The following is a 57671-nucleotide window of genomic DNA, read 5'->3' as shown; positions in this document are numbered from 1 at the left end:
ACACTGGCCCCCTTGTCGGAGTTGACCAGGCCGACCGGCAGATTCTTCGTATGGCCGGCCGTATCGATATTGGGGCCGACATAGAAGAGGCCGAACAGGAGCGCGAGGACGCCTGTGATGACGCCGCTTGCTATCCAGAGGGGCCTGGCACGCAGCACGCGGAAGGGGCGAATTCCATTCATGACTTACTCCAGTCTTGACAGCACAGTTACATCAGCGAGGAGACCGGACGGCGCCATTGCAGGCCGGGGCTCTCTGGGTTCAACCCTCGGCTTGCACAACCGCAGGGGAACACGGTGACCTTTCGGCAACCCCGCTGCGAGCGGTGAAGCCTTCAGCGCGGCCGAAGCCGTCCACGCGGGCCATGGTCGGCAGGCCCTCGGCCACCTCACCAGGGCGGGCAGGTTGGCGGACACGGCCCGAAAGACCGAATCGGACGTTCGCCCCTCAGCAAGGCCGGTGATGGCTCCTTCATCGGACTTCAGCGGAGGAAGAAGTTGAGAAGTGCTTCGGTGCGCTTGCCGAAGGGGGCATACAGCAGGCGGGTGGCGTTGAAGCGTCCTTGTACGTAGATGCCCTTGGGGTGGCTGAGCGTCCGGAACCCCTCGATGCCGTGGTACTGGCCCATCCCGCTCGCGCCGACGCCGCCGAAGGGAAGGTCGTCCTGCCCGACGTGCATGGTGGTGACGTTGCCGGAGGTCGTGCGGTCGAGGACCGTGCGCCGGTCCGCGTCGTTGCTGCCGAAGTAGTAGAGCGCGAGCGGTCGTGGCCGTGCGTTGACGTAGTCGATGGCCTCGTCGATGTCGCGGTAGGGGAAGATCGGCAGGATGGGGCCGAAGATCTCCTCGTGGGCGATCCGCATCTCGTCGGTGACGCTGAGCACAACGGTCGGTGCGAGGGTGTGCGGGCGGTGGGCGGCGTCGCCCGGCCGGTGACCGACCTCGATGATCCGTGCCCCGTGAGCGCGGGCGTCGTCTATCAGGTAGGTGAGGATCTTGTACTGCTTGTCGTCGATGATCGAGGTGTAGTCGTCGCTGGTCGGGCCGTCGGGATAAGCGGCCTTCACTAGTCTGTCGTAGGCGGCGATGAAGGCGTCGATCTCGGATTCGTGGACCAGGGCGTAGTCGGGGGCGATGCAGGTCTGTCCGCCGCTGAGGAGTTTGCCGAAGACGATGTCGGACACGGTCCGATCGGTTACCTGTCCCTTGGCGACGATGGTCGGGGACTTGCCGCCCAGTTCCAGGGTGACGGGGACGAGCTTCTCGCTGGCCGCCTTCATCACGGCTCGTCCGACTTCGGTGCTGCCGGTGAAGACGAGATGGTCGAACGGCAGGGAGGAGAACGCGGAGCCGTCGCCGCTGACGATCGTGACCTGCTCCGGAGGGAAGAGTTCGCTGAGCATCGACGCGAGCACCGCGTTCGTCGCCGGGGTCAGCTTTGACGGTTTGAGCATGACGCGGTTGTCGGCGGCTATCGCGGTGACGACGGGCATCAGTGACAGGTTGACCGGGTAGTTCCACGGCGAGATGACGCCGACCACGCCGAGCGGCTGGTATTCGATGCGGTTGCTGCCGAAACGCAGCAGCAGCTCGATGTGGCGGCGGGTCGGGCGCATGAATCGGCGCAGGTTGCGGTGCAGGTAGTCGATGCCCTGCACGACGCCCACGAGTTCCATCATCGCGGTCTCGTGTCGCGAGCGATGTCCGAAGTCCGCGTTGATCGCCTTCTCGATGGCGCCGCGCCGGGCGATCAGCGCCGTTTTGAACCTGGTCAGATCGCTGCGGCGGGCCGCCAGTGAGGGCGCTCCGTCGCGGAGGTAGGCGGCGCGCTGAATCTGGAGGATGTGATGGAAGCGCTCCGCGTCGGTGGGTTGTGCGGTGACGTCGGTGATGGTCATGACGGTGTTCCTTAGCTGTTCATGCGGGGGCGGGGGCGGGGGCGGGGGCGGGGTGCTGGGGGCGCTGGCGGCGGGCCATCCAGCCCATGAGTCGGACCATCGAGCGGCGCGACAGGAGCTTGCCGACGACGGCGAGCGACCGGCCGTTGGTGACCACCGACGGAGGTGCGGACCGGCGGTCGAGCGTGTCGAGGGCGATCTTCACGACCTGCTCGGGGGTGGCTCGCTTCGTGCCATAGTCGGCGGTCTGGCTGCCGGCGACGTCGTAGAACTCGGTCCGGGTGGCGCCGGGGTTCACGGCCAGGACGCGCAGGTTGGTGCCGCGGGTCTCCTCCCACAGCGATTCGGTGAAGCTGAGGACGAAGGCCTTGGTGGCGCCGTAGACACCCATGTACGGGGTCGGCTGGAAACCCAGCAGGCTCGCAACGTTGATCAGGACGCCGGTGTCGGCGGAGGACAGCGGGTCGATGTAGGCACGGCTGAGGTCGACCAGCGCGCTGACGTTCAGCGCGATCATGCTCTGCAGGCGGTCGGGGTCCTCGTCGGTGAATGCGTCGTGGGTGCCGAAGCCGGCGTTGTTGACCAGTCCGGTGGCGTAGATGCCGCGGGATTCGAGTTCGGCGCGCAGCGTGCGGCCGGCGTCGGGCCGGCCGAGGTCGCGGGCGACGACGGTCACCGTGACGCCGTGGACGCGGGTGAGTTCGTCAGCCAGGCTCTCGAGCCGGTCCGCCCGGCGGGCCACCAGCACGAGGTTCGCGCCGCGACGGGCCAGCTGGCGGGCGAATTCGGCGCCGAGGCCGGAGCTGGCGCCGGTGACGATGACGGCCTGACGGCGATAGTCGATTTTGTTCATGCCTTCACTGTACGCACAAGTTTGCACTGAGTGCAAATGGTTGCGCCTGATGAAGGCATGTACCATCGGTGCATGGCTCAGAAACCGACGTCCATCCGGGAGCAGACCCGCTCCGTGGTCCGATCACTGCTGGCCCGGACCGCCATCGAGCTGTTCGCCACCAAGGGCTTCGACAACACGACCCTCGATGAGGTCGCCGCCGCGGCGGGCGTCTCCAAGCGGACCCTGTTCAACTACTTCCGCAACAAGGAAGACCTCGCGCTCAGCGGCCTGGACGAACAGGGCGAACTGATCGCCGCGCGCCTCGCCGAACGCCCGGCCGACGAGGATGCCTGGACGGCGCTGCGCGCGGCGTTCCAGGTACTCGAAGAGATCGACATAACAGCCGAAGGCCGCCTGGAGTTCATCACGCTGCTGTTCGGCAACGACTCCCTACGCGCCGGACACACCGAGAAGCAAGCCCGCTGGCAGGACCTGTTCGCACCGCTGATCGAGCCGCGGCTGCCCGACTCCGACCGTCGCACCCTGCAAGCCCGCGCGATCGCAGCCGCAGCGATCATCTGCCTGCAGGCAGCCAACGAGGAATGGGTACGCCTGGGCGGACAGGTCGACATGTTCGACCTCTACGACACCGCCGTACAGGCCATCCGCCGCCCCGCCTGAAACCGGCCGCATCCAGCTCCACCACGCTCGTCGGCGTGGGGACCAGGGCCCGAACCGCCCAACCGCGCCCAGCAAGACCGAACGATCCGGCCACCGTAAGCCGCGCAACCAGAGGTCAGCCCTGGGCCGGTAGCCGTAGGCATCGAGCTTGGCCAGCTCGCTGCCGATGTCCACCGTGTGAGTGCCATAAAAGTGGACGTTGGAGTGGTGGCCGGGCCAGATATGTGCCAGCAGGTCGTCATCATTGGGTCGGCCGGCTACTCCAGCTGGTCCCCCTCCAAGGGCGCGAGGTGCTCGACAATCGCGGCGCGGTCGCGTGCGGCGTAGGCGCGCATGAGGTCGAGCGCCCGCCACGCGGCCTCGTTCATCCGGGGGCCGGTGAGGTCGGCGAAGTCCTTCATCGTGTCTCCGTGCTCGATCGGTCGGCGGCGTCCGCCGGGGTACGGGGGCGGGGCACCGTGAGCCCCAGGTCGAGGCGCTTGTCCATGTCCAGGCGAAAGGTGCCGTACGGGTTGACGTTCGACCAGAACAGCGCGGTCAGTCCGCGCCGGTTCTCATCGCTGAGCTTCTTCGCCCATGCCGGTTCGGCAAGGACCTGCTGCACCAGCAGGGTGTTGACGTGCACGAGCGCGGACTGGAGCAGGTGCAGGGCGAGCATCGACGTCTCGGCGTGCTCCTTGTCGGGGCCGGTCAGAACACCGTCCTTGCCGTAGTGGAGCACGGTGTTCGCGCTGTTCCAGTTCTCCACGACCTGGAGCCCGCCGTGGATCTCGCGGCGCAGGCCGGGGCTGGCCAGGTAGTCGCATGCGAAGATCGTGCGCGCGGCCCGGCCGAGTTCTTCGAGGGCCTGGTAGGTGGGGTGCTTGGGGCCATCCCGGGTGAAGCGCCGCAGCACCTGCTCCGCCTCCGCCGTCCCGAGCCGGAGCGCGGTCGCGTACTTCACCATCTGGTCGTACTGCTGCTCGATCAGCTCCCAGCGGATCGGCCGCGTCAGCGAGGCACCGAGCGCTGGCCAGCCGGGCGGGGAGTCGTCCGGGCGGTACAGGCGGATGCTGCCGATGTTCTTCAACCGGGGCAGCAGCCGGAAGTTGAGCCGCTCGGTGAAGGCGAACCCGACGACGCTCGCGCCGTGGGTGTCGACGTAGTTCGACTCGATCTCGGCGTCCGTGCAGTGCCGCAGCAGGCCCTCGATCATCGCCGCGACCTCGGACGACGAACAGCTCTTGAGCTGGGAGTAAATGCAGACGTTCTTCCGCTCGACGTGCCAGTAGATCATCACGCCGTTGCCGCCGTAGCGGGCGTGGTGCTCGGTCATGAAGTTCGAGGACCAGGACCCGAACTTCTTCGAGTTCGACGCGCACGCGGTGCCACGGCCCCACCATGCGGTATCGCGGGCGGCGAAGGTGGCGTTCACCAGCCTGGTGACGGCGGCCCGGAGGTTGTCGACGGTGATGAAGTGCCGGCGCACGTGCCGCAGCGCTGCCTCGCTCTCGCCGTGCTCGCCGGTCGCCACGATCGCCCGGATGCCCATGTTCGTACCGAGTGCAAAGAGGGCCAGCAGGAGGCGGCGTTGGAGGACGTCACGCTCGGTGCGCTCGTAGGCGGCCACCGAGGAGAACTCCTCGGTGAACCCGGTGAGGAAGTCGGCGTTCTTCAGCATGTCCAGGAGGTCCAGGACGCCCCAGTGGCGCGCGACCTCCTCCTTGAGCGCCTGAAGGCCGGTGGGCTCGGCCAGCGGCTCCAGCTTGGGCACGGTGATCCACGGCTCGCCCTTGCGGGTGGTGACCTTCACCCCGCCCGCGCTGCCGTCCGCGAGCGCGCCGGACAGCTGGTCCAGGCCCGCGGTCATGCGCTTCTTCAGGTCCGCGATGAACGCCCTCGGGTTCAGCGGCTGGCGGATCGCGGCGTAGTGCACGGCGCGGGTGGCCTCGAAGTCCCCGGGCAGATCGTCCTCCGGTTGCGTCGGCGGCCGGCGCCCTCGACGTAGATCTCCCGGCGCCGTACGGCGTCCCGCAGCGCGACCAGGACGCACAGCTCGTAGGGGATGCGCTCGACCTTGCCCTTGTCGTCGACGACCGCCTCGCGCCAGTCCTTGCGCACCACGCCGTCCATCGGCGGCTCGTCCTCGACGCTGTCGTAGAAGCGGGTCTTGCCGTCGACATCGGCGTACTTCTTCAGCAGTTTCATCGCGTCCATCACCGGCCGATAGGCCGTGTTGTTGCACTTGAAGCCCAGCGTGTTCAGCAGCGGCGGCAGCATCTGCCGGTAGTACGAGCTGGACGAGGAGCGCAGCGTGGTGCGGACCTTCGCCTTGAAGACCTTCTCATTCGCCTTCGCCTCGGCCCCCAGGTCCTTGAGCGTCTTCTCCCCGACCACCGGGAACAGGGCCCGGCGTACGACCTCGTCGGGCTTGTCGAACGTAGCCGTGGCCAGCTTGAAGAGGATGCCCTCCTTGCCGCGGCCCTTCTTCAACTCGGCGGTGAGCTGTTTCTCCACCCGCCGCTCGGCGCGTGCGTTGATCTTGTGGACCAGAGCCACCAGCAAGTCGACCAGGGCGTCGGTGATCTCCGCCTGCCGGGACGAGCACAGCGCTGCGAGCAGGGTGATCCGTACGTCCTCGCTCGTGTCGCGGAAGTCCGAGAGGTACATCTTGATCGCTCGTGCCCGCCAGGCGGCCACCAGCTTCTCCGAGCAGTCCGTGAACAGCCCGTCGGGCAGCCCGAGCTTGCGCACATCGTTGAGCTTGGTGATCTCCGTCAGCAGGGAATCCAGGCCCACCGCGCCCGGGTCGCGCTTGAGCGCGGCCAGCAGGGTGGTGCCCGCCTCGTTGTCTTCGGCCACCAGGGACAGCAGCCGAGCCGTACCCGCCTCGCCCAGGCGGCCGATCGTGCGGGCGCAGAAGGTCTTCTCCCACTTGCCCCGCGCCGCGACGAGTACCTTCTCGACCCGGGTACGGCCCGGCGGCTCGATCTTCCGGGCCCGGCACTCGACCAGCAGGGCCTCGCGCTGCCGGTCCTCCACCAGCTCGACCGGACAGACCTCCACGGCCAGCCACTCGGCCAGCGCCTTCTCATCCGCAACCGTCGAGGGCCGAAATCCCAGGGCCTCACGGATCTGCTTGCGGTGGTACTCGGCAGTCCGGCCGACCAGCGTGTACTTCGCGAAGTCGGTGGCCGGGACCTTCACCAGATCGGCGACGTATTCCACCGCGGCCGGCGGGATCTCTTCCAGCACATCGGGGAACCGGCCTTCCAGCTCGAAGAACTTCAGCAAGAGGCTGAAGCCGAGCCGGGTCGTCCCGCTCTTGTTCGCCACCAGCTCCCAGTCGCCGTCTACCAGCGTCCAGTTCGCCAACAGTTCCTCTGGCGACCACTCTTGCCGCACGCCCGCCCCTTTGGCCTCGATCACTCGATCAGACCCACGACGATGCACAGGACGGGGAACGGGATCGCCCGGCTCCCCGCGACCTAGTTTGCGGCTGGTGTCTGAGCTAGGACTCCAGGGCCCTGTCCGCCGGGCCGCGCTGCCAGTTCACCGACCATCTGCGACCCGCCGCCCCAGCAACGAGAGCCGGATCCACGTGAGCGAGAACACCGAAGACATCGTCAAGATCGCGGAGAACGCGGCCCGCTGCCTCGCCGGGTTCGTCTCCGACCTTCAATACCGGGGGACCGGGCATCCGGTGGCGGCCCAACCCATCTACAGCCTCCTTACCCGCTCCGCGGGGGAGATGAGGACAGCTCTGACCCCTGCTCAGGACCTCCGTGGCAGGCCTTCGAGACAAGGAACTCCTGAGGGACGAGACGCTCGGCGAAGCGATCCAGCGGTACACCGGCGCATCCGTCACAGCGGAGCAACTCGCGGGAGTGCTGGGCAGGGCCTACTCCGCCGTCGGGCACCTCGCATACAAGGAGGCGCCCAGCGGACAGGAGTCGGCAGTGCGCGGCTGAGTCTGCCTGTTCGGCGGGTGTGCGTCCGTCTGCGGACGCGGTGAGTCAAGGCCGGGGCCGGTTGGTGGCCCCGGCCTTGGTCATGTTGTCCGGCCGTGCGAGGCTGCCGCCCGTGAAGCCATCAATCCACACCGAAAGACCCACAAGTGAGTGCGAATGACTTAGATAATGTGTGACTTTCACTCATTCAATGAGTGACTCGTGATATTCTGAAGGGGAGTTGAGTCCCGGGAGGGTGAGTGAGCCAGTCGGCACAGGCAGAGCACGCGATGAACGCGAGCGACGCCCGCAGGGACCTGTACGCCTTGGTCAAGCGCGCCGAGGACGACGGAGTCACGACGCTGATCCATAAGCGGGAGGACCGTGTTCTGCTCGCCCCGCTCGACCGGTTCCCGGCAGCGCGGAAAGCCGACGCCTTCCCCTCCTGGGTACTGAGCGCGGCGCAGAAGGAGTTCGGCGACCTGATCTCGCGGGCGGCTCAAGGCCAACCGCAGGTACTCCGCAGGAACACCACGCCCGTCGCAGTGCTGCTCCCGGTCGACACCCACGCAAGTGCCCTCTCGTCCGACCCGGCCGCACCCTCCGGCGCGGTGCCCGCAGGAGGTGCGGTGAACAGCCAAGGACAGCAGGACCGGGAAAGCGTGCCGCGCAGGCTCGCGACGCTGGGCGATGCCATCGGTTCCGTGCTCACCGTCGGCCCCGCTGGCGGCCCGACGTTCGGGCTGCCCGGCCTGGACGCGGCGACCGGCGGTCTGCAGCCGGGCCGGCTGACCCTGGTGGCGGCCGCCCCGAACGTCGGCGGAAGCCTCCTGGGGCTGGCCGCCGCCCGCACGACCGCGCTGGTCGACCACCGCACGGTCCTGTACGCGGCGTCCGGACCCAACCGGGACGACGTCTTCCGCCGCATCCTCTCCGCAGAGACCGGGGGCGACTACCCGCGCCTGAAGCAGGGACGCCTCACCGACTACGAGCAGGACGTCGCCCGCCAGCTGATGCAGGCCGGCGACGTCCTGCTCATCGATGACGGCAGCAACCTGACCGCCGAGGACATCGCGGAGACCGCCCCGCACATGGAGGGCCTGGCCCTCGTGGTCGTGGACCGCCTCCAGGCCGCCCACAGCGCCCGCCTGCCGCTGTCCGGGAACCGGCTCCCCGACGCCTCCCAGATCCTCTCCACCCTCGCGCGCACCCTGCACGTGCCCGTACTCGCCGTCATCGACAGCGACGACCCCACGCTGCTCTCGCTCCTGGACGCCGACGTCCTGCTGACGCTTACCACCACCGACCCCGGCAGGGTCCAAGTCACCGTGGCGGAACGGGACTTCGGCGTGATCGGCTCCGCGTACCTGCGCCCCGACCTGCTGCACGCCCGCTTCGGCGACGCAGAAGCCGCGCCCGTCGCCGGGACCGGCAGCGAAGAGTGGAGGCTGCACACCACGCCAGAGGAGCGGGAGCTGGCCGACGCGGCGCTGCCCTACACTTCCGGCGCCCAGAAGGGACTACCGTCCGCGCTCACGCACCTGCTGGCCGCGCTGCGCACCGCACTGGCAGACGGTGAACAGGCGGCGATCGACGAGCTCGCGGCGTCCCTGGCGCAGGCTGCTGCCGCGCCGCCGCAGATGCCGGACACCGCCGAGGGCCGTCGTCTCGCGGCCGCGCTGCACGCTTACAACGCGCCCGCCCCCGCTGGCGCCACCGCGCAGCCTTCTGCCCCGGAATCCGCCCGACCTGCCGCCGCCAGCGGCGCCGTCGCGGACGCGGACGACGAAGACGCGGCGCGGGACGACGATGACGGCCTGGTCCCGGGCGACGAGGAGGACGAGCCGGAAACTGCGGTGTTCCCGGCGTTGCGGATCCTCAAGGACTCCGTGACGCGTTCGAAGATGCACCCGGTCCCGGTCATCCGCCTTGAGGACCGGGAGGACGGCCCCTGGCCGTTGATCAGCGAGGACATGGACGGCGAGCCCCGCTGGGTCCACCCCGACGTCACCAGCACCCGCGTCGCCCACACCCGAGAGAACGGCAAGCGGGTCCGGCGCGACCAGCTCGACGTGCCCGCCTCCTTCGGGGACGGCGTGCTGTGCCTGATCGACCGCAACGGATCCTTCCCCTCCGCCTGTTCGGCCGTCCCCCTCGCCCCGAACAAGCTCCTGCACACCGGGCCCCTCGACGCGTTCGACAAGACCAAGGCCGGGATCTACCAGATCGACATTCCGGACTGGGACTACCCGGGCATGCCGCACCCGCTGGGGCGGCTCATCGACCGGCCCGACGACCAGGGCCGCGTGTGGGTGACCACCCCGCACATCAAGCAGCTGGAGCGCCTGCACCGCGAGGGACACCTCACCGCTCCCGTGACCATCCACGACTCGTGGACGGGGAAGGCGAACGAGTCGCTGTTCAAGCCGTTCTACACCGCGGCCCGCGAGGCCCGCACCGAGCTCATCCAGGCCGGCGGCGAGCCGTACAAGAACTACAAGACACGCCTGTCGATCGCACTGCGCCTGTTGTGGCCCAAACGCCCCTCACAGCGGTCCCCGTTCTGGCGGCCGGACTGGCGCATGAGCATGGTCGCCGAAGCATCCGTCCGCCACTGGCTCAACGCCTTCAAAGCCGTCCAGGAAGGCCACACCCTCGTTGCGCTGCGCAACGTCGACGCCGCGATCTTCTGGACCCCCGACGAGACCCCGCCCGGCACGTACCGGCTCGGGACCGGCTTCGGTCAGGTGAAGGCCAAGTTCATCCAGCCCGGCGAGTTCATCCCCGAAGGTGACGACTGATGGCCGGCCCCACAGGCCGCGGCAACTCCCTCGGCGCCGCCCTCAACGACCTCCTGCGCGCCCAGGTCACCCCCCGCCACCGGCTGTCGACGTACAACGCCAAGCATTGGCACGCACAGCTCAGCCAGCTCACCGGGACCAGACGCGGCTACGAGGCCCTGGAGAGCGCCGGCCTCGACGTCAAACCCGACACCCTGATCAAGTGGCTGTCGGATCCCGAGTACAACGTCCGCCGCAGCTACCGCGACCTCATCCACACCGCCTACGAGAACGTCGCCATCGTCCCCGCCGACCCCATCCCCGACCACGTCAAGAACGGCCAGTTCGAGATCAGCGGCCTCGTCAAAACCGGCGCCGACGAACGCGAACGCGGCAACCGCCGCGCCGCGCCCCTGCGGATCGACGGAAGCCGCGGGGACTGGAGCGACATCGAGGCGCTCTGGCTGGTCGGTGACCTGCGCGACGACGACTTCGAGGACCGGTTCATCGAGGACGTCATCGTCGCCGACATCGGCGAAGGCACCGACGGCTGGGAATTCTCTGGCAGCAGCTACTCCGTTGAACTCAGGTAACACACCAGAGTGGGCGGTCGCCGAGCCGGGTGGTCCGGGCATGAGGATGGAGGTTGCCGGTGAGTTCGTGGGACAGCGGCCTGGCGTACCAGGCGGTGCTGCGGGCGTTCGTGGACGGGGATCCGCTCGATCAGGCGGGAGGGCCCCTCGACGTCCGTGCGGTGGTGGCGGGCATCCGTACGGAGGCCAAGGACGGGTTCCTGCTTGAGGAGGTGCCCTGGGACCGCTTCCCCGAGGGCGTCAGCGTTCGGGAGAACATGGAGCGGCTGCGCTCGGGCGACGCCGTCCGCGGTTCCCTCGGCATGCTCATCGGCCTGTGCGCCAACGACATGAGGGCCGCAGCGGCGCCGACGGTGCCCTTCTTGATCCGGATCGGTACCGACCCGGAGGCCGACCACCGCGCCGAGGCTCTGGCGGTGACAGCCGAAGTGGCGCGCATGCAGCACCAGGGTGTGTGCACGCGTGCCGACATGCTGCGGTTCCGCGGCGATGACGAATGGTTCTTCGAGGTCACTGGCTACTTGCAGAACTGGTCCGTGCAGGCCGCCCGCAATGCGATCGCCGCGGACACCGATCTCATCCTGCCCCTGCTCGACGACCACGACCCTGAAGTGCGCATCGCCGCCGCCTACGCGCTGGCGGCCGCCTCTGCCCGCGCGCAGAACATCCACTCCGCATTCCACGCCCGCCTGCTCGCCGAACACGACCCGGCCGTACGCGCGGGCCTGGTACTGGCGATTGCGCAACTGGCCCGGGCGCACCAGGATTCGCGGACGGTGGTGTGGATGCGGACCTGCTGGCCCGACCCCGCACGGCCGCCCGAGGTACGCGTGAGCGCGGCACTGGGGTGGATGTGCCTCACCGACCTACCAGTCCCGGACGAACTGCGCTCCATGCTGGACGACTTCGCTATCCACGAGACAGCCCGGCTGATAGCGCCGCTGCCGTGGATGCGTGCGGCCGAGAACACCAACAGCAGCGGCTTGCACCGCTGCCTGTCCACCATGCTGCACCCCGACACACCTGACGCCGAAGACCGCTGGGACGACCCGTGGTCCTGACCGTGCCCCGGTCACCACCCGCAAGTCCGCGAACCGGGTAGCTGCCCCGCCCACACCGCAACTCAGTAGGGAATCGCCGCTCATCGGCCGGGCACGACGCGCGGAGGACCGACACGGCGCAAGCCCTCCACAGCCTCGGCCAGATGCTGACAAGGTCGGCCCCACCCCCTGCTCGATCAAAGTCACAGCATCCCGCAACGACTTCACCCGCAGACCGCGCGCGCCGGGGACGGGTATGGCACCGTGGACGCAGACGTGGTCCGTCACTCCCCCCGTGGTGGCGGACCACGCCTGTCTAGTGCCGTGGCCGAATAGGTCCACCGGGTTGAGGGCGTAGGAATCCGCTACACGCCTCCCCCTCGAAAATCCAGTGGTCACGATGGCTTGGGGCGCGAAGAATCCCTGGACATGACCCTGCTAACCCACTGGCCGCTTGCGGGCCTGCTGTTGACCACGCCGCGCCTGGAGCTGCGGTTGCCCAACCTGGATGATCTCGCCGCGTTGGCTTCGTTGGCCGCCGATGGTGTGCATGACCCGGCGGTGCAGCCGTTCACCGTGGCATGGACCGATGTCGGGCCCGAGCAGCGTGCTCGGAGTGTCCTGCAGTACCACTGGCGCTGCTGGGGCGAGTGGCAGCCGGGGAAGTGGGAGCTGAACCTGGTGGCCGTGCGAGACGGGATTGTGGTGGGTACGCAGGGCATCGGTGCCCAGGACTTTGCGGTCCGCCGCGAAGTGGGCACTGGTTCTTGGCTCGGCAGGGGCTATCACCGCCAGGGCCTGGGGACTGAGATGCGCGCGGCTGTCCTCCACCTGGCCTTCGCTGGACTCGGTGCACAGCACGCTGTTTCTGGGGCATATACGGATATGCAGCCTCGCTGGAGGTTTCGCGCAAGCTTGGCTATCGCGAGGACGGTATTGAGCGTCATGCCGTACGCGCGAAGCCCGCCGTGCTGCGCAGGCTCCGCCTCACCACTGAACAGTGGCAACAACACCAACTGGTCTCCGTGAAAATGGAAGGGCTGCCGGAGTGCCTGCCATGGTTCGGCCTGGCGTGACCGTGTAGCGGCTTGGAGATCATCCGGGTTGTCTGTTGAACGACGAGTCCATATTGGGGCGGCGTTGCAAGCCTCAAGGTGGGCGGCAGGAGCGATGCACCGGTCGACGTGCCACTCGTCGGACGGATCGCCGCCGGCGCACCCCTGCTCGCCGAGGAGATGGTCGAGGACGTCTACTCCACCCCGCCAGATTGTGGGCGACGGTGACTTGTTCGCCCTGACCGTGGTCGGCGACTCCATGATCGACGCGGCGATATGCGACGGCGACATCGTCACCGTGCGGAAGATGGACAGCGCCGACCACGGCGACATCGTCGCTGCTTTGCTGGACTACGAGGCCACTATCAAGGTGCTGCGCCGGCATGGCGGCTGGGTGTGGCTCATGCCGCGCAGCCCGTCGTACGCGCCGATCCCCGGCGACGAAGCGCAGATCCTCGTCAAGGTTGTCGGCGTCCTGCGCCTGCTCTGAGTGCGTTGTGGCAAACCGGATCTCGTTCGAGATGGGCGGCTCGGGTGATTATCCGAGAACACCTTCTCCACCAGCTCCTCGCGCTTGGCGCGCTCTTCCTCGTCGTGGTCGTACAGGAGCCCCAACTCCTCCGACTCCGCCAAAGGCCCTTCGCTCACCCGCATAGCCGCCGTACGCAACGTTCTGACCAGCAAGATGGGCAGCGTAAAGGCCCACGAGTCCCAAGTCCGCGGCCCGTTGGGCCAGATCAGCGGTGGCGTCGGGTCCGACGGTGGAGCTCTGCAGCAGGATCTGACCGCCGTGCACGCCCGACGCGGCAGCGGTGAGCGCGGCGGCGACGGACAGGCCGTCGTTGAGCATGGTCACGATGACATCCGCGCCCCGTACGGCTTCCTCCGCCGTCTCGGTGACCGTGGCGCCGTCGGCGGCGAGAGGAGCCGCCTTGGACCGCGTACGGTTCCAGACGCGGACGCCGAGTCCCGTCCGGAGCAGGCTCCGCGCCATCCCTGATCCCGTGATCCCGGTACCGAGGACGGCCACGGTCGGCCGCTTGCGGGTGACGTGGACAGGTGCACGTCATGAGAGCGTGGTCCCTTCGTGGGCCGTGCCCCGCGCCGGCGCGGGGCGGTGAGAGGTCAAAGTTGCCGCAATGCGCCGTCGAGCACGGCACCGTGCACCGCTCTGGCGAGTCGCGATCCCCACCGCGAGCGCGGGCCCGCGAACGGCTCCGCCGCCACTCCGGGTCGGCGATGGCGGGTTGGCCGAAGGGCGGCTCTCCAGTGGCGCAAGTGCGCGCGTCCAATATGTTACGTTTTGCGGAATTAAGTATCTGGCGGTAATCCCGACGCTGGTCGGGCTGCCGCACGCGGTCGCGCGCCATGTGCTGGGGCCGGCTCACGGAATCTGATCGTGGCGGCACCGCACGACTTGCCGCCTGGATCCTTGCCTGAGGGGAACCATGGCTGACGAGATATCCGCGACCCTGGAGGAAGGGTGGAGCGGCGAAGGGTGCCCGGCGAGTGCGTTTGCCCGGCGGTCGTTTCTGCACGGCGCCGCCGCAAGCGTGGCCGGAGCGGCGGGCGGGGCCGTCTTGGCCAGCGGTGCGGCGAGTGCCGACCCGATGGTCGGAATCAAGGCGGAACCGAAATCCCGTACGATTCCGTTTCATGGCTACCACCAGGCAGGCATCGCCACCCTGCCCCAGCAGGACGCAATTTTCGTCTCGCTCGACGTGACCGCCTCCAACCGCGCGGAACTCACCGACCTGTTCCGCACGCTGACCTCGCGAGCCCGCTTCCTCACGGCGGGCGGCAGACCACCGAAGGTGCCCCCGACCGCAGCGCCGTCGGACAACGGCATCATGGGACCCACGTTCGTGGCGGATGGTCTCACCCTGACAGTCGGAGTGGGCGCGTCCCTCTTCGACGACCGCTACGGATTGAGCAAGCGCAAGCCGGTCCAGCTCGTCAAGATGACGCCCTTCCGCCATGACGACCTGGACCCCGCGCTGAGCCAGGGTGACCTGCTGATCCAGATCTGCGCCGATCACCGTGACACGACGGTGCACGCATTGCTCGACATCCTGACCCACACCAAGTCCGCGGCAAAGCTGCGCTGGCGCATTGACGGCCAGCGCAATCCGGAGCGTCCCGTCGGTATCCGGCGCGACTGGTTCGGTTTCAAGGACGGAATCTCCAACCCGACCCTCTCCGACGAGACCCAGATGAATCAGGTGGTCTGGGTCCAGCCGAAGAGCGGCGAACCGGCCTGGGCCGCAGGCGGCACGTACCACGTGGTGCGTATCGTGCACTTCTTCATCGAGGCGTGGCAGAAGGTGCCCGTGGCTCAACAGGAGCGGATCTTCGGCCGCCGCAAGGCGAGTGGCGCTCCCATGTACGCCGTGGATGAGAGCGCCACGGATCTCCTCGACCCCATCTACACCAATGACCCGCAGGGCCTGATCACCGCGCTGAACTCTCACATCCGCCTCGCCAATCCCCAGACTCCGCAGACCGCGGCGACCAGCACGATCCTGCGTCGCAGTTACGACTACGACCGGAGCTTCAACCTGCCGGAACTCGACATGGGGCATGCATTCGTCTGCTTCCAGCAGGAGCTGAACACCTACATCGCCATGCAGACCCGCCTGGAAGACGAAGCACTGGTGCCGTTCATCAGCCCAAGGGGCGGGGGTTACTTCTTCGCGCTTCCCGGTGTTCGGGACGAGAAGGACTACTACGCCCGCGGGCTCCTGGCCTGATCCTTCCCTGCCACCGGGCCCGGTCCCGGACCCAACCATCGCAACGCGCACAGGAGGCGAGATGTTCTCTGCCCTGCGGACCCGAGCCGGCAGCGGCCGCCGGCCAACCGGCAGGACGCTCCGACCGGTACTCGCGGCGGGCATCGGGATCCTGTTGATCTCCTGTACGCCCGCCCCCTCAGTCCACAAGGACACCGCCTATGTGCCGGCCGCGCCCGCCCGCGCTGGTGCCAATGGTCGCGTGTATGTCACGAACCAGCAGGACAACACGCTCTCGGTGATCGACGCCGGCACCTACAAGGTCGTCGCCACCGTGCCGGCCGGCGTGGCGCCCGAAGGCGTCGCGGTCGCCAAGGACGGCAAACACGTGTACATCGCCAACAGCGGCTCGGCCCGGGTCTCGGTCCTCGACACCAGGAACAACAAGATCGTCAAAACCGTGACGGTCGGGAAGAGCCCCACCGGTGTCGGGCTCAGCCCCGATGGCAGGTCCCTCTACGTCACCAACGGCAGTTCGAACACCGTCTCGGTGATCGACACCCGAACCAACCGGGTGGCCGCGACCATCCCGGTCGGCAAGTCCCCTGTGAACGTGGCGTTCAGTCCTGACGGCCGTACGGCCTACGTGGCAAATTCCGGGTCCGGCAACCTGTCGGTCATCGACACCAGCACGCACCGAGTCGCCCGGAAGCTTTCCGCAGGGCACTCCCCGGTCGGCGTCGCCATCACCCCGGACGGCAAGTCGGCCTACGTCGCCGACGAAGTGGGAACGCGCGTCCTCGCCGTCGGAACCGGCACCCGCAAGGTCACCCCCGTGCAGGTCGGCGAGGGCCCCTTCGACGTGGCCGTCGCGCCCGACGGCCACCACGCCTACTCTGCCAATCTCGGCCCGGGAAGCGTATCCGTGATCGACATCCCCAATAACCGCGTCTCGGCGAACATTGCCGTGGGCCCTGTCGGCACCGACCCGTTCAACCTGGAGGTCACCAACGAGGCGATCTATGTCACGAATCAGGGAGCGGGCACCCTCGCGGTCATCGACCCGCATTCCCGCAAGGTCGTCGCGACTGTCACCCTCGGTGCCAGCCCCTACGGCGTGGCAGTGAGCTGAGCCCGCGGCAAGCCGGTTGCTGTCCCGGCGCGCCACAGCGAGCAGCCGCTCGGATCATCTGCGGGACAGCCCTTGGTCAACGGCCGTCCGGGACCGCCTGCAAGCGACCCGTCGCGTCTGGCCATGACAAGGACGACCTCGCCGCAGTCGACTACCTGAGGACGCCGCCGTCGTAGCCTGTGGGCCGACGGTCCGTTCCCGGCCCGCCTAGGGTCACCAGAGCAGTAGCAAGGCGGCAGTTAGTGCGACGGTCAGTGCGACGCCTGCTGCCAGTGGCCCCCCGGGCCGGCCGGCGGCGCGCAGCGTTCCTGCGGATGTCGGCTCCGGCGTTCCGGTAGCGCACTGCGGCGTGGGCCGGGCCGGCCGCTCCGCCAGCCATCCGCAGAGCTCCTGCGGCCAGTGACCGAGTTTGGCCGTATTCGATGAAATTGGCGACGATCCAGTCACTCTGCAAGCCTCCATCTGCAGCCAATTGCTGACGTCTACGGCGAGCATGATCCGCCCGTCCGCCGCAACGCGCCAGAATGGCTCCACCGGCTTCGAGTCGGTAGGCGACGCGGTTGGGGGTTCTGAGTCTGTGTGTCACCGGAGCTGGATCGGTTCAGCTGCGCCCCCGCTGAATCTTGCTTGTACGCAATTCGTTGTCAGCTACCCGTCGACCTGAATGGACCACTGGATCGTGACGAGCTCGATCATCGTCGGAGGAAGTAGCGGACTGGGCCGCGCACTGGCCCAGCGGTTCGCCGACCGTGGCGACACGGTCGTCATCACCAGCCGCACCACGGCACACGCCAACGCGGTGGCCGGCGAGATCGGCGGCCTGACCACAGGCCTGGCCGTTGACCTGTCGCGGCCGGAGACGATCGCCGCCGCGCTCGGCGATGTTCGCGCGGTCGACAACCTGGTGATCACCGCCGCCAAACAGGGCGTCAACTCCCTCGCAGACTTCGATATCGCCGAAGCCATCGAGTCCGTGACCACCAAACTGGTGGGCTACACCGAGACTGTGCGGGCCCTACGTGACCGGTTCAACCCCGGTGCGTCGGTCGTGTTCTTCGGGGGCCTGGCCAAGGAACGCCCCTACCCCGGTTCCACCATGGTGACCGCCTTCAACGGCGGCGTTACCGGCCTGGTGAAGACCCTGGCCGTGGAAATCGCACCCCACCGCATCAATGCGATCCATCCGGGCGTGGTGGGAGACAGCGCGAAGTGGCGCGACGCGCCCGAGCACCCCCACCTGGCGCGTACCCCTATCGGACGCCTCGTGACGACCGCGGAGGTCGTCGATGCCACCGACTTCGTCCTCCGCAACACCGGCGTCAACGCCCTGGACCTGTTCGTCGACGGGGGACTGCGCGTCACCTGACTCATCGCGAACCGGACAGCCACACCGACCAACGGCCGATCGAGCTCCGCAGGGGGCTCCTTCGGGGCCAGCGTCGGCCACGCATTGAGACGTTCGCTCACAGAGAGCCGCCCAGGCGCGGTTTTATGTCGTCGGCTGGAGGTGTCACGTCACCTGCCGCTGGCAGGCATGGGAAGAGGTAATCCTCGAAAGCGTCCGTGGCAAAGAGGAACGCGATCATCAGGCCGGGCATGAGCAGAGCGAGCAGGACCACAGGACCTCCCGGGGGATGGTCGGCCTGTGCAGCCGATGGTGCCGCTTCCAGGGTGAACCCGAATGGCGTAGTGCGCGGGCTACGGCCGAGGGCGGGCCGCCGGGCGCCCGTGCGCCTGCTCGGCAGCCCGAACACTCTCTTCCAGTGCCGCCAACAGATCCAGCGCCGGGGCGGGCTCCGTTTCGTGAAGGCGCACGGGATGCTCCTCCGTGGCCGCGTACAGCCTGATCGGCAGCGCGACCAACCCGAACTGGATCGTCCCGGACCACGTGGCCTTCATGCATCCAGGGTGATCCGCCAGCAGGTGGCGCGCATCCCGGTCGCTTTGGCTGAGCAAGTGGGGTGGAGTGTCCCTTCGCGCCGAACCCTGGTCGCATCTCATCGAACGTTAAGTGGGAACAAGCGCAGGGGCGGGTCCTCTCGGATCCGGTCCTGCGCTTCCTTCTGCCGATCACGCCTCAGTCGTAGTTGCAGATGACGTAGTCCGCCCCTTGCTGCTCGGCATGCGTGCCGGGGCCGCACTCCCGGTAGACGAATTGGCCGTTGACACAGGTATAGAAGCCCTGCCCTGCGGCCCACATCGCCCCGTCCCGGCAGCCGTAGCCGGGGTAGCCGTCTGACGTGCTGGTTGCTGCGGCGCTGATGCCGGACAAGGGGATGGCAGCCGCGCCGGCCAAGAGCAGGGCGGTGACGATCGAGCGAATCCGCACGGGGTCTCCCATTCTCATGAGGTCGGGAGCCACACCTATCGCGTGCCGACCTCTGTCACACCGTGGACCCGGTGCACCTGACCCGAAAGAGTGGCGCCCACCAACCTTCGGTGAGAATCACTGTCCCGTTGCGAATGATCTGGTCCGTACACCCAGCTGTGACCAGCCACGACCGGATCAACTGAGACGCCGGGGCGCCGAGAATCTCAGGTGATCCGGTCCGGGAACGCCGGACCAGAGTGATTGCTGCAGGGCCGTTCGGCTGCTCTCTCGTCGAGGAACGGTGCCGGGTACGGCATCGACGATTCCGGATCGGTGGCGTGTCACATGATGCCCATCGGCACCGGCAGTTCACTGCAGAAACCCATGCCACGGTGGGCTCGGTCCAGCGACTAGACGATGCGACGGAGTTGATCGGCGAACATGGGACGCGTCAGGACTCGGCCGTCGTGATCTCGACCGTCAAGCCGTCCGCAACGGTGCCCCCACCCTCGGGAGCACCGTTGGCGGTCAGGCCCTCCACCGTGTAGTCCGCACTGCGGATCGCGGACTCCAGACGATTTTGGAACGCTCCCAGATTCGAAAGCTGATCCGTGACGCTGCGGAGCGCGACATCAATCTTCGCGACGGAAGAGTTGGCGTCGACCACCGTCATGACATTGACCGGGCCAGATGCCTGGATGCTCCTTTGTTCCGCTAGTGGCTCACCCTGGCCGGCGTCCGCAGCGTCGGCTTCGCCGACGAACAGGGACTGGATGTTGGCGGCGAAGAGATTCACCGCGAGTGCCTCGTCGGTGTCTGCCCCCACGTGTACGCGCAGGGTCCAGGATGCCTGGGCGTCTGCGAGGGATGCCGGGTCCTTGATCTCGGCAGGGGCTATGCCCAGCTCGTCGGCGGCTTTCACGTTGGCCTCGGCGGAGGCATCGGTGAGCATCCGCATCCTGTTGATGGATGCCTGCTCCGCGATGCGGTCAATCTCGTCGGTCAGTTCGTCGATCTCGATCTGGATCGCTGAGCGGTCCTCCTCGCCGTACGTCCCGTTCGCCGACTGGATCGAGAGCACCCTTTGCCGCTGGAGGATGGTGGCGAGCTCGTCGAGATGGGCCTCGGTGGTCTGCACGAGGCTGACGACATGCGCAGCGGGGATAGCGATCGGCTGCGCGTCGGATCTGGTGGTGCTCTCGGTCTCAGCCGTCGTGCCGGACGTGTCCTCAGTCGCCATAGTCGTCCCTGCCTACTCAAGAGGTGTGGTCGAGGACGTGCTGTCCCCTGCGCCTCCCCCACCTCACCTACTCATCGTAGCGATTTGGTAACCCTCCGCATTAGCGCCCGGTCATGTCCACGACCGCCCGCGGGCGGAGGGTCAGGTGTTGGTACGCCAGGCGATGTCCGGTGGCGGTGAACGTGGTGAGTTCGGCCGCGCGCCCCGGGCCGACTTCACCACTACCGCTGATGTGACTGAGCGCCGTAGATGGCCCGTCTGGCCAAGTAGGCGCTCAGCCCGCCTGGGGGCCGCCCTCTCCGACCTGGCCCAGACACCACGAATGCCCCCACCAGGGGCGGTGAGGGTATCGGTCGCGTTCGGCGGGAGGCGGGGATTATCTGTGCTGGTCAGCCGCAACTTGTGCGCCCCCCAATTGAGTGACCGGCCGCCAGGTTAGGGGGCTAGGGGGTGTCCGACGGGTCGCTCGGAGGTGCCATCACTACCGAGCTGCAAGACGAGCTCGCCTCTAGGCACCTGGGGAAGGTTCAATGCCGGAGTGGTGGACTGGACACAGATGCGTGACTGCTGGTTCGAGGTTGATCGTGTTCCGGAGCTTTTGGAGCGGGTTGAGCACGATGCCGACACGGACGCGTGGAAGGAGCTGGGATGGCGGCTCGTCCTTGAGCACGACCTGGTTTCCCCGGCCAGTTTCGCTGCGCTGCCGCGCTTGGTGCGCCTTGCGCCTCGCAATGCGCAGGCGCGCGCCCTGGCGGGGGAGATCCTCGAGCGTGCGGCAGGGCACCATGGCTGCGACGATCTCTTGGCGGATTGCGCTGGCGCCATTGAGCAGTTCCGCGAAGTGCTGAACCGGCACCTGCGGTCGCAGCCGACCGACTACCTCGTATCCCTCCGCGCCCTGCTCTCTGCCGAGGAGGAGTACCACTGGGCGGCGGCCTTGGGCGACTTCAAGGATGACTTCTATCCGCTGATCTGTCCCCATTGTGACGCAAAGGTCACGATCGCCATCGGCGACTACGGGCGGTACTCCGCGATCCGGGACTGGGACATGGGTGACGTCGAGCGTTGCGACCTGCGTCCGGCGGTCGCCGAGGGACTCACCGGAACCGGCAAGTGGATGTACGAGATGGCTGTTCGCGATGGGCAGGAGGCGCTCGCCGAGGGAATCTCCTACCTCTTCGGTCATGCAGAATGCCCGGGCTGCGCCAGCATCTTCAACGTTGCGGACGAGTACACATCTGCCAACCGCCCGACCATGCGGTAAGGCGAATCCGATAGCTACGCGGCTGCCTTCTACGGGTGAAGCCACAGCCGGATCGCGGCAACGGTGACCGTTCCGTGGAAGACGTATGCCCGCTTGTCGTAGCGTGTGGCGATGGCTCGGAAGTTCTTGAGCCGGTTGATGGTCCGCTCGACTTCGTTGCGGCGTCGGTAGATCGTCTTGTCGAATCCCGTAGGCCGGCCGCCGTGACTGCCTCGGCGCTGGCGGTTAGCTCGCTGGTCTCTGGGTTCGGGGATGGTGTGCTTGATCTGGCGTCTGCGAAGGTGACGCCGGTTTCGGCGCGAGGAGTAGGCCTTGTCGCCCCCGATGTGGTCGGGCCGAGTTCGTGGGCGTCCACCAGCCTGTCGGGCACGCGGATCTCGTCCAGTACGGGAATCATCTGTGGTGCGTCTCCCCACTGGCCGGGCGTGATGACGAACCCAAGCGGGCGGCGGCCGCCGTCCCCAGCGAGGTGGATTTTGCAGGTCAGGCCGCCGCGCGAGCGTCCAAGGGCCTCATCGGAGCGGTGTCGCGCCGGTCTGCTTTGGCGGCCTGGAATTTTCGGGGCACGAGTGGGGGCGCCGGCCGCGTGCTGATGGACGCGGCAGGCCGTGGAGTCGACGCCAACCATGCTCCAGTCAATCCGGCCCTCCGCATCGGCGTCGGACTGGACGGCGCGCAGGATTCTTTCCCATGTGCCATCTGCGGACCACCTGCGATGACGGTCGTGAACCGTCTTCCACCTACCGAAGCGGGACGGCAGATCCCGCCAGGGCAGGCCAGTCCGCTGCCGGAAGAGAATCCCGTTGATCACACGACGGTGGCACTTCCAGCGTCCGCCCCGCCCGCGATTCGTCGGTAAGTGCGGCTCCAGCCGAGCTCACTCTTCATCCGAAAGGTCCCCCCGCCCCATGTCTCAGGGAACGAGCTTCTGGGCACGGCGTCACACGACCCATCGGACACCCCCTAACGCCCTTGGGATGGTCGGAAGACGTACTCGGGTCGCGGCCTGCAGCGGGTTCGACGAACACTTCCGACAGAATCCGGCCGGTCGGTAAAGCGTTCGAACAAAAGCCGGTGCTCAAGCGGATTCGCGGTGGCGACGAACAGGCTGTGGTTGACCATCGACCCGGCGCCGGAGCCGCGCGCGGCGACCCGGATACCCATCGCCCGGACGTCCGCGACGACCTGGGCGACCGCGAGGAAATAGCCCTCGTAGCCGAGCCGCCCGATGACGCCGAGCTCGTAGTCCAGCTGTCGTACGGCGGCCGCATCGGTGTCGAGGCCGCGGGCGGTCATACCGGCCTCGCAACGTTGGCGCAGCAGCCGCATCGCTCCACCCTGCGCACGGTCGGCGCCCACCACGTGCGGCCGGAAGTGCGGGGTGCCCAGCCCGAGATCGCGCACCGGGTCCACGGTGCACGAGGCCGCCGTCTCCTCGGTCTCGGCCAGCAGGGCCGCCGCACGCTCCAACCCGTGCCCGGCCGCCTCCGCGATCCGTACGGCGAGCGCGGTCATCTCCGCGGTCCCCTTCAGCCACCGCTCCCCGCCGTCCACAGCGCGCCGGTCGATCGGCCGCAGCAGCCGCGCCGCATCCAGCACATCCGCCAGCCGGTGCTGTCCGGGATCGGCGTAGCGCACCGCGTTCGAGACGACGACCGGGATCCCGAGCTGGTCGCCGAGCTGCACGGTGCGTCCGGCCAGCCGCAGCGAGCCCGCACCGGTGCCGGTATGGCCCAGGTGCACGGCCTCCAGGCGCAGGCCCGGCCCGGCGATCGCCTGCCACGGCGCCAGGAGGTGCTCTGCCAGATCTGGGCGGCTCGCCATGAGCGCGGCCACCGGCTCGCAGGCAGGACACGGCATGGCGGGTGGTACCTGCCAGGACTTCCACGACGGCGAGGCCAGAAGGAATCCTGGTGTAGGTCTCACCGGTGTCTGCGCGGCCCTGTTCTGCTGGACCGGCCGCAACCAGGACCTGTGCAATCTGCGCAGCGAGCGGCGCCGACAACGTCTGCGTGAGTGCGGTGTCGTGGTCGGTGGTGGCGGAGACGGCCTGGATGGGGGTGTTCGCGGGCAGGCCTGCCAGGAGCTTGAGGAGGTCTGCGCGGCGCTCGCTGTACGGGCGCGGCCGGACGTCGCCGGTCGGCAGTTGCAGGGCGTCGAAGGCTATGTAGTGCGCGGGGCGCTGGGTGGCCAGGCGGTGGGCGCGGGTGGGGGAGGAGGCGGCTCGGGCCTGTGCGGCCTCGAAGCTCACTCGTCCGTCCTCGGTGGTGATGACGGCCTCGCCGTCGAGGACGGTCCCGGCGGGGAGGTGGTGGCCGGCGAGAGCGAGGTCGCCCCATGCGGCGGTGATATCGCGTCCGTAGCGGGCCTGCAGCCGGACTCCGTCGCCGGTCCGCCACATGATCATTCTGTGGCCGTCGAGTTTCATTTCGTAGCTCCAGTCCGTGCCGGTGGGCAGTTCCAGCACGGACTGGGCGAGGGCGACGGAGACGGGCCAGTCCACCCGTCCAGCCTGCGGCGGCCGTGGCTGCGGCGCCCGCCGGTGTTGTGGGGGAGTGGGCCGTGTCGGGACTTTTAAGAGGTCGCGCAGATAGGTGCTGTGGGGGCCTCGGCGGCCCCGCACGGCTGCGCGTGGACACCGTCCGCTTCGGCCGGATCGACACCCCACTCCTGCACTCGCGGCCGGGACTGGACTCCGCCGACGCGATCACCGCCGCCGGATCGACCACTCCTTTCGGCCGTTTCGGCACCTCCGAGGAAGCCGCCGCCTCGGCCCTTTACAACGGAGCGTCCGACTGCCGGCATGCCGGGATCGAGAAGGCGGCGAACGCAGCGTCCAGCAGTGTGCCGAGGTCTTCTTGGCCGCCGCTCGCACTCCACTGTCCGAGGACGATCCACAAGCATTCGAGCGCCGCCGCAACGCGAACGTTGGCGATAATCGCTGGCCCGTCGGCCGAGGAAGCTGCCTCCTGGAGTCGGGCAACGATCCCTGGTCGCCATTCGGCCTGCTTCTCCCGGAGGCGTGCGCAAAGGGCTGGGGTCTCATCGATGAGGCCGAGGATCGTCACGAGTTCCTGGACGTCGCGCACGAGGAACGTCACGGCTGACTCCAGGGCGTTGCGCAGCCTGTCCCAGTCGTCCTGGTTGGCCCGGCCGGCATCGAGGGCGTCGGCGATGACGTCACCGACAGGGTCGAAGACGAACAGGACCACGTCTTCCTTGGTGCCGAAGTAGCGCAGGAAGGTGCTCCGCGACACCCCGGCGGCTTCGGAGAGGTCGGCGAAGGTGACCTGGTTGAAGCCGGTGAGGCAGAACCGGTTGAACGCGACGCGGGCCAGCTCTGCTCGCACCGCGTGGCGGCTGATCTCACGGGTACCGACTGGCGCTGCGCTCATAGGGACGAGTGTACTCCGGCACACTCGTTTGCTTCTTCGGGTACAGGTTTCTAACCTGACACTCGGTGTCAGTCGCGATGCTGAGATTCGCGACGCTGTCCCCAGCAAGCTGCCCGTTCACGGGCCGTCCCTTACCGCGAAATGGAGCCACCTCATGAGCTACGAAGACCTTCCCGCCCTGACGATCGACGTCTCGGACGGGGTCGCGACGGTGACAATCGATCACCCGCCGCTCAATCTGATGGACGCGGTCCTCCTGCCGTCACTCCGGGCATTCGTCGCGCGTGTGCGCGACGACGCCGACGTCCGCGTCATTGTCTTCGGGAGTGCTGACCCGGAGTTCTTCGTTGCGCACGGTGACATGGCCTACCTCACTGACCCTGACGCGCTGCCTACAGCCACTCGCGCGGCGATCGCGGCCGCACCGGACTCGGCCATCCCCGAGGGCCTGAACATCCTCCAGGCGATGAGCGAGGAGGTCCGCTCGCTGCCGCAGGTCACCATCGGCAAGCTGGCGGGCTTCGCGCGCGGCGCGGGCAATGAGTTCTTCATGTACCTGGACATGCGATTCGCGGCGATCGGCAAGTCGGGGCAGGGGCAGCCGGAGTCTTTGATGGGGATCCTCCCAGGGGGCGGCGGCACGGTGAACATGACGCGCCTGGCGGGCAGGGCCCGCGCGCTGGAGCTCATCCTCGGCGCCGAACTCGTGGGCGCGGAGCTCGCGGAACGGTATGGCCTGATCAATCGTGCGCTGCCCGCCGCAGAACTCGATGCATTCGTCGACACTCTTGCCCGACGGATCGCCGGCCTGCGGCCGGAGGTGCTCTCCGTCACCAAGGCTGCGGTCGACGCGGTCGCGCAGCCCATTCCTCACGCGGCGTATGCCGTTGAGAACGAGGGCCTGTTTGCGGCGTTCGGCGATGAGGTCACCGAGCTCGCCCACAAGCTGCTCGCGGCTGGTATCCAGACCCGCGAGGGCGAACGGGACCACGAGCGCATCGCCAACAGCATCTGAGTGCCCAAGCTCTCGCCATCCGTGCGCAGAGGCTCCGTGGGAAGAGTTCCTCGGGCCATTGCCGGCGCGCCCGTTGTCGAGTGGTCAGGTCGACCACCCTGGTTCGCCGGGCCTGTCGGGAACACGACCGACTGAAGTGCTGGAAACGGCGGGCAGGGGAGTGGATGGCGCAAGTAGCCGTAAGCTGGACAACGCTGTTCGGCCGCGCGGACAGGCGCGGTTGGGAAGGTAGGTAGCCGAGCGGGCGCAGGTCCCGTTGATCATGGAGTTGCTGACGCTCTGTGATCAACGAGGAGTCCTGTGCCTGCGCTTCCGTCATGGCTGACTGAGCCGCTCTGGGACCAATTCGCGGTCCTGCTGCCCGAGCGGCCGGAATACCACCCGGACCATCCACTTGGCTGCCACCGCCGACGTATCAGCGACCGGATCATCTTCGACGAGATGCTGCAACTGCTGCGCTTCGGCTGTTCTTACGAGGCGATCGCCGACACAACCGGCTCGGCCACCACGATCCGCAGCCGCCGCGACGAATGGATACGACTGGGCGTCTTCGCCCGACTCAAGCAGATCGCGCTCGACGCCTACGACCGGATCGTCGGTCTCGTCCTCGACCAGATCGCCGTAGACGGCTCCATCACCAAAGCTCCAGGAGGCGGTGAGGTGGCCGGGCGTTCCCCGGTCGACCGCGGCAAACAGGGCCTGAAACGCTCGGGCATGACGGACGGATACGGCATTCCACTGGGCCGTGCTCTGGCCGGCGCCAACTGCCATGACTCCCCGCTGCTCGCCCCGACCCTGGACCTGCGCACGGTGATGATCGTGTCGGTGAGGTCGAAGAATGCGTTGACGACGGGGGCGCGCCGCTCGTAGCAGCGGGCGAGCCGGTGGAAGGCGTTCTGCCATGCATGGGTGCGTTCGACGCGCCAGCGCTAACTGGCCAGGATGGGCGCCTTCTCGCCTTTGTGCGCGATGCGGCCGTGCAGGCCGCGTTCGTCGAGCATCGTGCGGCACCCCCTGTACGAGGCCATGTGCTGGGCCGGCCGACCGGAGAGGTCCCGACCGATCCGCGCCCACCTGACGGACAGCAACTCCGCGCGCCCTACTCAGGGTCCGGCGCTGCGGCGGACGGCACGATGCCGAGTCCCGGCAGGACTATCGAGAGCGTCGCAACCGCAGCGTCCAGCGCTTCCCGCGCACCCGGTCCCTCGCCCGCTGTCCGCGCGAGGATGCCCTCGCGGACGGCCAGCAGGGTGCCCGCGACACTGCCGACTGGCGCCGCACCGCGGACCACTGCAGGGCAGCACCGTTCCAGCAGCTCCGCCAGGGCGTCCCGCACGGCGCGGTCGTGCTCATGCAACTTGGCGGCGAGCTCCGGATCCCGGGCGGCCTGGATCCGGAACTCCAGGAACAGCAGAATCCAGTTCCGCTCTACCGGGCCGACTTCCAGCAGGGCTCGGGCTACTCCTTCAGCCGAGGCAGCGCGCCCGTCGAGCAGCCGCTCCAACTGGTCGAGACGGTCCGCCGAGTGGCGGTCGAAAAGCGCGAGAACCAAGTCGTCCTTGCCGCTGAAGTTGGAGTAGAACGCACCGCGCGTGTACCCCGCAGCGGCACAGACGCCCTCGATCGTCGTGCGTGCGTAGCCACGCTCCACGATGACGCATTCAGCCGCCTCCAGCAGACGCGCACGGGTGTGGACCCGGCGGCGTGGCGGGCGGGCCTCTCGTCTGGACACAGCGTCCGGTGTACTCACCGACTTCACGATACATCGTGCACTTAATACACTGCGTACTGAATGCGAGATGTATTGGATGCCCCGCGACGACACAGCGCCTCCGAAGGTGCGGGCGACGTACGCAGGGCTGCGCGTCCCGGTTGCGTGTGCACCGAGGCGCCAACCAAGAGGCGGCAGGTCGGCACGTCGGCTGTTGTTGCCGAGCCTGCCCCGCTGTGTACGACGGTGTGAGCACATCGATCGTCTGTGAGGCCAACGGCCTGGGTGGCACTATGAGTTGGGACGGAAGGCGGGGTTTCGTGCGTGGTGGCAGGCGGCAGATTCAGACGGCGGTTCTGGGCAGTGCGGACTCGGAGGAGCCGCTGATGCTGCCGCTGGAGGCGATCGCGCTGGACGCCTTCCGCCGACGGCACGAGCACGAGACGTACTGGTGCGGGCTGATGCTCGGAGGCTGCGGCGTCCAGCTGGCGACGAAGCTCTACACCGACCGGGTGTGTTCCCTGTCAAGTCGTGCGTGTTGAGGACTCTCAGACCGATTACCGGCCTCCCAGGGTGCCCCGGGAGCCTCGTCGTGGCTTCCGGGCTGTTCTTGGTCCGATGCCAGATTGCCCAGTGCCTGCGGGCCTCGACGGTGACCGTGACAGTTCCGCGCCGGCTCCGGCACTCCAACCGTCCCTCGACCGCCTTGGAGCGAGGTGGTCCAGGACCTTGACGCTGGTGTCGGGCGACGGTCAGGTCGCGGTCGACAGAGGCGCTCCGGGCTCCGGTTGAGTGGCGGCGGTGGGAGTCGTGCGCACCGTTAGGGTTGGGCAGCATCCGCCAGGGGGAGCCTGTGTCCTGCGGACCGCTGACTGGCGCGGAACCCCTGTGGTGTAGCGGCCGTTGTTCGAGAGCCGGAGAAACTTCAGGGATGGAGTTGATGCACGGTGGAACGACGCATGCCGGTGGCGACGCACTGGGGCAGTTTCGTAGCCGTGGTCGATTCGGGTCAGCTGGTGCGCATTGAGCCCCGGGGTGATGACCCCGCGCCGTCGCCGATCGGCCCGGGCATGGTGACGGCTGCTGAGGACAGTGCGCGTGTGCTGCGTCCCGCGGTGCGCAAAGGGTGGCTCAATGGCTTGCCGCGCGCCGATGAAACGGCCAGAGGTGCGGACGCCTTCGTAGAGGTCAGCTGGGACGACGCGCTCACGCTGGTGAGCGAGGAATTGCGCCGAGTGCGCGTACAGCACGGGGACAGCGCGGTGTTCGGCGGCTCGTACGGCTGGGCCAGTGCGGGCGGGTTCCACAATGCGCAGGGTCAGCTCCAGCGGTTCCTGGCGTTGGGCGGGGGCTACACCGACTCGCGCAACACGTACAGCACCGCCGCTCTTGAGGTCATCCTTCCGCATGTGATCGGCGGGGCTCCGTGGAGCTATCAGTCCCGGATGCCGATGTGGGACGAGATCGCCGAGAGCTGTGAGCTCGTGGTGGCGTTCGGGGGGCTGGCTCTGAAGAACAGCCAGATCAACCCTGGCGGGCTGGCCCGGCACCAGACGCGGGACCTGCAGCGGAAGTGCCGTGAGGCCGGGGTGCGGTTCGTGAACGTCAGCCCGATCCGCAGTGACACCGCCGACTTTCTCGACGCCGAGTGGCTGCCGGTCATCCCCAACACCGACACCGCCTTGATGCTCGGCATCGCGCACACGATGCTGGTCAACGACTGGTACGACGAGGACTTCCTCACCCGTTGCTGCGAGGGGTTCGACCGCTTCGCCTCCTACCTGACCGGCGACGTGGACGGCGTCGTCAAGGACGCCGACTGGGCCGCGAGGATCACGGGCATCAGCCGCGACACGATCCCCGATCTTGCCCGCCGCCTGTCCACACAGCGTTCCCTCATCATGGTCAACTACGCCATACAGCGGGCGGACCACGGTGAGCAGCCGATCTGGATGTCGATCGTGCTGGCGGCCATGGCGGGTTCGCTGGGCCGGCCCGGCTGCGGCTGGGGCGCGGGCTACGCAACGATGGACGCGACCGGTGTTGCCCCGGGCCGACCGTCTGTGGCGTCGATGCCGCGGGTGGCGAACTCTGTTGCGGACTTCATTCCGGTCGCCCGGATCGCCGACACCCTGCTGGAACCGGGCGCGACCATCGACTACGACGGTCAGCGCCTGACCCTGCCGGACCTGCGCCTGATCTACTGGTGCGGAGGAAACCCCTTCCACCACCACCAGGACCTCCACCGCCTCACCCGAGCCTGGCAGCGCCCGGACACGGTGGTGGTCCATGAAGCATGGTGGAATACCACGGCGAAGTTCGCCGACATCGTGCTTCCCGTCGCGACCAGCCTGGAGCGTGACGACTTCGCCGCGGGGTTCTCCGACCCTCACCTCGTCGCGATGCCGAAGGTCCGCGAGCCGGCCGGCGAGGCACGCACCGACCACCAGATCTTCGCCGCTTTGGCTGCCCGGCTCGGCTATGAGCGCGAGTTCACCCAGGCGCGTTCCGAGATCGAATGGGTCCGGCACCTCTACGTCCAGACACGGGCGAACCTCGGCGACGACGCGGCCCTGCCAGACTTCGACGACTTCTGGCAACGCGCCTCCGGTGTCGAACTACCGGTACTCAGAGGGCCGTTTCCTGGCAGCTTCGAAGCACTGCGCTCCGATCCGCAGCGCTTCCCCCTGACGACGCCGTCGGGCCGGATCGAGATCTTCTCCGAGCAGATCGACTCGTTCGGCTACGACGACTGCACCGGACATCCGACGTGGTTCGAACCCGTGGAGTGGCTTCTCGCCGACCTGGCGGACCGCTTCCCGCTGCACCTGATCTCGAATCAGCCTGCCTCACGCCTGCACAGCCAGTACGACAACGGTGGCCACAGCCTCAAGTCAAAGATCCACGGCCGCGAGCCCGTAACGATCAACCCGCAAGATGCGGCATCACGCGGTATCGAGAACGGCATGATCGTGCGCGTCTTCAACGACCGAGGCAGCTGCCTGGCGGGCGCGATCCTGTCGGACGCCGTTATGCCCGGCGTCATCCAGCTGTCCACCGGAGCGTGGTGGGACCCGGCCCAGCCGGGCCGGAGCGGAACCTTGGACCGCCACGGCAACCCGAACACCCTCACCGGGGACCGCGGGTGCTCGCGTCTGTCCCAGGGACCCAGTGCGCACAGTGCTCTCGTCGACGTCGAGGTCTACGACGGGCCGGTCGAGGAGGTACTCGCCTTCACACCACCACACCTCGAACACTGAAACGAAGCCAACTCAACGACGGGCGAGTTTGCCGTGTTCACCCTCGTCGGGCGCCCGGTCGGCAGGTCCGACCGGCGCCCAGCCTCCACTCGGACGTTTGCGTCTCCGTAACTGCGTGAATACGGTGCGCAGTCATGACTGCACTTCAAGATCTCAAGTACGGCCAGTGGTTCAGGGGCGCCGATGTCGACGGCGACGGGTTCATTACCCAGCACGACGTCCGCAAGATGAGCGAGCGCTACATCAGCGCCCGCGAGACCACCCCTGATGCCGAGACCGTCCGCCGGCTCACCGAGGGGATGGACCAGTTCTGGTCGAACGTCATCGCCCCGATGGATCAGGACGGTGACGGGAAGGTCGATGTGCGGGAGATGACCGAAGGCTTCAAGAGTGTCCTGACCGACCGCGCGCTCTACCCGCAGCAGATTGCGCCGGTCACCAACTGCTTCTTCGACCTCGTCGACCTCAACGGAGACGGCAAGATCGACCAGGCCGAGTTCCAGCAGATGTTCGACTCGGTCGCCGCCGTCCCCGGCGAGGACTGCGCCGCCGTTTTCGCCGCTCTGGACCTCGATGGTTCCGGCGGACTGGACCGTGACGAGTTCCACCAGGCACTCGAAGAGTTCTTCTACGGCAACGACCCCGACGCTCCCGCCAACCACATCTTCGGCAAGGTCGCCGCCTGACAGTCCCCGGATACGCCCCCGGACCAGCGCTTATGCCAGGGCCTGCCCCCTGGCTAGTGCTCTGACCGCGTACGTTCGCCGGGTTGGTGTGGGAACGATTGGAAGGGCAGTGACGTCCGGTGCGACGCATGGGCCGCTTCCTGACACGCCTTGGAAAAGAAAGTTGCGGGCCGCTGTCGATCCGGCCACGTCCCGTTCGACGTCATGATGTGCGGCGCCTCGCCGCACGATGACGCGACAGGACCTGACGAGGAACACGTGGATCAACTGCTGAGAGTCATGAACTTCAACGTCTCGAGCGACGGAATCGGTGCCGGTGAGCACCAGAGTCTCGAGAGGCCGTTCGGCCACGACCATCCCGAGAGGCTGTTCGCCTGGGCCGGAGCCACGGCGAGCTGGCCCATGCGCACGGATCCCGGAGGGAGCCGGGGCCTGGACGACTACTTCACGCGGGACTTCGCACGCAACATCGGTGCCGAGATCATGGGCCGTAACAAGTTCGGGCCCCAACGCGGGCCCTGGCAGGACCATGAGTGGCGCGGCTGGTGGGGTGACGAGCCCCCGTTCCGCACTCCGGTGTTCGTCATGACCCACCACACGCGTCCGTCGTTCACGCTCTCCGACACCACGTTCCACTTCGTCCACGGCGACCCGTCCACGGTCCTCGAACGGGCGCGGGAAGCGGCGCAGGGCAAGGACGTCCGACTCGGTGGCGGGGTCACCACCATCCGGCAGTTCCTTGATGCCGGCCTCGTCGACACCATGCACGTGGCGGTCTCGCCGGTAAAGCTCGGGTCCGGACTGCGACTCTGGGAGTCCCCCGATGAACTGCTCGACCGGTTCCACCTGGAGGTCGTGCTCAGCCCGAGCGGCGTGACGCACCACCTGTTCTGGCGAAGGTGACGCGAGGACCCACCCGAGTTCAGGCTGCGACCGCGAGGGGGCGTCCGCCCCAGCGGATGCCCTTCTCGCTGCGGATGCGCGCGCGTTCCTTGCGTTCGGCAGCCAGGACATCGCGGTGGCGGGCGTTGGCATTGCGCCAGCGCAGGTAGGCGTGCAGAGCCCGGGTCTGCACGGTGTGGTTGGGATAGTTCGAGTTGGCGATGGTGAACTGCCTCAGCGGTCCGAAGTGCGCCTCGATAGGGTTCGCCCACGAGGCGTAGGTCGGGGTGAAGCACACCTCGACCTTGTGCTTTGTCGCCCAGCTCCGGATGTCCGCGCCCTTATGGGCCGACAGGTTGTCCATGATCACGTAGATCGGTGCGCCGTCGGGCCGGGCGGCGCGGATCGACTTCAGCGCGGCCAGTGTGTTCGCGGCGCCCTTCTTGCGGCGGTTGACGCCCCACAGACGGTCGTCGCCGACCGAGTAACAACCGTGGAAGTAGCGCACCCCGTGGGTCCGGTGGTAGGTGGCCGGCAGTCGGTCGGGATGTTTCCGTCCTGCCCAGCACGAACCTGCGGTGGGACGGATCCCGAGCGGTCCGAACTCGTCGAAGGCGAACACCCGGTCCGGGAAGCGGTCCAGGACCTCCTCGATCCGGTCCAGCTTCTCCTCGCGGTCCGGGTCGGGGGACTCCTTCCACGTCTTGGTGCGCTGAAAGGTGATGCCGCGGCGGGCGAGCAGGCCGCGTAACGCCTCGCGGCCTATGAGGATCACCCGGCCGTGGACTTTCCGCAGGTAGGCGGCGAGTTTGCGCAGCGACCAGCGAGTGAAGGGCTGGCCTAGCTTGGTCGGGCGGGTGGTGGCCGTCTGGACGACGAAGTCCTCGTCGTCAGGACTGAGCAGGCGGGGACGGCCTCCCGCCCACCGAGGGTCCAAGCAAGCCAGACCGATCTCGTTGAACCGGTGGATCACGTCCCGGACCGTGTCCTCGTCGGCCTGCACCAACTTCGCGATCACCGGCACCCGGTTCCCGCCGGCCGAGGCCAGCAACATCATCGCGCGCCGGTAACGCACCGAACTGGTACTGCCCCGGCGCACGATCTGCTGCAGCTTCTGCCCCTCCTGGTCGGTCAGGTCTGCGCACACGGACAGGCTCGGCCACCGCACCTCCAGCGGTCGGATCGGACGTCACCGCACATCCAACCGTCACGATGGCCAACTCGGCGAACGTACGCGGTCAGAGCACTAGCGGCCGCGTGGCGGAGTGGGTCTCGTAGCACCTCAGAGCGTCGGGTGTGGTGGGGGTGGCAGCGTGCGCACTGTGGCGGCTGGCTGCGACAGTGCACCGCGCAGTTGTCGGTTTTCCACGCTCAGCTGGTCTGGATCCGACGCTGAGGGAAGACAGAACCTAATCCCACCAGTTGATGTCTCCGCGATCGTCGATCTTGGGGGCTGATACCGCTCCGAACCAGGATTCGTCGTGATGCTCCATGGCCTCCGCCACCTCATGGAGCCATGAGCCCAAGGTGGGCCAGCCCAGGAAGTACGCCTGGTCATCGTGAGCCGCGTCACCGAGGTGGTTCTGCCACATTCCTTCCCGGCCTCGATGAAGTGGTCGTCTCCGTCAGCTCCGGAGACAGGGACCCAGTTCGTGCCCCACCACGGCGTTTCCGCCTGATCGGGGTCGTCCGGTTCCCAGAGTTCCATCCGTATCTCGCGGACCTCGATGATCTCCAATCGGGAGCGCACCCAACAGCGAAGTCTCGCCGTCGTGGCAGCGCAGCGATTCGCGGAGGTCCGCAGGAAGCGGGAACCCCAAGCTCGACTCCGCCTCCTCAAGAGACTGCAACGAAGCTGGCGGCTTCAGTTCTGTCAGAGTAATTGTCAAATCCTGTGGATCATTGTCTGCGCCAGCGAAGTTCGGGTGGGTGCCCCGAGTGTCGACGAGCGCGGTTCGTTTGTGACACTCGTCCCCATGACCAGCAGCAACGCCCTTGGCTTACCCAGATCGTTGACCCGCACGAGATCACTGACGAGCTGAAGCAGACCCTCGTGGACTGCTGGACCGAGGTGAGCAATGCGGGTGGGGCGGCCGGGTTCCCCTTTCCGCCGGTAGATGCCGCCGAGGTCACCGCTGTCCTTGACCGCATCATCGAGAAGCTTGCCCCAACGACCAGCCGCCTTCTGATCGCCCTGGCCGATGGCACCGTCGCGGGCTGGCTGAACATCCGCTGCGATCCCCACCCGCCCGTCGCGCACTGGGGCACGATTCACCACGTGCAAACCCGTCTCGGCGTCCGGGGCCAGGGGATCGGCGCGGCATTGATGAGCCGGGTCCGTGAGGTCGCCCGCGACGAGATGGGCCTGGAGCAGCTGCACCTTGCCGCCCGCGGTGGTGTCGGTCTCGAAGAGTTCTATGGCCGACTCGGCTGGAAGGAGATCGGCAGGTGGCCCGGCGCTCTGCGGCTGGCCTCCGACGACGATCGCGATGAGGTCCTCATGATGTTGTCGCCTTTGTGACACCCAGCATCCTGATCTTGGCCCAGGTAGGGCACGACGACAGGGGCAGCAAGGTTGTCATGCCGAGAGGGGCTGCGTGCGCTCGATGAGCTGTCCGCGTTCGAAGCGGGCTCCGGCGCGGACGAGGGTGACAAGGTGAGGTGAGTTCACGGCGCGCCAGCGGGCCTGGGCGGACTCGACGAGCTTGAAGACCATGGCCAAGGCGGCGGCCGCGCTGCCGGCACCTCGGGTGACTTTGGTCCGTAAGCGCATCCCCACGTGGTTGATCACGGCCGGATCCACTGCCGGTGCAGCCCTTGGAGCCTGGCTAGTCCATAGGTGAACAGTTCCCCCGACAACCCTCACGATGACCGCGTCCCATGAAGTGGTGTAGCCGGGCAGGGTCCCGGAACGCGCGGGTATCTGCCCGGGGCGTGCATCCGCTGGCGGTGCATGCTCCCTGAGCAAGGGCAGGCCATCGCGCAGTAGTTCGGAGAAGAGGCCGCGCACCATGCCCGTGGAGTAGTCGTGATCCACCATGGGTGTAGATCCTTTGAGGGGCCGACCCACGTCGCTGGCCTGCTGCGCTGAAGAAACGGCCTGCTCGTGGACCTTGGAACCCTGAGTGGATCCGCACCCTTCGGCTTTGGACGTCAGGGTGGTCAGCCCGTCTGCCGCAAATCGCCCTGGTCCACCCGCCTACCCGGTTCCCGGTGATCGAAAAATGCTCTCGTTGAAGCTTTGAGGAGTCTGTAGGATCAGCTAACTTCGGGGGATGTGACGCTGAGGCCCGGGCATCGGACGGGTGCGCTCCCCTTTCGCGCTTTCGGGGAGGGACCACCTTGGCTGGTCGTGCTCTGTCGTGTTGTCGTGTGGTAGTGCGCCGCGTGGGTTTGGCCGTCATGGCGACTGCGGCTGTCGTGGGGATGATGAGTCCTCCGGCGTCGGCCGAGCCGGTGCCGACGGCCGATGAGGCGGTGATGGGGCCGTACGGCAAGTCGGTCCTGTACGAGTACCTCTACTCCGCGGGACGGACCGGGTTCCTGCACCACACGTACGGCCAGGGATGGCGGTGGACGGACTACGCGACCGGAGAGTCGACGACGCCGGACCTTCCGGCGGACGGCAGCGCGGGGCGGATCTTCAACACCCACGCCGACACGGTCGCCTATCAGACCGGCACGAGCGGGGTTGTGCTGATCGACCCGGCCGGCGGCGGCAAGCGCACCCTCCAGCTGCCGGAGGGCTTCACCCTCCGTTCCGTGCAGGGCGACACCGTCCTCGGCGTCGCGAACGGCGAGTGCCATCTCTTCCGTCTCACGTCGGACGGGTCGCTGGACGACCGCCCGGTGACGGATGTGCCCAGTGGCGCGACCTGCGGCCTGTCGTTCCTCCCGGACGTCGGTGATGGAAACGGTGTGGTCGTGCACTACCGGTCGGCCACCGGTGACGGCGTCGGTCTGGTGGATCTGTCGACGGCCCGGATGAGCGTACTGCCCGTGCCCCAGAGCTATCTGGGCAGCGTGCAGGTCACACCCCAGGCCGTCGCCTGGTACGACTCCTCGGCCGGCGTCGAGCGGATCGTGTCGCGCGACGACCCGCAGGCCACGCCATGGAGCGTCCCGAAGCCGTACACGCCGTACAGCGTCGTCCTCCGCCTTGTCGGCTCCCGGGTTCTACGGATGACCATGGACCCGGGCCGGACCGTCACCGTCGTGTCGTCCGACGGCGTCGTGACCAAACCCTTGGACCATGGCTGGGAGGCCTTCGACAATCTCTTTCCTGGCCCGGACGGGGATCTCCTCGTGAGCGGTGAACTGAACGGCGAATACGGGGTGCACCGCCTCTCCGAGTCCCCCGACGGCGGCCTGCAGCGCAGCGCCGTGCTGGACATCCCCTGGGTCCCCTCGCGCACCAGCTCGCTCGCCCTCTTCCAGGGACGCCTCGACACCGCGGACACCTACGTCGACAACGTGACGGCCTATCACGAGCGGAAGCTGGTCGTGTCCGGCACACCCTCGGTCATCACGCGGGAGAACCTCGGCGATGCCGACTCGTGCGGGGCAAGTGGCTGTCCGCTGTATCCGACCGGCGACGGTCGCGTCCTCTACCAGACCGTGTACGAGGGGAAGGCCGTACTGCGCCTCGTCGACAAGACGCAGCCGACCCCGGGCACGACGATCGACACGGGCCTGACCGGCCTGACCGTCGAGAGTGTCTCCGGACGGTACGTCGCCTACCGCACCGCCACCGCGACCGTGGTGCGCGACCTCGACTCGGGCGCCGTGGTGCGCACCACCTCGGCCGCGCCTGGGGCGCTGTGGGGCGCCACCCTGTGGCAGTCTGCGGGGGCGGGCAAGGTCACGGCCACCGACGTACGCACCGGGACGGTGAGCCGGACGCTGTCCGTGGGCACCTCGTGCAGCCCGTCGTCCGTGCAGGCCACCGTCCGGTACGTGTATGTGGAGTGCGGCGCCGGCAAGGACACTGCCTTCTTGGTGAACCTCGCCGACGGGACGGTGCGCGGTCTGCCCACCGGCTCGGCGCCCGGGCTGCTCGGCGACGGCTTCGTCGTACGTGTCGGCGCCGACCGGCAGGTCACCCTCACGGACGTCACGTCCGCGACTCCGGCGACCCGCGTGCTGGGCACCGCGCGCGGCACGACTGCCGGTACGGATTGGACGGTTGATGCGTACGGTGGCCAGGTCGCGTACGTCGACGCGGACGAGAACGTGCACGTCGTTCCCACGGGCGTCGCCGTCGGGGCGCTCAGCGTGACGGACTCGTCGGTGCCGGCGAGTGCGCACGTCGCGGTGGAGGGACCCGCGTGGAAGCCCCGCTGGTGGATCTCGAAGCCCGTCGGCTTCTGGCAGCTCACGATCAAGAACCGGACGAGTGGAAAGACGGTGCGTACGCTCACTGGCGGTGAGGCACGCGGGCAGATCACGCCGAGTTGGGACGGCTGGACCGGCGTGACGGGCGTCGGCGTCCCGGACGCCACCTATGCCTGGACCGTCACCGCCTGGCCTGCGGACGGGCAGGGACCGGAGGTGGTGAAGTCCGGTTCGGTGAAGATCACCGGCGCCCAGGCGGCGTACCACGACTTCGTGGGTCGCGACCGCAGCGGCGACCTGCTCACCCTCAACTCCTCCGGAGCCTTCACGTTCCAGCAGGGCACGGGCACGGGCACCTTCTCCGGCAAGACCTCGGCCAGCGGCTGGCCGACCTCCGCCGTCGCGGTGCCGTTCGGGACCGGCGACGACCAGTGCAACAGCGTGCTGGTCCGGCTCGGGAGCGGAGAACTGCGCGACTACCGCGCGGGCTGCGGGGCCCTCAAGCCGAGCACGCCGTACACCTCGCTCGGCACCGGGTGGAACGCCTACGACAGCCTCACCGCCCCGGGTGACCTGACCGGCGACAGCCGCCCCGACTTGCTCGCCCGCAACAAGTCCACCGGTGACATCTACCTGTTTGCCGCGCAGAGCGACGGGTCGCTTGCGGCGGGCAAGAAGATCCGTACGGCATGGACCGGCTACACGAGGATCGTGGGCGCGGGAGACCTCGACGGCGATGGCTACGGCGATGTGCTGGCGCGGGACAAGGCCGGAACCCTGTACCGCTACAACGGCACGGGGACGGGCCTGTTGAAGGACCGCGTGAAGGTCTTCTCGAACTGGGGCGGGTCGTACAACGCCGTCGTCGGCGTCGGCGACATCAACGGCGACGGGAAGAGCGACCTCGTCGAGCGGGACACGGCGGGCAATCTGTACCGCAACAACGGCGACGGCAAGGGGTCGTTCGGGGCGCGAGTGAGGATCGCCACCGGCTGGCAGGGCTACAAGGGCATTTTTTAGCCGGCGTCAGTGCCTGGGTGACGCATGTCATGCCCTCGGCGAGGCCCGGTAGCGGCCGGAATGACCGTCACTGACCGATCCGGCGAGAGCTACGGACCAGAAGGCTTCTGACATCCGCGGCTGACATCAACGCCACCGGACGGAGGCGTACACCAGCGCCTCCGTCCGGCCGTCGCACCAGCCGATGACCGCAGCCGGAGCAAGGTCGGAGCGAACTCCTAAAGCGGGTGTCACTTGTGCAGTTGCGTGCGCACTATCGCCATGACCTCGGCGAACCGATCTTCCTGTGGCTCCAGGCCTCCCAGGTCGCTCAGCGCTGAGGAGATGTACTTGAACCCGTCAGGGGTGTGGAACTGTGCACCAGAGCCGTTCAGGCTCACCGCACTGACGCTGGACCATGGAAGACGCTGGGTGCCCCAGGGATTGACCGTGACGATCCCGTCGGTGGTGAGTTCGAGACGCACGCGCAACAGCCCCCACCAGCCGAACAAGCCGGCGCCGATAGCGATGGCTGTGGCCTCGCCCGCCAAGGCTAGATGGCTCAGGTCCGAGTGCGTCAGCAGCTTTAGCCACGTTGTTGCCGCCCCGACTCCGGGAAGCCCAGCGAATGCGTAGCCCGCGGCACGGCGGTACAGACCGAGTTGCCACACCCCGAGCACGGTGCCACGCGTATTGTCCACAGCGCTCAATCATGCACGCGCAAGCCCTGCCGGGAACGAGTAATTGTCAAGACCTGTGGATCAGTTGAGGTGGATCACGCTGCGAGGGTCTCGTCTCGTTCGACGAGGAGGCGCTTCTCGAAGCGGGCGCCGGCTCCGACGAGGTGCGGTGCGGTGACCGCTCGCCAGCGGGCTTGGGCGGACTCAACGAGTTTGAAGACCATCGCGAGGGCCGCGGCCGGGCTGCCGGCGCCGCGGGTGACCTTGGTCCGAAGCTTCACGGTGGAGAAGGTCGACTCGATCGGATTCGTCGTCCTGAGATGGACCCAGTGCTCGGCGGGGAAGTCGTAGAACGCAAGCAGCTCGTCGACCTCGCCGGTGATCTTCCTGACGGCCTTGGGGAACTTCGCCCCGTACGCCTTCTCGAACGCGGTGACCGCCCCGACCGGGTGCGGCGGTATCCCTCCGACATGACGGTCGCGGAGTGGCAGGTGGTGCGCGACGCGAGGCCGGTCCCGGCCTGGCTGGAGGTCAGGGCGGACAGCCGGAGGGCTACCGCCACCGGCAGATGCTGGATGCCGTGTGTGGGCGGTCATGATTTTGGGTTCAGGTCGCGATTCTGCGAAACCTCCGGCTCATGCTCGGAGCAGGATTCGGGTGCGGAGGAGGCGGAACGAGGCTCGGCCGTACATGGCTCGCTTGATGGTCTTGATGCGGTTGACGTGCTCTTCGACAATGCCCGAGCTCCAGTGCAAGGTGAGGCTGGCGGTGGCGGCGTCGAGGTCGAGGCACAGGCTCTGCGCGAAGGACAAGATGGGGGCGGGTGCGTCGTGCTCAGTCTGGCGGACCCACTCCAAGAGCCGGTGGCCACGCCGGTGTTGGAGCAGTTCGTGGAAGGTCCGGGCGAGGTCGCAGGCCCGGGCGATGTCCGGGCACGCCAGCCGGACTTTCAGCAGTTCGTCCTCCTCGCGGGGCTTCAGCGCACCGCGGGGCAGCGTTATGCGACGCGCTGCTGTGCACGGTCGGGCCGGTGCGGACGCTCGTCGACCTGGCGCTCGCGCCGGAACGCCGCCGCGGGCACGGCGCCCTCTACGCCGGCCTCAACCAGGGACGGATCGACGTGACCCGACTGCGCCGTGCGCTGGCCTCGATGCCGTTGCCGAGGGCCGCGGACGGTCGTATCGTGCTGGCCGCGGACGTCTCGCCATGGCTGCGGCCGGACGCCAATACCTGCCCTGACCGGACCTTCTGTGACACGTTCGGCCGGGGTGAAGGGACCGGGGCCACCCCGGCCGGCGAACCACGCAGCCAGGGGTCCGGGTGTGCTGCCACCCGGCGGTGGCAGCACACCCGGACCCCTGGCGGTCAGCGGGTGCGGGGCGGGGCGGCTGTCAGCCGAGGGAGATCGGGTCGGTGCCGAAGGTCCAGGAGCTTCCGGACCTCGCGTAGACCTGGATTGGGGTGCTGCCGTGGTCCTCGCCGGAGATGTAGTCGCACTGGCCGGGCGCGAGGACGGGGGTGATGTGCCCCGGGCTGGTGACGTTGTCGCCCGCCGTGTCCTTGATCCAGAAGTAGAAGCTGTTTGCCGAGCTCTGGTAATTGCACAGCCGGGCGGACACCCACGGGTTCTCGTCCAACGTGTGCCAGCCAGTGATCTCCACGCCGTGCGCAGAGTTGGAGTCGGAGCCGGTTGCGGCGGATGCGCTTCCCGACGCGAGCCCCAGCCCCGTGACGGTCAGTGCGGTCACTGCGGCGAGGGAGGCGACTCGGCGCCCCAGCTTGAATTGCATGTCTTCCCCTTCGATTCGGACGGGACGAACGATCCGTGTTCACAACCGTCGGACAAGTCATGGCACGGACAACTGTGCGTCAACGGCCTGTGTCAATCTTGCCAACTCACCCACAGGCCGCGGGCTGCTCTCCAGTCATCTCGCTGAACGCCATCAGCACGGGCCCGCATTGCTATTGCCCCAGTTCGCGCCACTGGCATAGGCGTGCCACGAGCCGTAGCCCACGCCGCAGGCGAGGGAGATATTGACCGTCGCCTGCCAGGTGTCGGGGTTGGAGTTGTGTATCGGAACCCAGCCGGTGGTGACGTCCTGCGGGCCGAGGATCGTCTCGGTGTTGTTGCACGGAGGGTTGGCGAACCCTTGCGGCATGAGGCAGGGGTTCGCTGACCAGTTGCTCGGGAGCGGGTCGTTGCGGTGGTTGACCCAGTAGCTGTAGGAGTACTGGAAGTGGGCGCGGGCGCTGCCGCAGCTGTTGTACTGCTGCTCCACCTGGCCGGCGTACTCGCCGCCGACGTAGATGTTGCCAGGGGCGCCGATGTTGATGATGGTGCAGCTGGCGGGGGCGGCGTGTGCGGCTCCGCCGACATCGATGATGGTGCCGCCTGCGACGGCCAGGGTCGCGGCGGCCATGGCGATGGTGCGTCGGGCCGTTCCGAGTTTCAGCATGGGTGTGTTTCCCCCTCGTAGTTGATACCCCTTGCCGGAGCTGCTGGTTGTTCCTCTGGTTTCGTGCTGCCGCTTGGGCCGACCTTGGAAGTGGCAGGTCCAGGCTGGCCGGGGCGCTGGAGTGGAGTCACGTTTCCCGTACGAATCCGTACGGCCCGCTTAGGACTCCTAACACAATGAGCTACCGAGAATGACTGTCTGTCAGCTTGCGTTTTCCTCGTATCGGTATCGGCGGGGTGTGGGGGTGTGCCACGGCTTCTGGGGCGGTGAAGCGCAAGCCGTGGGAGGTCGAGGACGGGCTGTGGGAGCGGATCGAACCGCTGCTCCCGGTAGTGGAGCGGCGCCACCGCTATCCCGGACGTAAGCGGCTTGACCAGCGCAGGGCCATGTGCGGGATCATGTTCGTGCTGTACACGGGGATCCGGTGGGAGTTCCTGCCGCAGGAGCTGGGCTTCGGCTCCGGGATGACCTGCTGGCGTCGGCTGCGCGACTGGAGGGAGGCCGACGTGTGGCAGCGGTTGCACGAACTCCTGCTCGCCGAACTCCGAGCCGGCGACGCCTTGGACCTGTCCCGCGCCTCCGTCGACGGCTCCCACCTGCGGGCCCTGAAGGGCGGAGACGCCACCGGGCCCTCCCCAGTGGACCGGGGCAAGACGGGCAGCAAGCACCACGTCATTGTCGACGCCCACGGCATACCCCTGGCCGCCACCGTGACCGGTGGCAACCGCAACGACGTCACCCGGCTCCTGCCCCTGATCCACGCCGTACCGCGCATCCGCGGCAAGCGCGGACATCCTCGTCAGCGCCCCGACGTCCTCTACGCCGACCGCGGTTACGACCACAACGTCTACCGCCGCCAGGTCCGTGAGCTGGGCATCCGCCCGCTCATTGCCCGGCGCGGCACCGGGCACGGGAGCGGCCTGGGCAAGAACCGTTGGGTCGTCGAGGCGGCCTTCGCGCTTCTGCGCTGGTTCCGCCGGCTGCGTATCCGCTGGGAAATCCGCGCCGACATCCACCAGGCCTTCCTCACCCTCGGCTGCGCAATCATCTGCTGGCGGCGCCTCAAAAAAACAGTGCTGATCTGAGCCCTCAGCCCGAACCGGCGACCAGTGCCTCGCCGAGCGGGGTGCGCCGGTAGAGCACCGACCGTCCGGACCGGGCGCGGACGAGCAGCCCCGCGCCTCGCAGGATGGCGAGGTGGTCTCCTACCGCGCCGGGTGCCATGGCGAGGCTTCGGGCGAGGTGGCTGGTACTGGCCGGGGCGTCCAGCGCCACCAGCAGCCGGGCTCGGGCCCGGCCGACCAGAGCGGTCAGCGCGTCCGGTTGGGGGACGGTCTCCTGTTCGCCCCACAGGGCGGCGGTGCCGCGGGCACGGTAGACCAAGGTCCTGGGCCAGGGGTCTTCCAGTTGGGCGGCGATATGCCCGACGATGGCCGAAGGGATCAGCAGGAGCCCGTCGCCGGCGAGGCGGACTGTTCCGCCTCGGAAGAAGCCGATCTCGATACCGCCGGCGCGCCAGGCGACGCCCGGGTGCAGGCTCTCGATGGTCGCGGCCCATCCGTGTTCGCCGATCACACCCACCCGGTGCACGACATCGCGCTCACAGATCGCGCGCAGTTGCGGCCAGTCCGCGGCGAGCAGCTCGTGCCACGCCTGGTCCATCGCCTCGGCGATCCTGGAGACGGCGTCCGCCGAGTCCAGCACTGCGCGTACGCGGGGATCACGGGCGGACGGGCCGGTCGCGGTGGCGGCGAATTCGTGGCGGGCCGCTTCCAGCGGTGTGGCCCTGATCACGGCCAGGTCGTCAGCCCAGGTCTGGATGAGGCCGCGCGGGGGCGGGGCGACGAAGTTCGGTCCGCCGTGCGGGGCCTGCAGCGCGAGGGCGGCGTCCAGTTCGGTCTCGCGGCGAAGCCGTTCAAAGGCCGGCATGAGCCTGGCGGCCCAGGCTCGCGGCAGCGGCTGGCCTTGGCCGGCGAGCGAGCGCAGCAGCAAACAGAGGTCCAGCGCGGGCGACAGTGCGAAGCGGCTGCGCAGCAGGTCCTCGACGGAGACTTCGAAGCGCAGCACCCGGCCATGCTACCCGGGACGTCCGTTCCGATTCGTCCAGCGACGAATCATTGGTGAGTGGGGTGGGCGCACGGCGAGGCTGGGCGTCATGACCCCAACCGCCGAACCCGCGCAGGGCAACCACCGTGCCACCTACCGGGAGGTGCTGGCCGAGCCACGATTCCGGCTGCTCTTCTCAACCCGCACTGTCGCGATCACTGCGGACGCGCTGCGTATCACCACGTTCTCGGTGCTGGTCTTCTCGGCCACCGGCTCCGCGCTGCTGAGCGCACTGGCCTTCGGTATCGGCTTCATCCCGCAGCTGTTCGGCTCGCTGCTGCTGGGCTCACTGGCCGACCAACTGCCGCCCCGCGCGCTCATCACCGGCGGCTACGCCTTGACGTGCGCCGCCGCCCTGCTGCTCGCCCTGGTGCGGATGCCGATCGCGGCAAGCCTCGGTGTCGTGGCGCTGGTCGCCCTCGCCACACCGGTGTTTCACGGCGCGTCGAGTCGGCTGGTCGCGCAGTCGCTGGAGGGCGACGCCTATGTACTGGGCCGTTCACTGAACAACATCGCCTCCTCCGGCGCGCAATTGTTCGGTCTGGCGCTGGGAGGTGCGGCCGTCGCGGTACTCGGCCCGCACCGGGCACTCGCGGTAAGCGCCGCCCTCTACCTCGGCTGCGCGCTCGCTGTCCGCATCGGGCTACCCCGGCTGGAGCTGGGAGAGTTCGGCGGCACACCTGGCAGCGCTCGGGGCGATGGCGGGGCTGTCCGGGCAAGCCTGCACGGTGCCGGCCGGCTGCTGCGCGGACGCACGGTGCGACGACTGATGCTGGCCCAGTGGCTACCGACCGCGTTCGTAGCGGGCGCGGAAGGTCTGATCGTCGCCTACGCGGGAGGACGCCACTTCGCGCCCGGCTGGTACGCGGTGCTGATGGGCTGTCTGCCGGTCGGCATGCTTGTCGGTGACCTGCTGGTGGGTCGACTGCTACGGCCGCCCACCCGGGAGCGACTGGTAGTCCCGTTGATTGCGCTGATGGGACTGCCGCTGGTCGGCTTCGCTGCCGAGCCCGGAGTGGGCGTCTCGTCCTGTCTGCTGCTGCTCTGCGGCTTCGGATTCGCCTATGGTCTCGGCCTGCAACGGCCGTTCCTGGACGCCCTGCCGCAGGATGGCCAGGGCCAGGCCTTCGGCCTGCTCGGCTCCGGCAGCATGACGCTGCAGGGCGTCGGGCCGGCCTGCTTCGGCTCGGTGGCCGCAGGCATCGGAACAGGCGGCGCAATCGCCCTGGCAGGCGGCGCGGCGGCGCTTACCGCCGGCTGGATTCTCACCTGGCACCCGCCCACCTCCCCGGTCCCCGTCCCGAACTACTCAACGGGATCAGAGAACAGCACCGAACAGCATGCGTGTAGTTCTCCTGCGCAGTAACCGTCGCAGGTCGGGTCGGCCACGAGCCGTCACGCAGCCCACCCCCACGTCTCTCTGACAGACAGCCATTCCCGATAGCTCATTGTGTTAGGAGTCCTTATAGACTCTCCTTGTCAGGAGCGCGGCTTCACGGGGGAGTGGGCGTCGTGGGTGGGCAGCGGGGCGCGATGCCGGATCCGAGCAAGGCGGCGGATCTGGCGGAGTTCGTCTGTTTGCTGGGTGAGTTGCGGGCCTGGGCGGGGATGCCGTCGTACCGGGTGCTTGCCAAAAGGGTCGGGCCGCTGATGCGACCGGCACGGGTTGTCTCGACGTCCACGGTCGTGGACGTGTTCAAGACCGGACGCAGTCGCCTGGACCTGGACCTGGTCGTGGGAATCGTCCGGGCGCTGGAGGCAGACGGGCCTGCGGTCGATCGCTGGCGCAAGGCATGCATCAAGGTCCACGGGCTGGCCAAGACCGGCGGCCCAGTCGGGGTCTTCGGTCAACTGCCCACGGATCTGGCGACGTTCACCGGGCGTCGTGAGGAACTCGCGCGCCTGATCGCGGCCGCGACGCAGCATCACGACCGCAGCGGTCCAAACACGGTCGTGATCTCCGCGGTCGAGGGCATGGCCGGGGTCGGCAAGACCCAGCTCGCGATCCATGCCGCCCACAAACTGGTACGCGCCGGGTATTTCACCGACGTGCAGCTGCATGTGAACCTGCGCGGGTTCGACCCCGAACTCCCGCCCGCGGACCCGTCCGCGGTGTTGGAGGCGTTCCTGCGGCAGCTGGGAGTATCCGCGCCGCATATCCCCGAGAGTCGGGACGAGCGGGCGGCGATGTACCGCGACCGAATGCGGGATTGTCGTGCCTTGGTGCTGCTGGACAACGCCGCCACCGAGGACCAGGTCCGCGACCTCATCCCAGCCGGGCCCACATGCCTGGTCCTCATCACCAGCCGCCGCAGTCTCGCCGGACTCGACAGTGCCACCCCGCACCTGATCGGCACTTTCACCGAAACCGAAGCACTCGACCTGCTCACCCGGATCGCCGGACATGACCGTGTGGCCGCCGAACCCGAAGCTGCCGCACGCGTCATCGGGTACTGCGACCGCCTCCCACTCGCCCTGGCGCTGACCGCCGCCCGGCTCCGCTCCCGGCCCGCCTGGAGCCTGGCCGAACTCGCCGACCGGATGCAGGCCGGGCGTCTGGAGGCGATCAGCGCCGGCGGCCGCGCAATACGCCCTGTGTTCGACGCGTCCTACCAGGCACTCCCAGACAGGGCACAGCAGGTGTTCCGCCTCATTGGCCTTCACCCCGGCCCGGACTTCAGCGCAGCGGCGGCCGCCGCATTGGCGGGCATCACCGCCAGCGGGGCTGCCGAGGTACTGGAACTGCTCCTGGACGAACACCTGCTCCAGCAAAAGCGCAGCGGGCGCTTCGAACTCCACGACCTGCTCCGCGCCTACGCCAATGAGCAGGCCAACACCATTGACCCTGACCAGGAGCGCCGCGCTGCAGTGCACCGGATGCTGGATCACTATGTGCATACCGCGCACGACGCCGCCCTGCTGTTGGAACGGGGCCGGGACCCGCTGAACCTGCCCCCGACGCAACCGGGGGTCTGCTTGGAGCACTTCGCCGATCACGAGCGGGCGCTGGCCTGGTTCACCACCGAACATGCCGTGCTTCTAAGCGCCGTAGGCCACGCCGCCGCCACCGGTTTCCACGCCCACACCTGGCAGCTGGCCCACGCCCTCGCCACCTACCTCGATCGGCGCGGGAACTGGCACGACCTTGCCGCCCTCGGCAACACCGCCATAGACGCCGCCGACCGGCTGGCCGACCCCCTCGGGAAGGCCATCGCCCACAATATCGTCGCCCGCGCCCACCGCCGCCATGGCAACTATGAGGACGCCCAGCATCACCTACGCCACGCACTCGACCTGTTCGGCCGGATCGGTAACCTGGATGGGCAGGCCGATACGTACATCGAACTCGCCAGAGTGAAGGCTCGGCAGAGCCCTCCTGCCATTGCCGAAGCACTTACGCTTTCCCGTCAAGCCCACGCCTTGTACCAGTCCTGTGGCCACCGGCTGGGGCAGGCCCAGACCCTGACCGCCATCGGCTGGTCGCACGCGCGTCTTGGCGACTATGCACAGGCCTTGACCTGCTGCCGACAGGCTCTGCCTGTCCTTGAAGAATTCGACGACCGTGAACGGCAGGCCCATGCCTGGGACAGCATCGCCTACGCCCACAGCGACCTGGGTCAGCACTCCCAAGCCGTCGCGTGCTACAGACTCGCCCTTGATCTGTGCCGCGACCTCGGCGACCGCCCGCTAGAAGCAGACATCCTCAATCGCTTCGGCGACGCCCACCATGCCGCGCACTACCCCGATGCAGCCCACGACGCTTGGCAACAGGCCCTTGACATCCTCACCGAACTCGATCAGCCCTACGCCGACCAGATCCGCAGCAAGCTCGGTCTGTACGGTGACCGGTGGGAAGTCCCGGACACGGGGCGTGTCAGAGGGCAGTACCAGAGGACGTTCTGAACCGGTATGACCTTCTTGCAGTCGCCTGATCGTGTGGGGTACGGCGGTTCAGGCCGGTCGCACGGCTTGGTCATGCTGGGCTGTTCGGGTGAGTGACCGCAAGCCCTACAAGAGCGACTTGTCCGATGAGCGGGTGGTCGCGGCGATCAGGCAGGTGCTGGGGGCAGTGGGAGCGCTCGCCGATGCCGAGGACGAGATCACCCGCACCGGTCGGCTTCCACCTTGGTCGTGGACACCGGTTGTCGTGCAGCGATGGCCAGCGTAGTTGATCTCGGCTCGAAGACGACCGGCGTGAGGTAGCCGATCGTGGAGTGCTTGCGCTGGTGGTTGTAGAGGCCGAGCCAGCGGAAGACTGCGAGCCGGGCGGCTGGTTCGGTCGGCCAGCTGCGCTGGTCGGGCAGGATCTCCCGCTTGAGCGAGGCGAAGAACGACTCCGCGGCGGCGTTGTCCGCCGAGGTGCCGACCGCTCCCATGGACCGGCGGATCCCGGCCCGGTGGCAGGCGTCGGCGAACGCCTTAGACCCGTATGAGCCCCGTGATCGCTGTGGAAGATGACGTCGTCCACCCGGCCGCCGCGAGTGCGGACGGCCGCTTTGAGCGCGTCGGTGACGAGTTCGGCCCGCATGTGATCAGCCATCGACCAGCCCCGTAGGCGACGGGAGTACACGTCGATGACGGTGGCCAGATACGGGAACTTCCCGCCGGCGATGGGAAGTTAGGTGATGTCGCCGACCCAGGCCCGGTTGGGGGCGGATGCGGTGAAGTTGCGCCGCGGCAGATCGGGCACCGCCTGGGCGGCGGGGTCCGGAATGGTGGCGTGGACCTTGCGTATGCGCCGGGTGAGTGCAGCGTCCGCGGCCTGTTTCGCGGCGCGGGCCGGGGCGGTCTTCAGCCACCGGTAGAACCCGGACCTCGACAAATTCAACACGGTGCGCAGTCGCTTCACGCCGAAGGCGCCGCGGTGGCCGGCAACGAACTCGAAGCGGCTCACCAGTTCGTCTCGCCCGCAAAATACTTGGCCGCCCGGCGCGGAATGTCACGTTCCATCTCCAGCTCGCGCACCTGCTTGCGCAAGGCTTCGATCTCCGCGTCCTTCGCCGACGCCGCAACTGCCTCGGGCCGCTCGGCCTTCTCCGCCATCTTGATCCACTGCCGCAGCGTCTCGTGGTTCACACCCAGCTCGGCGGCGATACGCGAGACGGGCCGGCCCGACGAACGGGCCAACGCCACCGCGTCGGCCCGGAACTCCGTCGAGTACTTGTGGGTCCCCACCCGGGACTCCTCTCCCTGGACTCAAGATCCAGTGTCGAGGTGCCCACGATCAAGGTGGAGGGCCAGTCATCACCGACACCCGGGACAGCCTCAACATCGAGGCGAATGAAGCCGAGCTGCGGGAACAACTCGGCCGTCTCGAAGCACAGGGGGCGAAGCACGGTGCGTGGAAGCCGTCCCGGGCCAACGACTCACTGAGCCGTGGCGTGAGGGATGTCGGCGGGGGTGGCGCCATCGGCCGGCGGTGCCGCGGGCGATTTCGGCGCCGACTTCCACGACCAGGACCGGTTCGACCAGGGTGTCCCGGCTTCCCCATGCGGCGGAGAACGACCATCCCGTCCACGGATGCCCGGCCCGCGCCACGGTGAGGAGTCCGGCGACCGCGGCGCTGGCACTGCGGGGGAGGGTATTGGTACGGCCGATGTACTGCAGGCGCTCCTGGTCGTCGTATCGCGTGCGCGCCGTGCTTATGTTCTTCAGGGCCGCGCGCCGGCCCGCCGCTATGTCATCGGTCAGCTGCTGCGGATCAGCCTGTTCGACGGCTGAGCAGAGTTTACCAATGCCGGACATTCCTGGCTGCTGCGGGTCGCGGGAGAGGGAAGAACGGCAGATCGTTCCATAGGCCCGACTGCCGTTCGGTGTCCTTCCCTCGCACGGCTATCGCGTGCAGGAGCGATCCGGCCGTGGCCCGGCACTCTCCTGGGGCAGCCTCCGCCGGATCGTCCTGGGCTCAGATCAGGATGTGGCCGTTTCTGCGGCCCATGCGCGTTGTTCTGCGGCAAGGCGTGCTTCGTCCTCGGCGGTGTCGGTGCCAGCGGCGCGGTTGCCGTAGCCGCGGTGGACGACGAGGAGCTGGTTTTTGTCCCCGTACTTGTCGCGGTAGGCGATCACCGCGGGGCCGGCTCCGCTGGAGTGCGCGGGGAAGTCCTTGTCGGTGCTCCAGCCGCCGTTGGTGGTGTAGGTGGCCCACCACAGTTTCTGGTCGTTGCCGCCGTGGCCGCGGTGGATGCAGTACAGCTTGCTGTCGAACACGGCCAGGCCCGGCCCTTCCAAACTGTGATGGGCGTCCAATTGGCGCTCGGTACCCCATCCGGCGCTGGTGCTGTAGCTGATGTGCTGCAGGGCTGTGGTGTTGTTGCCGCGGTACACGCAGTGGAGCCTGCCGTCGTAGACCGCCAGGGCCGGGTTCGCCGAGGTACCGACGTTCAGCTTGACGTCGCGGGTCCATCCCGTGGATGGGGTCCAGGTGGTGTGCCACAGGTGTGCCGAGTCACTGCCCCGGTGGACGCAGTGAAGCTCGTTGCCGAACACCGCCAGGGCTGGTCCCACGGAGCTGGAGTGGGCGCCGAGAGGGGTGTCTGTGCTCCACCTTCCCGTGGCCGGGTCAAAGGTGGTGTGCCACAGATCCTTGTCGTTGCCGCTGCCCCGGTGCACGCAGTGGAGCCGCCCCTCGAAGGAGGCCAGTGCCGGTCCGCCTTCGCTCGAATGCGCCCCGAACAAAGCGTCCTCGCTCCATCCCTTGTCGGGGTCGTAGACCGTCCACCAGAGCCTGGAGTCGGACGGGGAGCCGCGGTGGGCGCAGTACAGCTTGCCCTGGTGCTCGGCCAGCGCCGGATTCGAGGCACTGTGGTGGGCGGTGAACTTCTCGTCCTTGCTCCATTCCTCCCGGGTCTCGTAGACCGTCCACCACAGGTTGGTGTCCTCGTTGGGCTTCAGACTGATCGGGATGAGCATGCCCGGAGCGATCCAGGGGGAGACCAGCTTGCAGCCGTAAGTGCTGCCAACCTCCTTGATCCACAACCCCTTGATCTTGCAGTACGCCTCAACAATCTTGTTCATCGGCGACGGCAGCGCTTCCCCTGCCACGTCACCGATAAGTTCCGCGATGTCGCCCGCCAACGCGGCCGCCTCAGCGTTGAGGTGGATCTCAAAGCCCCACCAGAACGTCTTGACCGAGACGTCATAGCCCCGCGCGCCGAGCTCCTTTCGGGCCACCTCCGCCTTGACGACTTCCTCCTGTGACGGAGGTGTCGCCCGGCTGCCGTCCTCGAGGACACCGCTTTCCTGCACTGCTTGTTCTTCTGTCGCCATCCTGCGCTCCTGCCTGTTGTCACAGCAGAGTCACAGCTCGAACCTGCCCCGCCCCATCGCAGACGGTCCAGGCCCTGTCCGCTGCTCACCTGTATCGTTCGCATGGATCGACACGCAACGTGTTTCTCCGTAAGCACATCGTAGCGATGTCCAGCTCAAGGCCAGGGTGAATCCCGCGTGACTGTCTCAAAGTGAGGACGGCGTGCGGGATGTGGGGGATGAGCTTTGCCGGGTCGTCGCCGGGGGTGGAGGCATTGGCGAAGTGTGGGTAATCGAGAGTTGCGTATTCGCCCGCAGGGTGAGCAGCCCTGTAGCTCGGCCCGCTCACGTCAGCGACGACACGTATTCGGACCAGTTCTCACCGGCGAGCGTGGCCCAGCGTTCGGCTGTCTTGGGGTGGATGCCGAGCAGGTCAGCGATGACCACGGGCGGCAGATCGGCCAAGGAGTCCATCATGGCGGTGTTCCGAGCTGCGCGGGCGGGCAGACCGTGGTGTCTCAGCGTGTCGGCGAGGCCGAGGGGGTTACGCGGGCGGCCAGGGCTTTGTCGGGGCAAGAGGTACCTTCGTTCAGCCGTGGTGCTGTGCCGGGGCGTGCTGTGACGGAGCTGAGTCACGTGGAGCGGCTCGGCCGCGGAGCGTGACGAGGGCCAGCAGTGCTGAGAACAGTGCGGCCGAGCCGCAGACGACGAAGCCGATCGAGTAGCCGTGTCCGAGGGCGTCGAGGGCGAGGGGGTGCAGGTCGGCCAGCTTCGGTGACGCCGCCGAGGCGCCGTTCACCGCGAGTGGGCCGCCCTCTTCCAGTACGGCCGTGCCCGCGCCCTTCAGCGCCACAGGCAGGGCGGAGTCGTGCAGGGAGTCGGAGAAGCTGCTCGCCGCGCGGCTCAGGGCCACGGCGCCGATGACGGCCGGGCCGAGGGTGAAGCCGAAGTCCCGCAGCAGGTTGGTGGTGGCGCTCGCCATGCCCGCCAGGTGTACCGGCACGGTGTTGACGGCCGTTGCCGTGATCGACGAGACGGTGATCGCGAAGCCCAGGCCGACCAGACCGAGCGGCAGGATCAGCGAGGTGAAGGCGGTGTCGGTGACCGGCAGCGTGGCCGCCCAGTAGTCGCCGGCCGCGATCAGCAGCAGCCCCGCGCCCAGCAGCAGCCCCGGTGCCGCAGTTTTCAGTAGCCGCTCGGTCAGCGGCAGCATCACCAGTGTGATGCCGTTGAGCAGGACAAATGCCAGGGCCGTTCGCATCGGGGCCTGGTCCTGTACCGGGCCGAGCCGGATACTGACGGAGTAAGCGGTGCCAAGGAAGGCGAACATCCCCACCACGGCCACGACCGAGGCCACCGCGAAGGCGCGGTTGCGGAACAGGTCCAGGCGAAGGAGCGGGGACTTGGCGCGCTTCTCGGCCAGGACGAAGGCGGCGAGAAACACGGCCGCCAGGACGAAGGCGATGACGATCGAGGGCGAGGCCCAGCCGTCCGTCGGGCCCTGGATGATGGCGTAGAGAAGAGAGAACAGGCCGAGACCGATGGTCAGCTGCCCCGCTATGTCGAGTGAACGCCCTTCGGGGGCACTGGAGTTGACGGCGAACAGGGCGCTGACGGCTGCACTCGCCGCGGCGATGGCGGTGACCACGACGAAGGACCATCGCCATGAGCCGTAGGTGGCGGTGACGCCGCCGAGCAGCGGTGCGATGAACCCGCCGGTGGAGAGCAGGGCCGCCCACATCGCGATGACCCGGGCCCGCTGTGCGGGTGAGGTGGTGCCGGCGGCCAGGATGGCCAGCGAGGTCGGGAACAGGGCGGCGGCGCCCAGGCCTGCCAGGGCCTGTCCGGCCCACAGCTGGTGGACGCCGGAGGCGGTGGCGCTGACCAGCTCACCCACGGCCAGCAGTGAAGCGCCGCCGACCAGCAGCCGCTTGCGGCCGAAGAGGTCGCCGAGCAGGCCGAAGGTCAGCTCCAGCACGGCGACCGGGAGCAGGAACGCGTCGGAGATCCAGGTGAGTTGGGAGCCGACCGGGTGCAGGTCGGACTGGAACAGCCCGTTGAGGGTGGCCGGTATGGCCAGGCCGATCTGGGCGAGGCAGACGGCGAGGAGACCGGCGACCAGGGTGCCCGTGGTCAGGCGGGGGCCGGTGGCGGTTCTGGCGGAGGATTCGGTCGTCATTGACACGGAGGGCTCCTGAGGCGCGAGCTGGGGACAGGGGGAGGAGGCTTCGGGATCAGCGGGTACCGGTCAGACGGCTTGGCCGGTAGTCGGTGAAGGCGGCGCCGTCGAGCCCCAACTCGTCGGCACTGTGCTGGAGTTCGGCGGCCGTGGCGGAGTCGTTCCAGTGGCCGGTTTCCAGCCGGTGCTCCACGGCGTGCAGACCGGCGACCACTTCGGCGGTTGTGAAGTTGCAGTGGCTCTGGCGTGCCACATAGGCCTGGCGAAGGAGTGCGGAGTTGCCGGCCCTGCGCACCCGCCCGGCGAGGGCCGATTCCTGTTCTGCGGGCACCAGTTGGTCGGCGGTGGTGTGGATGTCCAGAAGTGGCACGGCCAGTCCCTGTCCGGCGGTTGAGGTCCGCTTCAGGTGAGCCACTGCGGCTGGGTCGGCTGTGGTGTCCGCACCGTGGGTGAGCCGGTTGAGGTCGGTGCGCAAGTCGAGTCCGGCATCGCGGTAGAGCGCCTCCACCTGCTTGGCGTGGGCGGACTTGCGCAGCAGCCCGGCGTAGTCGACGCCCTTGTTCCAGGACGTGTTGCCGCCGGCGGACTGCTCAACCGACCAGCGCGCCGGGACGAGGAACCCGAGCAGGCCCTGAGCCAGCCATGCGTACTGTTGCTGCTCCTGGCCCGCGAAGTCGTAGCGCGTGGGCGGCTGTCGGCCGGGAGCCCAGTCGGCCAGGTTGAGGTAGGCGGCGGCCAGGGCGATCCGGGCCCGCCCGGCCGGGGTCTGCTGCGCCGTTTCCACGGCCTTCGTGAGCCGGTCGGCGAGGGCGCCGGCGTCGGTCTGGCTGTCCAGGTTCACCAGGGCGTCGGCGTCGGCGGGGTCGAAGAACGTGGCCAGGGTGTACTCGGCGTCCAGCTGGTAGTTGTCCAGATCGACGCCACCCGCGACCAGGCCGCACAGGCCGAGCGCACCGTCGACGCGTCCCGCGCCGTCCCGGGCGATCTTAGCGTTGATGAGGCCGCCCATGGACTGGCCCACCGAGATGACCCGGGTTGGTGTGCCCACCTGTCGGCGGAAGGCGGTGAGTGCGGCGAACTGATCCCGCTCGGCCGAGTCGAGCGCCCACATCGAGCCGTTCGGGTCGTAGGAGGAGCCGACGAGGGCGTAGCCGGTGTCCAGCAGGGCCTGGCGTACGGCGGTCGACGGGGCGTCGGCAGCGGTGGTCGGTCCGAAGCCGTGGCTGAACAGCAGCAGGCTGCCGTTCCACTGCTCGGGTTTGTCCGCGATCCAGGTGGCGCCGTCGGCCAGAGTGCCGGAGTAGTGGTCGGCGGTTGTTGTGGCGTGGGCGCTGGTCGCCGACCCGAGCAGGGCGGTCGCGAGGGCGGTTGCGCAGGCGGCGGCGAGGGTCGCAAGACGGGTTCGGGGCATGGCGGCGGCTCCGCGAGTCGAGGGGGAGCTAGCTGGATGAGCGCTGCGAATCTAGGGCTCATTTTTCATCGCCGTCAATAGACTGCCCAATAATGAGGCAGGCGGGTCCACGTCTGGATGCGCGGGGCCCGGGTACGGATCAGTTCAGCGTCAGGGTGTCGAGCAGCCGCGCGGCCGCGCGCGCCGCCGGGCGTTCCCAGCGGCTGGCCAGGCCGCGGAAGACGGTCTCCGCCTGGGCGGCGGGCCAGTCCCCCGGAAGGTGCTCGGCGGGCAGATGCGGGTCCCGTCGCACTAGGTCCAGCCAGTCGGTGTGCAGCAGGAGCTGGCCTGCGAGTTCGTCGCCGGATGCCGCTACGGGCAGCGGGTCGGTGCGGTCCCAGCGCTCCAGGAACGCCCGGTACCGTGCACCGATGGCCGGCACGTCGAACGCCTGCTCCAGCACCTCACGGACGTCGGTCGGCGACTCCACCTCTGCCCGGAACACCCGCAGATACGGTTCCAGGCCGAGACCCGCTACCATCTCACGGACGTCGACGCGCCCCGGAGCCACCCACAGGCCGTTCTGCAGCGGGCCGAAGCCCGCCCAGATCAGGCGGGAGCGCAGATCGTGCCGTTCGCGGCTCCATGCTTCGGGCAGGGAGAAGCCCACCATCGTCCACCGGCCGTCCCAGTCCCGGTTTACCGCGCCGGTGCGCCAGATGCGGTCCCTTCCGTCCGTTAGCACTTGGACGGCGTGCGGCGTCAGCCCGAAGTAGGTCTTCCGGCCCTGGCGGTGACGCTCCAGCAGTTCGCGTTTGACCATCCGGTTCAGGGTGGTCCGCACCGCCTCCTCGGTACTGCCCAACCTCCCGAGAGCAGCGATCACGCTGCCCGACGACACGGCGATGGGACGCCCCAGCACATGAGCGCCGAAGAAGGTCAGCATCAGGGACTGGGTACGCGGCTCGGGACCGCTCTCGGCGGAGGGTCCGGCGGCGACATCGGCACTGGTCACCGGCACAGCCTAGGCCTGGGGTGAGCGTGCGTTGACCCCGCTAGAGGAAATGTGTCATTTCCGTGACGGCAATCGGCATATGGCCCGATGTTGGTGGTCGGGACGCGAAGGTGGAAGGCGAGGTGCGAGCCATTCCGGCAGACAGCCGTAAGGCCGGTGGTGCTCTCGGCACGAGCGGAAGTGAACCGGCGGATGCTGGCCGGGCAGTCGATGGACGAGTGTTCTGCACGTGAGCGGAGGTGGCCGCGCTGAGAACTGTGGTCCGGGCATCCTCCGTTCTATGCGGGAGTTAGCTTGTCGGTGCGGGGAGGGTGGCAGAAGGGATCGCTGACACGTCGTGCGATGGATGAAGCGATCACGCGCTTAGGTGGCGCCTATTCGATCATCAGGTCATTGTTCTGGGCATGCTCACCAGGGAGGATCTCCCGGGCAGGGAATGGGCAGTGTCGGAGCCGCTGCTGCCGATGAGAACTGGCAACGCTGCTGGAGCCCGCGGGCCGTGCTGAGGAGTTCGCGGAGATTGCCGGCGGTGCCGGGACACCGTCTCAGCATGTGGTGAAGCGTGCGATCGTCCCGGTCTCGAGAGCGGTCCACATTGCGCCGTCCGGCCCTTGGGCGATGCCGTGGGGTTCCGAGGACGAGCTGGGGAGATCGTGTTCGTCGATGCGGCCGTCGGGAGTGATCCTTCCGAGGCGGTTGGCTCCCCACTCGGTGAGCCGGCAGTTTCCGTCGGTGGCGGTGGCGGTGGCGGTGGCGGTGGCGGTGGCGGTGGCGGTGGCGGTGGCGTGTGGATGTGACGTTCGGTCGGGCAGGGCGAATTCATCGATTTTTCCGTCCGGCGTGATCCGTCCGATCTGACCGGCGCCAATCTCGAAGAACCACATGGCGCCATCGGCTCCGGCTGTGATCATCGACGGTCCGCTGGAAGGTGGTTCGAGCTGGTAGGAGGTGGTGTCGCCGGCGGGGTCCGCCCGATCCAGCCGTGGTGGACCATGGCGAACAGGGCTTCCAGGTAGTGGTCCAGATCCAGCCCGGCCCTACTTTTGGCGATCAGTCGTTCATGCGGGCGATTTCCTGTTGTCCGTCGTAGACCGCCAGCTCGGAGGCGTGCGGCATCGCCCGGACCGTCCGGCCGATCAGCCGCACCGGTAGCGAGCAGCGTTTGGTGCGGACATTGATCTGGCTGAAGCGGTTGACCCGCAGACTGAACAGCCGCCGGGTCTCGAAAGGTTCGTCCGGTAACGGCTGCAGTGTTGGCCGTTCGACGGTGAGGTACTCGCTCACCGGCCGCGGCCGCGGCCGGGAGCCGATCCGGCGCTGGTGGAGTGTGATGTGCGCGCAGTCGGACGGTGCTGTGCTTGGCCTCGAGCTTGGTGAAGACCTCGCGGAGGTTCGGCTCGGTGTTGGGCAGCCGCTTGTTGAAGACGTTCTTCCCGGCTGTCGGTGCGGCGGCGTGGTGTTCGCCTTTGCCGATGTCCAGGGCGAGATAGACGTCGATGTCACTGGTGTCGATCAGGTGCACTCGCCGGTTGCGCCTGGCCGGCCTTACCGGTGGCACCAGCTGCTGGCTTCCGCGTAGGGGGTGTGGGGTGGTGGGGGTTGAATCCGGTCGTCCGGTTGGGTGGGGTGGCGGGGGGTGGTGGCGGGTGGGTGGGGGTGTTTGTGGTGGTGGGGGTGGGTTGCGGGGAGGGTGGGCGGGGGTTGGGTGGGGGGTTGGTTCTGGTCGTTGGGTGGGTGGGGTTGGGGGGTGGTGGGGTTTTGGGGTTGTGAATATACGGACTAGCTGGTTTGGTTTGGGGTGGTTGCTGGTTGTGTGTGGTGGTGGGTTGTGG

General features: G+C 68.0%; 47 protein-coding genes and 10 pseudogenes (1 of these 57 running past the window's edge). 24 read left to right on the top strand and 33 right to left on the bottom strand.

Going from position 1 to position 57671, the window contains the following annotated elements; all coding sequences use genetic code 11:
• From ACIQTP_RS44490 to ACIQTP_RS44480, 3 genes are all read right to left on the bottom strand, one after another.
• A protein-coding gene (locus ACIQTP_RS44490) for a DUF3533 domain-containing protein (protein WP_403411296.1) crosses the window boundary here: on the bottom strand, positions 1-182 show its 5' portion. The gene continues 1114 nt to the left of window position 1, outside the view; 182 of the gene's 1296 nt are visible here — the first part of the coding sequence; its start codon is at positions 180-182; its stop codon lies beyond the left edge, outside the window.
• Positions 183-481: 299 nt separating this feature from the next.
• Entirely contained in the window at positions 482-1897 is a 1416-nt protein-coding gene (locus tag ACIQTP_RS44485; protein ID WP_403411293.1) for a coniferyl aldehyde dehydrogenase, read from the bottom strand.
• A 19-nt stretch (positions 1898-1916) separates the two neighbouring features.
• Positions 1917-2750, bottom strand: a complete 834-nt coding sequence (locus ACIQTP_RS44480) for an SDR family NAD(P)-dependent oxidoreductase (protein ID WP_403411290.1) — start codon at positions 2748-2750, stop codon at positions 1917-1919.
• Between the two features lie 72 nt (positions 2751-2822).
• Between ACIQTP_RS44480 and ACIQTP_RS44475 the strand changes: the two genes are divergently transcribed.
• On the top strand, positions 2823-3413 hold the full coding sequence (locus tag ACIQTP_RS44475) for a helix-turn-helix domain-containing protein (RefSeq protein ID WP_356479734.1): 591 nt from the start codon (positions 2823-2825) through the stop codon (positions 3411-3413).
• 257 nt (positions 3414-3670) lie between these two features.
• Here the strand turns inward: ACIQTP_RS44475 and ACIQTP_RS44470 are convergent, their stop codons facing one another.
• From ACIQTP_RS44470 to ACIQTP_RS44460, 3 genes are read right to left on the bottom strand one after another with little or no spacing between them, the layout of a single operon-like run.
• The gene (locus tag ACIQTP_RS44470; protein WP_403411287.1) at positions 3671-3814 is read right to left on the bottom strand and encodes a hypothetical protein; all 144 of its coding nucleotides are present in this window, start codon (positions 3812-3814) and stop codon (positions 3671-3673) included.
• Positions 3811-5328, bottom strand: coding sequence for a transposase (locus ACIQTP_RS44465; protein WP_403411284.1), 1518 nt, complete (start codon positions 5326-5328; stop codon positions 3811-3813). Before ACIQTP_RS44465 ends, ACIQTP_RS44470 begins: the two co-directional genes overlap by 4 nt.
• A complete protein-coding gene (locus ACIQTP_RS44460; RefSeq protein ID WP_403411281.1) occupies positions 5298-6767 on the bottom strand; it encodes a DUF4158 domain-containing protein in 1470 nt (489 codons plus the stop codon). Before ACIQTP_RS44460 ends, ACIQTP_RS44465 begins: the two co-directional genes overlap by 31 nt.
• Before the next feature lie 410 nt (positions 6768-7177).
• Between ACIQTP_RS44460 and ACIQTP_RS44455 the strand changes: the two genes are divergently transcribed.
• The 6 genes and pseudogenes from ACIQTP_RS44455 to lexA form a co-directional block, all read left to right on the top strand.
• Positions 7178-7363 (top strand): hypothetical protein, encoded by a 186-nt coding sequence (locus ACIQTP_RS44455; RefSeq protein WP_403411278.1) that lies wholly within the window; start codon positions 7178-7180, stop codon positions 7361-7363.
• Between the two features lie 239 nt (positions 7364-7602).
• The gene (locus tag ACIQTP_RS44450; protein ID WP_403411276.1) at positions 7603-10143 is read left to right on the top strand and encodes a type II toxin-antitoxin system prevent-host-death family antitoxin; all 2541 of its coding nucleotides are present in this window, start codon (positions 7603-7605) and stop codon (positions 10141-10143) included.
• A complete protein-coding gene (locus ACIQTP_RS44445; RefSeq protein WP_403411273.1) occupies positions 10143-10715 on the top strand; it encodes a hypothetical protein in 573 nt (190 codons plus the stop codon). Before ACIQTP_RS44450 ends, ACIQTP_RS44445 begins: the two co-directional genes overlap by 1 nt.
• 59 nt (positions 10716-10774) lie before the next feature.
• The gene (locus ACIQTP_RS44440) at positions 10775-11776 is read left to right on the top strand and encodes a hypothetical protein (RefSeq protein WP_403411270.1); all 1002 of its coding nucleotides are present in this window, start codon (positions 10775-10777) and stop codon (positions 11774-11776) included.
• 408 nt (positions 11777-12184) lie between these two features.
• Entirely contained in the window at positions 12185-12784 is a 600-nt protein-coding gene (locus ACIQTP_RS44435; protein ID WP_402052587.1) for a GNAT family N-acetyltransferase, read from the top strand.
• 155 nt (positions 12785-12939) lie between these two features.
• A pseudogene (gene lexA, locus ACIQTP_RS44430) lies at positions 12940-13300 on the top strand (transcriptional repressor LexA); the annotation flags it as partial.
• A 48-nt stretch (positions 13301-13348) separates the two neighbouring features.
• Here the strand turns inward: lexA and ACIQTP_RS44425 are convergent.
• Positions 13349-13804, bottom strand: a complete 456-nt coding sequence (locus ACIQTP_RS44425) for an NAD(P)-binding domain-containing protein (RefSeq protein ID WP_403411267.1) — start codon at positions 13802-13804, stop codon at positions 13349-13351.
• Between the two features lie 454 nt (positions 13805-14258).
• Here ACIQTP_RS44425 and ACIQTP_RS44420 point away from each other — a divergent pair, with 454 nt between their 5' ends.
• The 3 genes from ACIQTP_RS44420 (at position 14259) to ACIQTP_RS44410 (ending at position 18037) form a co-directional block, all read left to right on the top strand.
• On the top strand, positions 14259-15560 hold the full coding sequence (locus ACIQTP_RS44420; RefSeq protein ID WP_403411264.1) for a Dyp-type peroxidase: 1302 nt from the start codon (positions 14259-14261) through the stop codon (positions 15558-15560).
• Positions 15561-15621: 61 nt separating this feature from the next.
• On the top strand, positions 15622-16671 hold the full coding sequence (locus ACIQTP_RS44415; RefSeq protein ID WP_067383805.1) for a cytochrome D1 domain-containing protein: 1050 nt from the start codon (positions 15622-15624) through the stop codon (positions 16669-16671).
• A gap of 679 nt (positions 16672-17350) precedes the next feature.
• Positions 17351-18037 carry an SDR family NAD(P)-dependent oxidoreductase gene (locus ACIQTP_RS44410; RefSeq protein WP_067383932.1) on the top strand — a complete coding sequence of 229 codons (687 nt, stop codon included), beginning with the start codon at positions 17351-17353 and terminating at the stop codon, positions 18035-18037.
• Positions 18038-18369: 332 nt separating this feature from the next.
• Here ACIQTP_RS44410 and ACIQTP_RS44405 read toward each other — a convergent pair whose 3' ends face one another.
• The 3 genes from ACIQTP_RS44405 to ACIQTP_RS44395 form a co-directional block, all read right to left on the bottom strand.
• A complete protein-coding gene (locus tag ACIQTP_RS44405; protein WP_402052579.1) occupies positions 18370-18570 on the bottom strand; it encodes a hypothetical protein in 201 nt (66 codons plus the stop codon).
• Positions 18571-18748: 178 nt separating this feature from the next.
• Complete coding sequence (locus ACIQTP_RS44400) at positions 18749-19018, bottom strand: hypothetical protein (RefSeq protein WP_159064602.1); 270 nt, start codon at positions 19016-19018, stop codon at positions 18749-18751.
• A 415-nt stretch (positions 19019-19433) separates the two neighbouring features.
• Positions 19434-20222 carry an adenylate kinase gene (locus ACIQTP_RS44395; protein ID WP_403411259.1) on the bottom strand — a complete coding sequence of 263 codons (789 nt, stop codon included), beginning with the start codon at positions 20220-20222 and terminating at the stop codon, positions 19434-19436.
• A gap of 538 nt (positions 20223-20760) precedes the next feature.
• Between ACIQTP_RS44395 and ACIQTP_RS44390 the strand changes: the two genes are divergently transcribed.
• Positions 20761-21486, top strand: a complete 726-nt coding sequence (locus ACIQTP_RS44390; protein ID WP_391070835.1) for a hypothetical protein — start codon at positions 20761-20763, stop codon at positions 21484-21486.
• 29 nt (positions 21487-21515) lie between these two features.
• On the opposite strand, the gene ACIQTP_RS44385 is transcribed toward ACIQTP_RS44390, so the two are convergent.
• The 4 genes and pseudogenes from ACIQTP_RS44385 to ACIQTP_RS44370 form a co-directional block, all read right to left on the bottom strand.
• Positions 21516-22357, bottom strand: a protein-coding gene (locus tag ACIQTP_RS44385) for an IS5 family transposase (RefSeq protein WP_403411375.1) whose coding sequence is annotated in 2 segments (ribosomal slippage) — positions 21516-21850 and positions 21850-22357 — 843 coding nt in all. Because the reading frame shifts where the segments join, the coding sequence is not laid out codon by codon here.
• Positions 22358-22539: 182 nt separating this feature from the next.
• Positions 22540-23337: pseudogene (locus tag ACIQTP_RS44380) on the bottom strand (DNA polymerase III subunit alpha); the annotation flags it as partial.
• Between the two features lie 232 nt (positions 23338-23569).
• Positions 23570-23893: pseudogene (locus tag ACIQTP_RS44375) on the bottom strand (DNA ligase); the annotation flags it as partial.
• Between the two features lie 370 nt (positions 23894-24263).
• Positions 24264-24881 carry a TetR/AcrR family transcriptional regulator gene (locus ACIQTP_RS44370; RefSeq protein WP_403411256.1) on the bottom strand — a complete coding sequence of 206 codons (618 nt, stop codon included), beginning with the start codon at positions 24879-24881 and terminating at the stop codon, positions 24264-24266.
• 154 nt (positions 24882-25035) lie between these two features.
• Between ACIQTP_RS44370 and ACIQTP_RS44365 the strand changes: the two genes are divergently transcribed.
• The gene (locus ACIQTP_RS44365) at positions 25036-25896 is read left to right on the top strand and encodes an enoyl-CoA hydratase/isomerase family protein (RefSeq protein ID WP_403411253.1); all 861 of its coding nucleotides are present in this window, start codon (positions 25036-25038) and stop codon (positions 25894-25896) included.
• 300 nt (positions 25897-26196) lie between these two features.
• Positions 26197-26697, top strand: a pseudogene (locus ACIQTP_RS44360) (transposase); the annotation flags it as partial.
• 298 nt (positions 26698-26995) lie between these two features.
• Here the strand turns inward: ACIQTP_RS44360 and ACIQTP_RS44355 are convergent.
• Positions 26996-27628, bottom strand: coding sequence for a TetR/AcrR family transcriptional regulator (locus ACIQTP_RS44355; protein WP_402052823.1), 633 nt, complete (start codon positions 27626-27628; stop codon positions 26996-26998).
• 299 nt (positions 27629-27927) lie between these two features.
• Between ACIQTP_RS44355 and ACIQTP_RS44350 the strand changes: the two genes are divergently transcribed.
• From ACIQTP_RS44350 to ACIQTP_RS44335, 4 genes are all read left to right on the top strand, one after another.
• Complete coding sequence (locus tag ACIQTP_RS44350; RefSeq protein ID WP_403411250.1) at positions 27928-28149, top strand: hypothetical protein; 222 nt, start codon at positions 27928-27930, stop codon at positions 28147-28149.
• A 417-nt stretch (positions 28150-28566) separates the two neighbouring features.
• Entirely contained in the window at positions 28567-30867 is a 2301-nt protein-coding gene (locus ACIQTP_RS44345) for a molybdopterin-dependent oxidoreductase (RefSeq protein ID WP_403411372.1), read from the top strand.
• Positions 30868-31001: 134 nt separating this feature from the next.
• Complete coding sequence (locus tag ACIQTP_RS44340; protein WP_402052826.1) at positions 31002-31553, top strand: EF-hand domain-containing protein; 552 nt, start codon at positions 31002-31004, stop codon at positions 31551-31553.
• Positions 31554-31811: 258 nt separating this feature from the next.
• On the top strand, positions 31812-32456 hold the full coding sequence (locus ACIQTP_RS44335) for a dihydrofolate reductase family protein (protein ID WP_060900286.1): 645 nt from the start codon (positions 31812-31814) through the stop codon (positions 32454-32456).
• 19 nt (positions 32457-32475) lie between these two features.
• On the opposite strand, the pseudogene ACIQTP_RS44330 reads toward ACIQTP_RS44335, so the two are convergent.
• A pseudogene (locus tag ACIQTP_RS44330) lies at positions 32476-33598 on the bottom strand (IS630 family transposase).
• A 462-nt stretch (positions 33599-34060) separates the two neighbouring features.
• Positions 34061-34285 carry a hypothetical protein gene (locus tag ACIQTP_RS44325; protein ID WP_403411247.1) on the bottom strand — a complete coding sequence of 75 codons (225 nt, stop codon included), beginning with the start codon at positions 34283-34285 and terminating at the stop codon, positions 34061-34063.
• 203 nt (positions 34286-34488) lie between these two features.
• Here ACIQTP_RS44325 and ACIQTP_RS44320 point away from each other — a divergent pair, with 203 nt between their 5' ends.
• The gene (locus tag ACIQTP_RS44320; protein ID WP_403411245.1) at positions 34489-34956 is read left to right on the top strand and encodes a GNAT family N-acetyltransferase; all 468 of its coding nucleotides are present in this window, start codon (positions 34489-34491) and stop codon (positions 34954-34956) included.
• Positions 34957-35013: 57 nt separating this feature from the next.
• On the opposite strand, the pseudogene ACIQTP_RS44315 reads toward ACIQTP_RS44320, so the two are convergent.
• Positions 35014-35208: pseudogene (locus tag ACIQTP_RS44315) on the bottom strand (IS256 family transposase); the annotation flags it as partial.
• 629 nt (positions 35209-35837) lie between these two features.
• Here ACIQTP_RS44315 and ACIQTP_RS44310 point away from each other — a divergent pair.
• Positions 35838-38789 carry an FG-GAP repeat domain-containing protein gene (locus ACIQTP_RS44310; RefSeq protein ID WP_403411242.1) on the top strand — a complete coding sequence of 984 codons (2952 nt, stop codon included), beginning with the start codon at positions 35838-35840 and terminating at the stop codon, positions 38787-38789.
• Between the two features lie 230 nt (positions 38790-39019).
• On the opposite strand, the gene ACIQTP_RS44305 is transcribed toward ACIQTP_RS44310, so the two are convergent.
• The 3 genes and pseudogenes from ACIQTP_RS44305 to ACIQTP_RS44295 all read right to left on the bottom strand — a co-directional run bounded on the left by ACIQTP_RS44305 (position 39020) and on the right by ACIQTP_RS44295 (position 40428).
• On the bottom strand, positions 39020-39469 hold the full coding sequence (locus ACIQTP_RS44305; RefSeq protein WP_403411239.1) for a PH domain-containing protein: 450 nt from the start codon (positions 39467-39469) through the stop codon (positions 39020-39022).
• 74 nt (positions 39470-39543) lie between these two features.
• Positions 39544-39888: pseudogene (locus ACIQTP_RS44300) on the bottom strand (transposase); the annotation flags it as partial.
• Positions 39889-40083: 195 nt separating this feature from the next.
• On the bottom strand, positions 40084-40428 hold the full coding sequence (locus ACIQTP_RS44295) for a transposase (protein WP_403411369.1): 345 nt from the start codon (positions 40426-40428) through the stop codon (positions 40084-40086).
• 17 nt (positions 40429-40445) lie between these two features.
• Between ACIQTP_RS44295 and ACIQTP_RS44290 the strand changes: the two are divergent.
• Positions 40446-40722 (top strand): annotated as a pseudogene (locus ACIQTP_RS44290) (transposase); the annotation flags it as partial.
• A 117-nt stretch (positions 40723-40839) separates the two neighbouring features.
• Here ACIQTP_RS44290 and ACIQTP_RS44285 read toward each other — a convergent pair.
• Together ACIQTP_RS44285 and ACIQTP_RS44280 are read right to left on the bottom strand one after the other, a co-directional pair.
• Positions 40840-41238, bottom strand: a complete 399-nt coding sequence (locus ACIQTP_RS44285) for a hypothetical protein (RefSeq protein WP_402052841.1) — start codon at positions 41236-41238, stop codon at positions 40840-40842.
• 153 nt (positions 41239-41391) lie between these two features.
• Complete coding sequence (locus ACIQTP_RS44280; RefSeq protein WP_060899787.1) at positions 41392-41904, bottom strand: hypothetical protein; 513 nt, start codon at positions 41902-41904, stop codon at positions 41392-41394.
• 266 nt (positions 41905-42170) lie between these two features.
• Between ACIQTP_RS44280 and ACIQTP_RS44275 the strand changes: the two genes are divergently transcribed.
• Entirely contained in the window at positions 42171-42989 is an 819-nt protein-coding gene (locus tag ACIQTP_RS44275; RefSeq protein ID WP_403411236.1) for an IS5 family transposase, read from the top strand.
• 4 nt (positions 42990-42993) lie between these two features.
• Here the strand turns inward: ACIQTP_RS44275 and ACIQTP_RS44270 are convergent, their stop codons facing one another.
• Positions 42994-43971 (bottom strand): ArsR/SmtB family transcription factor, encoded by a 978-nt coding sequence (locus ACIQTP_RS44270; protein WP_403411233.1) that lies wholly within the window; start codon positions 43969-43971, stop codon positions 42994-42996.
• Positions 43972-44059: 88 nt separating this feature from the next.
• On the opposite strand from ACIQTP_RS44270, the gene ACIQTP_RS44265 reads away from it, so the two are divergent.
• Together ACIQTP_RS44265 and ACIQTP_RS44260 are read left to right on the top strand one after the other, a co-directional pair.
• Entirely contained in the window at positions 44060-45376 is a 1317-nt protein-coding gene (locus ACIQTP_RS44265; RefSeq protein WP_403411230.1) for an MFS transporter, read from the top strand.
• A gap of 146 nt (positions 45377-45522) precedes the next feature.
• Positions 45523-47913, top strand: a complete 2391-nt coding sequence (locus ACIQTP_RS44260) for a tetratricopeptide repeat protein (protein WP_403411227.1) — start codon at positions 45523-45525, stop codon at positions 47911-47913.
• Positions 47914-48110: 197 nt separating this feature from the next.
• Here ACIQTP_RS44260 and ACIQTP_RS44255 read toward each other — a convergent pair.
• Positions 48111-49185, bottom strand: a pseudogene (locus ACIQTP_RS44255) (IS3 family transposase).
• Between the two features lie 225 nt (positions 49186-49410).
• Between ACIQTP_RS44255 and ACIQTP_RS44250 the strand changes: the two are divergent.
• Complete coding sequence (locus tag ACIQTP_RS44250; RefSeq protein ID WP_403411224.1) at positions 49411-49731, top strand: hypothetical protein; 321 nt, start codon at positions 49411-49413, stop codon at positions 49729-49731.
• Between the two features lie 189 nt (positions 49732-49920).
• On the opposite strand, the gene ACIQTP_RS44245 is transcribed toward ACIQTP_RS44250, so the two are convergent.
• From ACIQTP_RS44245 to ACIQTP_RS44210, 8 genes and pseudogenes are all read right to left on the bottom strand, one after another.
• Positions 49921-51276, bottom strand: coding sequence for a hypothetical protein (locus tag ACIQTP_RS44245; RefSeq protein ID WP_403411221.1), 1356 nt, complete (start codon positions 51274-51276; stop codon positions 49921-49923).
• Positions 51277-51600: 324 nt separating this feature from the next.
• The gene (locus ACIQTP_RS44240) at positions 51601-51732 is read right to left on the bottom strand and encodes a hypothetical protein (protein WP_403411218.1); all 132 of its coding nucleotides are present in this window, start codon (positions 51730-51732) and stop codon (positions 51601-51603) included.
• A 112-nt stretch (positions 51733-51844) separates the two neighbouring features.
• Positions 51845-53434, bottom strand: a complete 1590-nt coding sequence (locus tag ACIQTP_RS44235) for an MFS transporter (protein WP_403411215.1) — start codon at positions 53432-53434, stop codon at positions 51845-51847.
• A 55-nt stretch (positions 53435-53489) separates the two neighbouring features.
• Entirely contained in the window at positions 53490-54845 is a 1356-nt protein-coding gene (locus ACIQTP_RS44230; protein ID WP_403411212.1) for an alpha/beta hydrolase, read from the bottom strand.
• 139 nt (positions 54846-54984) lie between these two features.
• The gene (locus ACIQTP_RS44225; RefSeq protein ID WP_403411209.1) at positions 54985-55845 is read right to left on the bottom strand and encodes a PaaX family transcriptional regulator C-terminal domain-containing protein; all 861 of its coding nucleotides are present in this window, start codon (positions 55843-55845) and stop codon (positions 54985-54987) included.
• 539 nt (positions 55846-56384) lie between these two features.
• On the bottom strand, positions 56385-56750 hold the full coding sequence (locus tag ACIQTP_RS44220) for a hypothetical protein (RefSeq protein ID WP_403411206.1): 366 nt from the start codon (positions 56748-56750) through the stop codon (positions 56385-56387).
• Positions 56751-56889: 139 nt separating this feature from the next.
• Positions 56890-57123 (bottom strand): Mu transposase domain-containing protein, encoded by a 234-nt coding sequence (locus ACIQTP_RS44215; RefSeq protein WP_403411203.1) that lies wholly within the window; start codon positions 57121-57123, stop codon positions 56890-56892.
• A 61-nt stretch (positions 57124-57184) separates the two neighbouring features.
• Positions 57185-57355, bottom strand: a pseudogene (locus tag ACIQTP_RS44210) (transposase); the annotation flags it as partial.
• Positions 57356-57671 lie beyond the last annotated feature (316 nt).

The organism is Streptomyces sp. NPDC090798 (assembly GCF_044768965.1).
Taxonomy (GTDB): Bacteria; Actinomycetota; Actinomycetes; order Streptomycetales; family Streptomycetaceae; genus Streptomyces.
Note: the sequence above shows the minus strand (reverse complement) of the source record. Positions and strands in the feature narration are given on the sequence as shown.

Excerpts from the sequence above, each read along its gene's own strand:
- ACIQTP_RS44485 (WP_403411293.1), bottom strand. The coding sequence starts at position 1,897 with ATGACCATCACCGACGTCACCGCACAACCCACCGACGCGGAGCGCTTC.
- ACIQTP_RS44480 (WP_403411290.1), bottom strand. The coding sequence starts at position 2,750 with ATGAACAAAATCGACTATCGCCGTCAGGCCGTCATCGTCACCGGCGCC.
- ACIQTP_RS44475 (WP_356479734.1), top strand. The coding sequence starts at position 2,823 with ATGGCTCAGAAACCGACGTCCATCCGGGAGCAGACCCGCTCCGTGGTC.
- ACIQTP_RS44470 (WP_403411287.1), bottom strand. The coding sequence starts at position 3,814 with ATGAAGGACTTCGCCGACCTCACCGGCCCCCGGATGAACGAGGCCGCG.
- ACIQTP_RS44445 (WP_403411273.1), top strand. The coding sequence starts at position 10,143 with ATGGCCGGCCCCACAGGCCGCGGCAACTCCCTCGGCGCCGCCCTCAAC.
- ACIQTP_RS44435 (WP_402052587.1), top strand. The coding sequence starts at position 12,185 with ATGACCCTGCTAACCCACTGGCCGCTTGCGGGCCTGCTGTTGACCACG.
- ACIQTP_RS44425 (WP_403411267.1), bottom strand. The coding sequence starts at position 13,804 with ATGGCGCGGAGCCTGCTCCGGACGGGACTCGGCGTCCGCGTCTGGAAC.
- ACIQTP_RS44420 (WP_403411264.1), top strand. The coding sequence starts at position 14,259 with ATGGCTGACGAGATATCCGCGACCCTGGAGGAAGGGTGGAGCGGCGAA.
- ACIQTP_RS44415 (WP_067383805.1), top strand. The coding sequence starts at position 15,622 with ATGTTCTCTGCCCTGCGGACCCGAGCCGGCAGCGGCCGCCGGCCAACC.
- ACIQTP_RS44405 (WP_402052579.1), bottom strand. The coding sequence starts at position 18,570 with ATGAAGGCCACGTGGTCCGGGACGATCCAGTTCGGGTTGGTCGCGCTG.
- ACIQTP_RS44400 (WP_159064602.1), bottom strand. The coding sequence starts at position 19,018 with ATGAGAATGGGAGACCCCGTGCGGATTCGCTCGATCGTCACCGCCCTG.
- ACIQTP_RS44395 (WP_403411259.1), bottom strand. The coding sequence starts at position 20,222 with ATGGCGACTGAGGACACGTCCGGCACGACGGCTGAGACCGAGAGCACC.
- ACIQTP_RS44370 (WP_403411256.1), bottom strand. The coding sequence starts at position 24,881 with ATGAGCGCAGCGCCAGTCGGTACCCGTGAGATCAGCCGCCACGCGGTG.
- ACIQTP_RS44365 (WP_403411253.1), top strand. The coding sequence starts at position 25,036 with ATGAGCTACGAAGACCTTCCCGCCCTGACGATCGACGTCTCGGACGGG.
- ACIQTP_RS44345 (WP_403411372.1), top strand. The coding sequence starts at position 28,567 with ATGCCGGTGGCGACGCACTGGGGCAGTTTCGTAGCCGTGGTCGATTCG.
- ACIQTP_RS44340 (WP_402052826.1), top strand. The coding sequence starts at position 31,002 with ATGACTGCACTTCAAGATCTCAAGTACGGCCAGTGGTTCAGGGGCGCC.
- ACIQTP_RS44310 (WP_403411242.1), top strand. The coding sequence starts at position 35,838 with ATGGCGACTGCGGCTGTCGTGGGGATGATGAGTCCTCCGGCGTCGGCC.
- ACIQTP_RS44285 (WP_402052841.1), bottom strand. The coding sequence starts at position 41,238 with ATGCAATTCAAGCTGGGGCGCCGAGTCGCCTCCCTCGCCGCAGTGACC.
- ACIQTP_RS44280 (WP_060899787.1), bottom strand. The coding sequence starts at position 41,904 with ATGCTGAAACTCGGAACGGCCCGACGCACCATCGCCATGGCCGCCGCG.
- ACIQTP_RS44265 (WP_403411230.1), top strand. The coding sequence starts at position 44,060 with ATGACCCCAACCGCCGAACCCGCGCAGGGCAACCACCGTGCCACCTAC.
- ACIQTP_RS44245 (WP_403411221.1), bottom strand. The coding sequence starts at position 51,276 with ATGGCGACAGAAGAACAAGCAGTGCAGGAAAGCGGTGTCCTCGAGGAC.
- ACIQTP_RS44240 (WP_403411218.1), bottom strand. The coding sequence starts at position 51,732 with ATGATGGACTCCTTGGCCGATCTGCCGCCCGTGGTCATCGCTGACCTG.
- ACIQTP_RS44235 (WP_403411215.1), bottom strand. The coding sequence starts at position 53,434 with ATGACGACCGAATCCTCCGCCAGAACCGCCACCGGCCCCCGCCTGACC.
- ACIQTP_RS44230 (WP_403411212.1), bottom strand. The coding sequence starts at position 54,845 with ATGCCCCGAACCCGTCTTGCGACCCTCGCCGCCGCCTGCGCAACCGCC.
- ACIQTP_RS44220 (WP_403411206.1), bottom strand. The coding sequence starts at position 56,750 with ATGATCACAGCCGGAGCCGATGGCGCCATGTGGTTCTTCGAGATTGGC.